We start from the raw sequence: 55,791 nt of genomic DNA, 5'->3' as shown, positions 1-55,791 counted from the left end.
GGCGCCCCCAAGCCCGGTTCGGGCCGCAGCGCCCTTCGCCGCCCTTCCCGTCAAGGCCACAGCCGAACCGCAGGCGGAGCCGCAGCACGACCCGGTGCCCCGCGCCGAGCGCAAAGTGCACATCCAGATCGACCACATCGAGGTGCGCCAGCAGCCGCGGCCCATCCCTGCGCCGCCGCCACGGAAGGCCGCCCGCAATCCGGCGCCCAACCTCGAGGACTACCTGCAGCAGGGGCGGCGGTCATGAGCGACGGCTTCGCCATCGCCGCCATCACCGCGGTCCTGCGCGCGCGCATCAACGCCCGCCTCGTGGCCAACAACGTCGGCGCCGTGGTCGGCAACTTCTCGGTTTCCGCCATTCCGCCGGATCTGGTGCGCGGTACGGCCGGCAACGACCCGACGCAACTGAACCTCTTCCTGCATCAGGTCACGCCCAACGCCATCCAGCGCAATCGGGACCAGGCGGCGCGCAGTTCCCTCGGGCAGCTCGCCAAGCGGCCGACCCTGGCCCTCGACCTGCACTACCTGATGACGGCCTACGGCGCCCAGGCCTATTTCGCCGAGGTCCTGCTCGGCCACTCGACCATGCTGCTGCACGAGGAGCCGCTGCTCACCCGCCAGCAGATCCGCGAGGCCCTCAACCCGCCGCCGCCGGCACCACCCCTGCCGGCCCCCATCACCACCTCGGGGATCGACGAGCAGGTGGAGATGATCCGCATCTCGCCGGAATCCATCACCTCGGAGGAGATGTCGCGCATGTGGTCGGCGCTGGATGCGCAATACCGTCCCTCAGTCGCCTACAAGGTTTCCGTGGCGCTGCTGGAGAGCACCCTCAGCCCAGGCCCCGCCCTGCCGGCGCGGCGGCGCATCATCAAGACGATCCCCACCGTCGGCGCGCGCATCACCGACCTGCGCAACGCCGCCGACGGCGACCCCACCATCACCATGGCCAGCAGCATCGTCATCGAGGGCGAGGGCTTCGCCGTTTCGGGGCTGTCACTGCTCTTCGGCGGCCAGGCCCATACGCCGCAGCCGGATCAGATCCGGGCCTCGCAGATCACCCTGCCGCTGAGCGACCTTGCCACGGCGCCGCTGCCGGGGCTGGTTCCGCTACAGATCGCCATCGACAGCGACCTGGGCGATCCGCCGGTGGCCCACCGCGCGCTGGTTTCCAACACCGTCGCCCTGCCGCTTTCGGCCACCTTCACCTTCACCACCACGCCGGTATCGGAGCGGGTGGTCGACGGCGTGACCCTGCGCACCGGCGATGCGGCCCTCACCATCACCCCGGCCGTGGGACGGCGGCAGGCCCTGCAACTCTCGTTCAACGAGATCGCCGCCCCCGCCGGCCGGGCGCCGCGCCACTACGCTTTCGACGCACCACGCGACAACGGCATCACGGTGCCCAACGTCGACACGACCACCACCGTGACCTTCCGCTATCGCGACGTGGCGGCGGGGGACTACCTGCTGCGCCTCAGGGTCGACGGCGTCGACTCGCCGCTCGGCGTCGACGGCAACGGCGTGTTCGACAGTCCGCAGGTGACCATCTGATGGCCGCGCCCACAACCGACTGGCACGCGCGCAACCAGGCATACCTGGCAAGTTGCCTGGCCACGGTGCGCGCGCGTCTGGCGCTCGCCCTGGTGCGGGGCGGCGACAAGGAAACCGAGACGGAAGAGACGCTCACAGAAGCGCTCGCGGCGCGGAGAGCTCAGGCGGACTTTGCGCCTGCTTCTGCGATTGGGCGACTCACCCAGGCCTTCGATCTGACCGACTTCGAAGCGGAACTGCTGGTGCTCTGCGCCGGGGTGGAACTCGATCCCGAGATCGCCCGCCTGACCGCCCAGATCCGCAGCGGCGCCGACCGCGGCGAGGCAAGTTTCGCCGTGGCCCTCAGCGCGCTTGCCGATCCGCATTGGAGCGCGATCTCCCCGGGCCGCCCCCTGCGCTACTGGCGCTGCCTGCAGCTCCAGGGCCCCTCCGCCGTGCGGTCGTCGCTGCAGATCGACGAGCGGACTCTGTCCTTCCTGCTCGGTATCGCCGACCTCGATTCGCGGCTCATCGAGCGCTCGCAACCTCTTGAACGGGTCGCGGCGCTGCCCCCGAGCCAGACCCGCAAGGTCCGGGCCATCCTGGACGCCTGGCAGGACGGCACAACGCGGGTGATCGGCCTCGACGGTCCCAATGCCGAGGACCGCCGGCGCATCGGTCAGCGCGCCGCGGAGGAAGCCAGCCTCGCCTGTCATCTGATGAGCGCGGCAAACCTGCCCGCCGATCCGGCCGAGCGCACCCTGCTGCAACGCCTCTGGGAACGCGAATCGATGATGCGGCCGCTCTGCTTGGTGATCGAGATCGGCGAGCAGGACCCCGAAGGCAGCGCCCGCTCGGCCCTAGACTTCGCCCTTGGCTGTCACTGCCGCATCCTGCTCTCGGCACGCGAGCGGCTCTCGGGTGGCTCCGGCCTCCCCTGGCACGCCGTTGCGACCCCCTCTGCCGAGGAACAGGAAAGCCTCTGGCGCCGCGCCCTCGGCAAGAAGAGCAACGGCGAGGCTCGCGCGCTTCCCTCCGTGCTCAGCCAGTTCGATCTCGGCGCCGCCGACATCGACCGCATCGGCCAGAGCCTGCAGCGCGGGAACGGCAAGGGTCCTTCCCTCTGGCAGCGCTGCCGGGGCCTGGCAGAGCCGCGCCTGGCGGCCCTGGCGGAACGCCTGCCGGCAATCGCCGATTGGGACGACCTCATAGTGCCGGAACGAGAGCAGGAGGCCCTGAGGCAGATCGCCGCCCAGGTGCGCAACCGTTTCACCGTCTATCACCGCTGGGCCATGGCACCTGCCGGCGCGCGCGGACGCGGCGTCACCGCCCTCTTCTCCGGACCCAGCGGCACGGGCAAGACCATGGCCGCCGAGGTGCTGGCGCGGGATCTCGATCTCGATCTCTACCGGGTCGATCTCAGCGCCGTGGTCAGCAAGTACATCGGCGAGACGGAAAAGAACCTGCGCCGCATCTTCGATGCGGCCGAGGGCGGCGGCGTGGTGCTGCTGTTCGACGAGGCCGACGCGCTGTTCGGCGAACGCAGTCAGGTGAGCGACAGCCACGACCGCTACGCCAACATCGAGATCGCCTATCTGCTGCAACGCATGGAGTCCTTCAGCGGCCTCTCGATCCTCACCAGCAACATACGCGACGCCATCGACCAGGCCTTTCTGCGACGCCTGCGCTTTCTCATCGACTTCCCCTTCCCCGACCGCGAGCTGCGCCGCGCCATCTGGGAGCGCGCCTTCCCCACACAGGCAGGTCCCGAAACGCTGAACTACCAGCGTCTGGCGCAAATGAACGTCGCCGGCGGCACCATTCGCAACATTGCCCTCAACGCCGCCTTCATCGCCGCCGACCAGGGCGACGCCATCGCCATGGAGCACATCTACCGCGCTGCCGCCTACGAGTACGCGAAGATGGACCGGCCCCTGAGCCCGGCGGAGACGGAGGGCTGGTCATGACCCGGCGGCAGCGGCGCCTGGCAATGACCCGGTCTGGCACTGCGGCGGACTCGGTGACGCTCCGCGTCGGGCGGCTGACCCTGGAGGGAGTCTCCCCCCATGTCGGCCGGCGCATCGGCGACAGCCTGACACAGGGTCTGAAGCGCCATGTCCTGGAACGCACCCGTCCGGTGACCCATGCGAAGGCTCCCCAGCGGCAGTCGGCATTGCTCGCGACCGGCCCGCACGACACGCCGGAGCGGGTCGGCGACAGGCTCGCCGTGCTGCTGTCGGAAAGGCTGCTGCCGTGAACGCGCCGGTGAAGATCGCGAAGCACGACCCGGCCCCCGAAAGGACTGGCGAAAGGTCTGCTGAGCGGAGCGCTGAAGACCTGCGCACGGAGCGCCTTGTGGCCGACTTCGCCGCCCGCCTCGGCCTCTCGACGGCTGAGGCCCGGGTCGACCTCTCCCCGGAGAGCGCGGCGCTGACCCGGGCGCACGGGGCCAAGGGCCTGATGCGCGTCGGCGTCGCCCATCTCGACCCCCAGTCCTTCGATGCCGCAAGCGGGCAGGGGCGCTACCTGCTGGCCCATGAGATGACCCACCTTGCCCAGCGGTCGGAGCGGCGCCAGACCGGCGATGAAAGGCCGGCGAATGTGGCCGCAGCCGAGCGCGAAGCCCACAGCATGGGAGAGCGCGCCGCGGCGCTGCTGCCGCTTTCCATCCCTGAGGTTCTGTTGCCGCCGGGCGCCGTCGCCGCCGACTCCGGCGTCGGGACACCCCACGAGGCCCAGGAGGCCGAGCCCCGTGAGCGGCCGGACTCGCCGGCCGCCCTCAACGGCCGTATTGCCGAAAGGATCGTGCCCTTTCCCGGAGCCCTGGTCGCTGCCCGCGCCGAGATCGACGAGGCACTGGATGGCTGGGTCAGCGACGGCGACATGGACGACGTGCTGCGCATCCTCGATGCCCACACCCTCATCGACGCCGCCGCCATCCTCCGGTCGCTGGGCAGCGAACGGCAGCAGAGCTTCCTCGATGAGCTCTCCGGCAGCCACTACCGGAACTACCGGCGTTCGGTGATCGCCGGCTACGCAGCGGTCGTCCACGCCCAGGCCGGCGAATTCGAGGAGGGCCACTTCGAGGACCTGGACTACGGCGCCATGGCACGCGAGGAGATCGTGGCGCTGGATCTGGTGCTGGGCGCCCTCACGGAACATGTTCCACGCTTCGCGGCGGAGTTGCTGCACTCCGATGCCGGTGCGGCCATCCGCGAGCGTATGCTCGATCCCTTCGGCACCCCCCAGCCGCTGCGCCGGGAAGGCGCCGACCGCAGCAGCGACGATGAAACAGCCGATCCGCAGCTCACGAGGGAGGAAGAGGCCCTCATCGGCATTCGCGCGGAGCTGGCGATCAACCTGCTGCGCGACGACCCCGACGAGGCCAAGGCACGAGCGGTGCTCGATCTGCTACGCCCCTTCGCGCCGCTGGTGGAGCCGGAGGGACGGCCCGAGGGCACGTCCAGCGACCCCGACAGCCTGCAGCTCGACGAATTCGGCGGATCCCTGCGGACCGTTCCGCCGAAGCTGCGCCGCGCCGGTGAGCTGCTGGCCGAGGCCGGCGCCCTCGACCGTCTGCTGGAGGCGGTGGACAAGCAGGACGACGCCCTCGACCCCCGCTACGCCGGGCTGTTCTTCGCGCTGATGGCCTTCCGGCCGGTCTGGCGCAACCTCAGCTATGTCGAAGACCTGCTCTCCACCGGCTTCTTCAACTGGGTGCGCGACTGGGAGGCGGAGTTTGCTTACCGCCTGCTGCGCGCCCTGCCGCTCGATGCGCAGTACCGCTTCCGGCAACTGGAGGGCGGGCGCTACTACCGCCGCCTGGAAGAGGAGATCAGCCGCGACCTGATCCGCTCCGGCGTTTACGTCAGCATAGAGGTCAGCCGCGACGAGGACGGCGGTTTCGTCTCCACCGTCGGCGACTATGCCGCCCTTCTGGAGCGCGGCGACCGGGACAGCCAGATCCTCCGCTCGACGGTCGACGACGTGCTGCGGATGGCCGAGGACCGGCGCGGCACCGGCAACTGGGCGGAGACGCTCTTCGAAGCGGTCTGGAACATCGCCGGCTGGGAGACCAGCCTGCCCCATCCATCCAGCGCCCTGACCTTCGTCGTGCGGCGCCTCGACAGCCTCGGGGCCCTCAGCGACATGATCAACGCCCTCAGCGATGAATTCCTTTTCGCCGAGCACCGCCGGCCGGTCACCCTGGAGATCTTCCTGGCGCGCGACCCGATCCATCTTCAGGAGCACGCGCGCCAGCTCATGTCCACCAACTGGAACATCTTCACGCCCTGGGCGCTGGATACCGCGGTCACCGACCGGGATGCCTATGTCGCCTTTCAGCTCATCCGCGCCCTGCCGCCGCACGAGCAGGCCGCTTTCATGCGGCGCAACGACGGCGAGGACTTTCAGGCGATCTGGAACGAACTGCCGGAGCGCATGCGCGAATCCCGCGACATGGACCTCTTCATCGAGCGCGACGGCGGGCTCAACCGGGAAGACCTGCGCGCGCAACTGGCGGCCACCGAGGAGTCCGAGAACCTCTGGACCGCTGGCCGCCGCCACGAACTCGATGCGCTGATCCGCCTCGCCATCACCCTAGGCGACTACGACTTCGTCTTCTCCCAGTCGGAGCAGCGGCGCGCCTACCGGATCGCGGAGCTGCGCCCCATCGTCGACCGCTACCGGCTCTACGATCTCAACCCCGGCTCGGTCCGCACCGATCCGGCCCCGGACGAACTGCCGACCTCGGTGCTGTCCCGGCTGCCGGCGCTGCAGTTCCTGCAGCCCCTGGGGCGCGGCATCGTCAATACGACGGGCACCCTCACCAACCTCCTCGACCTCTTCTTCCGCAGCGATCTGCTGGTCGGCTCGCGCGGCGGCGGCTACCGCCTGGATCTCGAAACGGTGACCCGTCTGATGCGCCACACCCTCGGCGACACCTCCATCGATCTCGGCGAGATGGAGCGGGAGGACCGCGACGACGACGAGAACTACGCGGACATCTGGTTCGATCTGCCGGCCCGCCACATGCACATCGACATCCCGAACCTGCAGATCCAGCAGTACAACGAACTGTTCGGGACGACCCGCGTCGACACCGGCCCGATTACCCTGCGCGGTCTGAGAGTCACCGCCGCCTACGCGGACGAGGGCTTTCAGCAGCCGGCCTCGCTCAACGCCCGCATGGAGGATCTGAAGATCCAGGGCCTGGGCCTGACGAGCCCTGCAAGCGTGCGGACCTTCGGGGAGATCGAGGTCCATCCCCTCGATCTGGATGCCCGGCTGGAAGGCAGCAACACCGCGGCGCCAAGCACTGCGCCACAGGGCCTTTGGATTCCGCTGCCGTTGCTCGCCCCGGCATTCCTCGGGCTGCTCGAAGTGCTCGGTCATCTCGGCCGCCTCAAAGACCGCGAAACCTATGGCGAACTGCGCTCCATAAACATCGCTTTCGAGCGGCTCGACGTGCGCGGCTTCGCCACCGACTCGGGCATTCGCCTGGCCGCCCTGGCGGTGCGAGATTTCGAGTTGGGCGTTGCCATGACGCGGGACGAGCACCTGCGCCTGCAGATCGAACAGGCCGAACGCCGTCGCGAGGCCCTCTCGCCGGACGACCGCGACGGGGAACCCGGTGCGGAGATCGACCGTCGCCTGACGCAGTTGCGACGCCAGCACCGGCAGGCCGTCGAGGCGGAAACGGCCCGCCAGGAACTGAAGCGGCGTTACGAGCAGGACCCGGACTCGCTCAGCGACGACGAGGTGACCCGGCTGGTGATGCTGGAGCGCAGCCGCCGCCTCGGCGTCACCATCGACATCGGCTCGGTCGAGCTCAGCGGTTTGCAAAGCGCCGTCGACATCGACTCGCTGACCCTTGAAGGGATCAGCGGCGGCGGGGAAAGCGCCGCCGGCCTGCAGATCCTCAATGCCGTCGGCCTGCCGTCGCTGGCCGATCCCGCCGTTCTGGACCGCTTCCGCAATCGGCTGACCCGCGAGGCCGAAGGCCGGCTTCCCTCGCAGTTCGACGCCGAGGTGCAGATCGGGGTGCGGCGGGTTGCCGCCGAGGGCGTCGGCTTTACCTACATTCCCAGCGCTTCGATGGTCCGGACGATGATCGACATCGTCGCCACCATCGCCGGGCAGCGGCCGGAAGAAACCCGCTTCGCCGACACGCAGAACCGCCTCGAAGCGGCGCTGCCGGACGTGCGCCGCTACCACGAACTGACCGAACGCAATGCCGACGGCGCCCTGGCACCGGCCGACCAGCGCGAACTCGCCGACCTGCGGCGGCGTCTGCGGGAGACCTTCTACATCAGCGTCGAGCGCGTGAACCTTCAGCAGGCGCGCCTCACCGCCAGCCTCTCCCGCGGGGACATCGGCCTGGGCGCCGAGACCTTCACCGTGGAGACCATTCGCGGTCTGGGGATCGAGATCGACCTGGTGGAAGGCGAGGATGTGGATCTGAGCCTCGGCCTGCTGGCCCATCTGCTGCAAGGCGTATTCCACGGCCGCCGCGAGGCCGGTGCCGATCTTTTCTCCTCCGCTTCCCTCCATGCCGGGCGCCTTGCGGCACATGGCATTCGCGCCGAAGCCTTCGGCTTCTCGGCGGACCAGATTGAGGTGCAGGGGCTCGACGCGACGGTCTCCTCGGCCGGAGAAGGCATCTACCTGCTGGTGATCTCCCGCTGCGACAGCCTCATTCTCGACAACCTCGACCTGCGTACCACCGACCAGCTGCTGCAGGCGCCGGGCCGAGTGGCGGTGCAGAACGCCACCATGGTGATCCGCTTCACCACCGAGCAGACCACCGACGAGTCCGGGGAGGAGTCGCGCCGGGTCACCGAGATCCATGTGCGCAGCGCCGATATCGGGCGCGTGGAATACCTGGAGGGCGAACGCGGCCCCCTGGTCTACGAGCGTCCCGCGCCGCAGAGTTTCCAGCCGGAAACCGTGGAGGGCGCGGCTCCGCAGCAGCCGCGGCGCATGCGCGTCGAGATCAACCGCGGCGCATTGACCGGCCTTTTCGCCCGCGGCATGACGGTGGACCTGAGCGATGCGGCCAACATGCGCCTCTCCGGGGCCGCCGGCATCGCCACCATCGACACCCTGCAGGCCGCCGCCATCGTCAAGGAGGCCTTCCAGTCGCCCGAGGGCGAGGACATCGTCACCCACCGGGTGGAGGGGCTGGTCTCCGGCGGCACCTCCGTGGACGTGGTCAGCGGCAGCACCGTCCAGGGACCGGTCAACCTCAACGCCCTGGAGGTGAACTTCGTCGAAGGCGAGATGGAGCGCCTGCGCTTCAACGATATCGACGTCAGCGACGGCCTCCTGGTCATCGGCAACAACGAGGTCGCGATCCGCAGCCTCGACACGCTTTCCGGCGACCTGCAGTTCGAGGGCGACACCATCCATGTCCATGGGCTCAGCTTCCAGGACGCGCAGGTCTCCCGCCTGCGCTGGGAGACCGAAGGCGGCACGCTCTTCGAGGCCCGGCCCACGGCCCACGCGCAGCAGTTCTCGCTTCAGGGCAGCGTCACCCTGCAGAACGGCAGCCCGCAGGAGCTGACGGTCGATTCCTTCCGGATCGCCCGGCTCACCGCCAGCTATTTCAAGCTGCGCGACCGGCGCCGCAACGTCACGCTGGAGTTCGACAACGACTCCCAGAACGACCCGGGTCACCAGCCGATCGATGTCACCGAGCTGCGCGCCACCGGGCTGCATTGGCGCAGCGGCCAGACCCTGCCGGACCGCGGGCATGTCGAACTCGGCCGCCTGCGCGCCCTCTTCGAGGGCAGCTTCGGCGAGCAGCTCTCCGCCGACGGCAGCCTGGATCTGCAAGGCCTCGATCTGCAGTTCCGTCGCGGCGATCAGGTCATCACGCGGTTCCGCGATCTGGATGCCGAAGCAACCGTGCGCTACGGCGACACCGAGGCCGATGTGGCGGTGCAGAACCTGCGCACCGGCGAGACCGGCGAAGAGGGCTCCATCGACTACCGCCACGGCGAAGGGGTCACCATCAACCAACTGCGCGTCGGCTCCATCACCCTTTCGCGGCTCGACTTCGAGAGCGACAGCATGCGCATCGCCGTCCCCGCGCCCCTGCCCGAAGGCGTGGCTGGTCCGACGGCGGGCGATGTGGTGCTGAGCGACATCACCCTGAGCGCCGAGGTCGACTTCCCCGACAGCGACGCGGCCGAGGCGCCGCCGGTGCAGGAGATCCGGATCACCGAATTGTCGATCCCCACGATCACCGCCCGCGGCCTGAGCGTCACCCTGAAGAACCTGGGCAGCGGGCTCACCTTGACCCTGCCCTACTCCGAGCCGGCCACCATCTCCGGCGTGATCTTGAGCGCCATGCCGCCGGAGGTCGCCTTCCGCATCACCGCCGAGTACGACTTCATCACCGGGGAGACCGACTGGCTCGCCCGCGGGCTGCTCAACACCGGCGCCATCGACGTGCCGCGGCTGCAGGCCGATCTGGCCGGCGTGCTGCAGGCCGACGCGACCCTGCATGTGCCTTCGGTCACCGGTCAGTTCTTCGGCGACGGCACCTACCGTGTCAGCCTCAATCAGCCCTCGATCAGCGCCCTGCGCATCGACCTCGGGCAGGTCCTGCCCTCCGCCGTCATCACCCTTTTGGAAGGCAGCGAGGACAACCCCGGCGAGGTCGGCGCCGACGCCCTGGTGCTGACGGAGCGCGGCGTCGAGATCCTCGCGCCCAATGCCGGGCCCTTCCAGTTCGTCGTTCCCGACAAGGGCATCACGATCCGCGTCGAGCAGATCACCGGCAGTCCCAGGATCGAGGTCATCTCCCGCGAAGAGCAGTTGGGGCCTGTCGCGGCCGACCCCGACGACCCGGGCAACATGCTCATTCGCATCCCTGAGGCGAGCATCCGCAACGTCGCCATCACCATCAACGACGTCAGCGCCCTGATGGACCAGAGCACCAGCGACGAGGAAACCGACTTCGCGGAGCTCAGTGCCAACCTGAGCCGCAGCCTGGGTCCCTTGATCGATACCGCGGACGGGCACGTCAACTTCGACCTCGAGGCGTTCCGCAGCGTCGAGCAGCACGGCGGCGTCACCATCGAAACCCTGCCCTTCGTCGCGCCAATACGCCTGCAGATCACCGACGGGCGCGCCAACCTGCAGCGCATGCGCACGATCCTGCTGGCCTCGCTCGCCCGCCAGATCAACCAGTCCGTCGATGGCCTGGGGACCGACTTGGCCAACCTGACCGACGCCCTGACCCGCTTTGTCGTGATCGGCAACCGCCTGCACTTCCAGTATCTCAGCGGCTGGTCGGAATGGACCTCCGTCGTGTCCTTCGAGCTGGCCGCCGACGAATTGGCGGCGGACCCGCCCATCGTCCAGGACGACGTCGTCCAGCCGGTCCGTCTCTCGACCCTGATGCGCTACCGCCTCGACATCATGGAGGAGGAGCCACCGGCGCCGGCCCGGGATCCGGAGGCGGGAGTGGATCCCGACGCGGACCGGGACGAAGAGCCGGATCAGGACACTGACAACGAGGAAGAGGCCGAGGAAGAAGGCTGGCTCGACCAGATCATGAACAGCTTCAAGGAGAGCGCCGAGGTCAGAAACATCGACATCGACCTCAGCCTGAACAACGACACGGCCTTTCCTTACACCATCGGCGATCCGACCGACTCCGAAGCGGCCCTGCAGGGCACCGTCACCTTCGCCCCGGACACGCTCACCGCGTTGCGCATCACCGGACAACTGCCCGATGCGACGCTCAATCTGGGTCTGCAGCAGCTTGCCCTGGAAGGGGTCGACCTGACGGTGAAGGGCTTCCCGCTCTCCACCGGTACCATCGAGCTGAACGGCTTCACCGGGCCGAACGACGGACCTGCGACGCTGGCGGTGGAGGGCTGGACGACGCCCAGGGCGTTCAACGCGCTCGTGGAGGAGGTCACCATCCGCGACGTCGAATTCCGCATGCCCAACGAGCCGGGAACGGAAACCGAGGCAGGTGCCGGAGCCGGCGCAGGGGCGGAAGTCGAAGAGGAAGAAGAGGAGGTGCAGCGATGACCGCCGGCAAGCGCGCGCCTCGTCAGTCCGTGAGCCAAAGAGACTCCGGTGCCCGGGCCGAACCGCAAAAGCGGCCCGATTTCGCCGCCGAGCGCGATGCGGCGTCCTTCCGCCGCGGCGGCCCGGCCTGGAGCACCGGACTTTCCTCCGAACTGCGGGAGCAGCCCGGCGTTCCGGGCGTCGGGTCCTCTCTTCCGACCCGGCTGCGCCACCGCATGGAGCGGCGTTTCGATTGGGACTTCGGCGAAGTGCGGGTGCATGACGATGCAGCGGCCGGCGCCCTCCTGCGCGACCGCGATGCCCATGCCCTGGCCAGCGGCAACGATCTGCTCGCCGAACCCGGCGCCCTTGACGCCGAGACCGCTGAAGGCTGCGACCGTCTGGAGCACGAACTGGCCCATGTGGTCCAGCAGCAGCGCGGCGGCGGATCGCCGGCACTGCTCGCCGACCGGCGCAGCAAGCTGGGTGGTTATGGGCGTGAAGCGCCGACGGTGCCCTTTGAGGTGGCCGAGGGCCGGGCGCCGGAGGACGCCCATCTGCTGTTCGACCGCGACGACATCGCTTTCACCGACGAAGCGCTGGCGGCCTTTGTCGCCGCCCTCGGCGCCCATGACTCCGCCGTCAGGGTCGAGCTGCACGGCTATGCCAGCGAGGACGGCGGCGAAACCTACAATCTGAACCTCTCGGCCCAGCGCGCCGCCGCCGTGAAGGCCGAACTGGAACCGCACCTGCCACCGAACTCCGAGATTCTGCTCTATGCCCACGGCGAGACCCGCGCCTTCGGCGGCGCCTACGAGCGCAACCGCCGTGTCGGCCTGCGTGTGACACCGCGGCCGACCGCCGGGCCCGAGCTGCCGCCGACAGGGCTCTCCCTGGTTCCTCGATTGCAGTTGCAGATCGACCTGCCGCCGCCCCCGGGAGGTGTGCCGAGCCCGGAGGTGGAGCCTCCGGACCTGGAGGACGAGGAGGATATGCCGCATGTCGACGTCTCCCCCGACGCCCAGGACAGCGTGATCGCCCCGGAGCCCGACAGCGGCACCATCGATCCCTTTCGCTATACCGTCCCGCCGCTCAACCCGCGCTGCCCCCATGCCCCCGGCGTCGATCAGATGGACTGGTACAAGATCGTCGCGCCGCTGTCGTCGCGCGGCGGCCGCCTGACCTCGGCCCAGACCCTCGGTCTCAGCGAGACCTGGGCGACCTCGGCCTGCACCTATTCCTTCATCCTGGCGCCCATCGTCGGGCCGGAGCGGGCCGGTTCTCTGGGCGCCAAGGCCGCCAACCTGGGGCTCTCCAGCGCCATGGACTCAAACGCCTATTGGGAACACCCCAGCGAAGCCGACCGCTTCGACCAGCAGCTTCGCCGCGAGGGCATCAACACCACCATCATCCCGGTCAGCGACATTCTGATCGGCCTCTACGAGCTGGCGGTGGATTGAAGGGAATGCGCGACATGGAAGCCAGAGCATGACGACACCTTCCTACAACGCCAGCCCTCTGGCGCCGCGGGTCCGGCGCGGCGGCTTCGTGCTGATCGATCCGGCGACGGAGACCGTGGAGCGGGTCATCGCCTTCCAGTACAACCCGGAAAGCCTCTCCCGCTCGCTGCAGGCGCGCGGCGCCGGCGAGGGTGGCGACCGCAACGAGGCGCTGCGCCTGACCGGCCCGCCGGTGGAGTCCATCAGCCTCGAGGCCGAGCTCGACGCTACCGATCAGCTCGAATTCCCGGACGACAACGAGACCGTCGTGCAGGTCGGTCTGCATGCGCAACTGGCCGCGCTGGAATCAGTGCTCTATCCGAGTCTGGAGACCCTGGTCTCCAACCACGAGCGCGCCGCCCGGGGCGAACTGGAAATCATTCCGGCCCAGGCACCCCTTGTGCTCTTCGTCTGGGGCCGCAGCCGCGTGGTGCCGGTACGGCTCAGCGACTTTAGCGTCGTCGAGGAGGGTTTCGATCCGGACCTCAACCCCTTGCGCGTGCGGATCAGCGTCAACATGACCGTGCTCTCCACCAACGACCTCACCTTCGACTCGCGCGGCGCCGGCATCTACCGCGTCTATCACCGCACCCGCGAGCAGCTCGCCGAGCGCATGCCCATGGGCGCCATCGACGACCTCGGCCTGGGAGAGATTCCATGACCACCGATCCCCTCACACTCCTGGGCGTGGTGACGCCGGAGGGACCGGGCAGCGCCACCCTGCTCTCCCCCAACAGCCGCTATCACAACCTGCCGCTGGGCACCCGCATCCTGGCCGACGGCCGCAGCGTCGCCTTTCTGAAGCGCCGCTTCCCCGCCGATCCGCAACAGATGCGTAAGCTCGCCGAGCACCTGAGCAGCGACAGCGACCGCCTCGACCGTATCGCCGCCCACTATCTGGGCGATCCCACGCTGTTCTGGCGCATCTGCGATGCCAAACTGGCGCTGCACCCCGACGAGGTGCTGCAGGAGGCCGGGCGGCTGGTGCTGATCGCGGTGCCGGAGGCCGGCCGATGACGCGGCGAACCAATCAGAGAGACCGCCCATGACCGGCGGCGCCCATCTCACTCTGCGCATGGGCGCGGTGGCGGCCACGCCTGCGCCGGCGGCGGTGATCGACAGCCTGGTGGAGGCCCAGGTGAACGAGTCGACCCGCGGGCGCGGCGGTTTCCAGCTCCGCTTCACCTATGCCGAGGACTCGGAGATGGGTCGCGAAGTCGTGCGCGGCACCCTCTTCGAACCGCCGGGCCGGGTCATCATCTCCGTCACCCTGGGTGGCCGCGAGCAAGTGCTGGCCGACGGTGTCATCACCCGCCAGGACTTCGCCCCGGCGAACGAGGCCGGCCAGGCGACCCTCAGCCTCACCGGCACCGACGTCAGCCAGATGATGGACCTCTTCGATCTCTCGGCGATCCCCATGCCGCCCATGCCGCCCTTCGGCCGGGTCGCCTTTCTGCTCGCCAAATACGCCATGTACGGCGTCATCCCGGCGGCCACGCCCAGCATCCTGCTGATGGCACCCAATCCGCTGGAATACCTGCCGATCCAGCGGGAGACCGACTACGCCTACATCAACCGCCTGGCGCGGGAGGCCGGCTACGTCTTTTACGTCTCCGCCGGGCCGGAGCCCGGCATGAACATCGCCTACTGGGGCCCGGAGGTGAAAATCGGCCCGACGCAGTCGCCGCTCAAGGTCAACATGGACGGCGACAGCAACGTCGAGTCCTTCAGCGTCAGCTACGACGGCATGAAGAAGGACCTCTACGTCCTGCTCTATTACAACGATCTGGCGCGCTTTCCCATCCCGATCCCGATCCCGGGCATCGACCCGCTGAACCCGCCGCTAGGGCCGCGGCCGCCGATCCCCCTCGGCCTCAAGCTGCTGAACCGGCGCGACCCTGACCGCGAGTCCAACGAGGAAGAGGAAGAGGCGGACACGGCGAACTTCGACCTCGCCCGCACCGCCGCAAAAGGCCTGGCGGCCGCCGCGCGCAACGCCGATGTGGTGGGCGCATCCGGCTCCCTGGACGTGCAGCGCTACGGCGAGGTGATGCGCGCGCGGCGCCTGGTGCGCGTGCTCGGTGCCGGCGATCTCTACAGCGGCAACTACTACGTCGACAGCGTCTCCAGCACCCTGAAACCCGGCTCCTTCAAGCAGAGCTTCCGTCTGAGCCGCAACGCGCGGGGAACCTTCTGATGGTGCGCAACAGATATCGTGGAGGGAGCCCATGGCGGTAGCACGGCGCTTTTACGGCAAGTACCGCGGCACCGTCGCGCAGAACGTCGACCCCATGCTGCGCGGGCGCATCCAGTGTCTGGTGCCGGACGTCCTGGGCGTCACTCCCAGCGGCTGGGCGGTACCCTGCTTCCCCTTCGCCGGCCCGCAGATGGGCGCCGTCGCCATTCCCATGATCGGCTCCGGCGTCTGGGTGGAATTCGAGCAGGGCGACCCGGAAAAACCGATCTGGTCCGGCGGCTGGTTCGGTAACACCGCCGAAGTGCCGGCCCTGGCCCTGGCCTCGCCGCCCGGCGTCTCCAACGTGGTGGTGCAGACGCTGGGTCAGAACAGCCTGATGATGAGCGACGTACCCGGGCCCACGGGCGGCATCCTGCTGAAGAGCATGACCGGCGCGCTGATCTCCATCAACGACGTCGGCATCACCCTGTCCAACGGGCGCGGCGCCACCATCGCCATGCTCGGCAACACCGTCACCGTCAACCAGGGCGCCCTGGTGGTGATCTAGGGCGCGCGAGAGGAAGGAGAGAGATATGCCCGGTCCCCTGCTGCATCTCGGTGCGGGTGTCTCCTGCCCCCATGCCGCCCCGTCGCAGGCGGCGCCGGGTTCGCCGCGGGTGCTGCTCGGCGGCCAGCCTGCGGCCTCTATGACCGATCTCTGGACCGTCGCCGGCTGTCCCTTTCAGATCCCCGTCGGCGCCGGCACCAAGCCGCAGCCCTGCGTCAAGATCCAGTGGACCGTCCCGGCAGCCCGCGTGCTGATCAACGGCAGCCCCGCCGTGCTCGCCACCAGCGCCGGCATCGGCCAGAGCGTGGAGCAGATTCCCCAAGGACCGGCGGTGATCCAGGCGGTGCAGCCGAGAGTGACCGGAATATGAGCCACGTCGACTTCCCCTACCGCATCGACGCCCGGGGCGGGACGGCCCGCACCGACGAGAACGACTATGTCCGCGATCTCATCGAGCAGCTTCTGTTCACCGCGCCGGGCGAGCGGGTCAACCGGCCGGACTTCGGCAGCGCGGTCATGCAGCTTGTCTTCGCGCCCAACAACGAGACCCTGGCCGCGACCACGGAGTCGACGGTCAAGGCCGCTCTGCAACAGTGGATCGCCGACGTCGCCGAGGTGGAGACGATCCGCGTGACCTCCGACGATACGAAGCTGCAGCTCGAGGTCTCCTACCGCGTCAAGCGCAGCGGCGAGCGGCGCACCACCCGTTTGGAGCGCGCGCTATGAGCGACCGGCGCTACCACTGCGGCACGCCGCGCCGCCTCCAGCTCATTCGCGAGCAGGCGGCGATCAACGGCCTCGACTACCTGGAGATCGCCAGCGTCGATCAGCGGGTGCTGCGCGTCGTCTTCGCCCATCCGCTGCCGGGCGAGCCCGGCGAGATTCCGTCCGCGCCGCCGACGCTCGTCGCCGGCAACTTCCGCATCGACGGCGGCGAGCGCACCCGCGGCATCCGGGTCGAAGATCTGACCGTCAACGGCAACGAGGCCCTGGTCACCGTCGACAAGGCCGGCGATTTCTCGACCTACAAGCTGAGCCTGGTGGCCGATGCCACCCTGCCGGACTCCCTGCCGCCGCCGGGCTTCGATCCCTGGCTTGCCAGCATCGACTTTTCTTTCAAGGTCGAGTGTCCCAGCGACTTCGACTGCGCCCAGCCGGTGGTCTGCGACGAAGCGGCGCTGGCGGAGCCTGAGCTGAACTATCTCGCCAAGGATTACGAGAGCTTCCGGCGCCTGCTGTTGGACCGCATGGCGCTCCTGATGCCGGACTGGCAGGACCGCAGCCCGGCCGACGTGCAGGTCACGCTGGTGGAACTGCTGGCCTACCTCGGCGATCAGCTCAGCCAGTATCAGGACGCGGTGACCGGGGAGACCTATCTGCTGACCTCCCGACTGCGCCGTTCCGTCGCGCGCCATGTCCGTCCGCTGGACTACCACCTGCACGAAGGGGTCAACGCGCGCTGCTTCGTCCATGTCGCCGTGACCCCGGCCAGCGCCGCCGACGGTGCGACGCTTCCGGCCGCGAGCAAGCTGTTCACCGCCCTCATCGGCAAGCCGCCGGCCTTCGACCCGGCAGAGCTCGACGATGCGCTGGCGCAGCGGCCGACGGTCTTCGAGACCATGACCGATCTGGTGCTGCGTTCCGAACAGAACAGCATCCCGCTGCACACCTGGTCCGACGCCGATTGCTGCCTGCCCAAGGGCGCGACCCGGGCCTGGCTGCTGAACACGCCGGACCGTGGTCTGGCGGCGGGGGACCTGCTGGCCTTCGAGGAGATCGCCAGCCCCGAGACCGGTCTGGCTCAGGACGCCGACCCGGCCCGCCGCCATGTCGTGCGGCTGACCGGCACACGCCTCCTCCGCGACGACCTGGAGGGCGTGGACGTGCTGGAGGTGGACTGGGACCGGGCCGACGCCCTGCCCTTCCCGCTCTGCGTCTCCACCGAGGTGCTGGCCGTCGACGGCACGCCGCAGGTCGTTCAAACCGGCCTCGCGCGCGGCAACCTCGTCCCCGCCGACCACGGCCTCAGTCTCGGCGGCATCGCGCTGAACCCGCCGACGCCCTCGGCCGATCGCGTCTACGAACCGCAACTGCCGCGACTCTCCCTGGTGTTTCATGAACCCTTCGAGCCGGGCGCTGCCGTCGACGCACCGGCCGCCGACCTGCTGCTCCAGGATGCCCGCACCGCCCTGCCGGCCATCACCCTGAGCGACGGTACCGAAACCTGGTTCCCCAAGCTCGACCTGCTGCGCTCCGGGCGCTTCGACCCCCACTTCGTCGTCGAGCCGGAGCGCGACGGTAGCCTCCATCTGCGTTTCGGCAACGGCCGCTACGGCAAGGAACCGCCCACCGGAACGGCGCTGGTCGCCGAACTGCGCCAGGGCGGCGGGCCCGCCGGCAACATCGGCGCCGAAGCCTTGCAGCATGTCGCCAGTCTGCTCGATGGGATCGACGGCCTGCGGAACGTTCTGCCCGCAAGCGGCGGCCTGGCGGAAGAAAGCCTGCAGGAGGCCAAGGCCTTCGCGCCCTACGCCTATCGTCAGCAGCGCCGCGCCGTGATCGCCGAGGACTATGCCGCCGTCGCCGAAGAGGACGCGGACGTGCAGCAGGCCACTGCCGAACACCGCTGGTTCGGCTCCTGGTACACCGTGGTGGTGATCGTCGACGGGCGCGAAGGGCGCTTGGTGAGCGAAGACGCCACCTTCCGCCAGCGCCTGCTGGACCGCCTGGAGACCCGGCGCATGGCCGGCGTCGACCTACAGCTCCGCGATCCGCTGTTCCTCAACCTGGATCTCTATCTCACCGCCTGCGCCCGGCCCGATGTCTTTAACGCCGATGTCCGCGAGGCCCTGATCGACCGCTTTTCGAGCGGGCGCCGCCGCGACGGCCAGCTCGGCTTCTTCCATCCCGACAACATGACCTTTGGCAAGGCGCTCTATCTCAGCGAGATCCTCGCCGCGGCCATGGAGGTGGACGGCGTCGTTTCGGTGGAGATCGGGCATCTGCGGCCCTGGGGCCAGGAGGGCGTGAGCTATCTGCCGGCCGGCATCGTCGAGCCCGGCCAGGGCGAGGTGCTGCGCCTGGAGAACAATCCCAGCCTGCCGGAGCACGGCGTCTTCGACTGCGAGGTTCAAGGCGGACTATGACCGGATCGAGCGAACGACTAGCAAAGACGGCGGAAGCCTGCGGCTGCTGCGAGGACGAGCGCGCTCTGGTGCCGCGCCCCCGCGACAACCTGCCGGGACAGAGCCGCCTGGATCTGCGCGTCGGCACCCACGGCGCTTTCAAGGCAGCGATGCTGGCACGCCTGGGCCGCACCGGCGCGCTGCGCCGACTCACCCTGCGCCAGGACGACGACCCCACCATCGCCCTCATCGACGGCTGGGCCAGCGTCCTCGACATCCTCGCCTTCTATCAGGAGCAGATCGCCAATGAGGGCTATCTGCGCACCTCGGAGGAGCGCTTCTCCCTGCTGCAGCTCGCCGGCGGCATCGGCTACAAGCTGCACCCCGGTGTCGGCTCCAGCACTTATCTCGCGCTGGAGTGCGAGGTTACCCCCGCGACCCCGGAAGAGACCGTGGTGCCCGCCGGCACCCAGGTGCAAAGCACCCCGGCACCGGAGGAAACGGCGCAGATCTTCGAGACCAAGGAGGAGATCACCGCCCGCCCGGCCTGGAACGCTTTGCGCCCCCGCCTCTCCCGCGCGGTCAGCTTGCGGAGGGGCGTAAGGCGGATCTATCTGCAGGGCACGGCGACCGGGCTGGCGCCGGGCATGCCGCTGCTGATCCTGGCCGAGGACGCCGCCGACGATCCGGCGAATGCACGCTTCGACCTGCGTTGGATCAAGGCCGTCGAGACCTTCGAGCCACCGCGCCCCGACGATCCTCGCCCTGCCCACACTCTGGTGCATCTCGACCGCTCCATCCGCCGGCTGCGCCGCCGCGACAACGCCCAGGTCTATGCCTTGCGTCAGCGCGCCGCCGCCTTCGGCCACAACGCCATGGAGTGGTCCGATCTGCCGCTGCCGCTGCGCGTGGGCGAGCTGAATCCTCAGGACGGCTCCTTCCTCGCCGGACCCTATGCCAGCCGCAGCGGCAACTGGGCCCAGCACGCCTACAGCGCGTCCACCAGCCTGCTCTACCTGGACCAGGTCTATCAGCGCCTGGTGGCCGGAAGCTGGATCGCCATGACCGGCAAGGCCGGTGCGGCGCTCTATCAGGTGACCCAGGTCAAGCAGCGCACCCACAGCGACTACCTGATCTCCGCCAAGGTCTCGCGGCTGGGCATTTCCGGCAGCGGCATCGACGCCTTTTCGCCGCGCACCCTGAATGTCTGGTGCGAGAGCGAGCTCCTGGCCCTGGCCGAGCGGCCGGTGACCGGCAGCGTCGATGGCGACCGGGTGGTCCTCAACACCCTGGCGGAGGGCCTCACCAAGGGCCGCTGGGTGGCGGTCACCGGCACCTCCGCCGACGACGGCAGCGAGGTCGGCGAGGTCGTGCAGATCAAATCCATCAGCGCGACCTCCGGCGGCCGCACCCGTCTGCAGTTCGAGACGGCGCTGAAACATCGCTACGAGCGGCTCTCAACCGCCATCAACGCCAACGTGGTGGCCGCCGATCTGGGTGCGGCCCGCGGCGAGATTCTCGGCGACGGGGACGCCTCGATGCCGTTCCAGCGCTTCAGGCTGCAGTCCACTCCCCTGACCTACGTCTCCGCCAAGACGGCGACCGGAGCGGAGTCGACCCTGAAGCTCCGCGTCGACGGGCAGCTTTGGGAGGAGGTGGAGAGCTTCTACGGCCACGGTCCGGGCGAACGCATCTATACCGTGACCCATGACGAGGACGGCGCAGCGACGATCCAGTTCGGCGATGGGGTCCGCAGCGGTGCCCGTCCCGCCTCCGGGACCGCCAACATCACCGCCAGCCTGCGCGTGGGCATCGGCACCGACGGCAACCTGCCGGCCAAGCGCATCGACCAACTGCTGACCCGGCCCCTGGGCGTGAAAGGGGTCATCAATCCGGTGGTTGCGGACGGCGCCGCCGATCCCGAGGAGATGGCCGATGCGCGTCGGAACGCGGCAACGCGGGTGCGCATGGTGGACCGCATCGTCTCCCTGCGCGACTACGAGGATTTCGCCTCCGGTTTCGCCGGCATCGGCAAGGCCCAGGCGCAGACCCTCTGGGCCGGCAAGCAGCGTCTCGTCCACGTCACCGTCGCCGGAGCAGAGGGCGCGACGGTGGAGCCGGGCACCACCCTTTACGACAACCTGCGCGATGCCATGGACTTGGCGCGCCATGCCGACGAACCGGTGCAACTCGACAGCTTCGCGCCCCGACTCTTCACGCTGAGAGCGGACCTCACCATTGCCGCCGACCTGCTGATCGACGACGTGCTGGCCGAGGCGCACCAGGCGCTGACAGAGGCCTTTTCCTTCGCCGAACGCGGCTTCGGCCAAGCGGTCAGCAAGAGCGAGGTCGTAGCCGTTCTGCATAGCGTGCCCGGCGTGCTCGGGATAATCGTCACCGCCTTGCACTTCTCCGACGAGGCGGCCTCGGTGAACGACGTGCTGCCGGCCAACCTCGCCCGCGTCGAGAACGGGCAACTCGAACTCGCCGAGCTCTTGCTGATCGACGGCGAGACCCTGGACCTCAGCGGAGCCTTCTGATGCCCCTCGACGACCAAAGCATCTATCGCCTGCTGCCGGCCATCCATCGCATCCGCGATGAGGAGGGCGATGGCGCGCTGAAGGCGCTGATTTCCGTCATCGCCGAACAGGCCGGCGTGATGGAAGAGGACGTCGCCGCCCTCTATCGCAACTGGTTCATCGAGACCTGTGACCCCTGGGTGGTCCCCTATATCGCCGACCTTCTGGGCGTGCGCACCACCAACGACCTGGAGGGCCTGCGCGCCCTGCCGCAACGCGCCTATGTCGCCAACACTCTGGCCTACCGGCGGCGCAAGGGCACCCTCTCGGTCCTCGAGGAGGTCACCCGCGACACCACCGGCTGGGTGAGCGTCGCCGCCGAGTTCTTCCAGGACCTGAGCGTCACCCAGCATATGAACCATGTGCGCGCCGCCAGGCTCGGCACGGCCGCGCTGCGCGATGCCGAACGCCTGGAGCTGATCGACAGCGCCTTCGACAGCGGTCCCCGTACCGTCGAGATGCGCCGCATCAGCGAGGGCGCCGGCCGCTACAACATCCCGAACATCGGTCTCTTCGTCTGGCGGGCGGAAGCCTTCATCCTGCCGATGACCGAAGCCCGCGCCACGGCAGGCGGGGCCGCCGGCCGCTATCATCTCGATCCGCTGCGTCGGGACCTCGCGCTTGCCAACACGCCGGAAGCCGAGACCGGCATCGAAAGCCTGGCCCGCGAGGAGCACACGCCGAGCCTGCTGCGTGCCCTGGCGCTCTACGAAGAGCTTGAGGCAAGACGCCAGGCCATCGCCGACGGCGAGGCGCCGCCGCCACCGGTTTTCATGACCGAAGAACCGCCCTTCGACATCTGGCTGCGCCCGACCGCGGGCGATCCGCTGGAGCGGGTGCCAGCGGAGCAGGTCATGATCTGCCACCTGGGCGACCTGGCCTCCGACCCCAACGACTGGCGCCGCCCGCCGGGTTCCGTCAGCCTCTCGCCCAGCGACGGCGGGGCTCCCGTCATCCTGCCGATCCGCATCGGCATCGACCCGGCGCGCGGCCGCCTCGCCTTCCCGGCCGGCGAGGATGTCGCTGAGTTGCGGGTCACCCATGCATACCTCGGCATCGGCGATCTCGGCGGCGGGCCCTACGACCGCAGCGAGTCCATCGAGACTGCCTTGGGCGGCCGTGGCGTGGACTGGCAGGCCATGGTGACCCGCGCCGTACCGGCCGACGGCGCCACCATCTTCGATACGCTCACCGCAGCGGTGGCCGCCTGGAATGCCTTGCCCACGGGTCAGGTTGGCGTCATCGCCGTGGCCGACAATGCGGCCTTCGAGGAATCGCTGACCGGCGCCGACCGCATCCTGGTTCCGGAGGGCAGCCTGCTGCTCATCGCCGCGGCGGACTGGCCGGCGATCCCGGTGGAAGGCGGCGCCCCTGGTGAGACCATCCGGCCTCTCGGCCTGCTGGAGCCAAGCGATTTGCGGCCCGCCCTGATCGGCGACCTGGAAGTGCGCGGCACCGCACCGGCCGGCAGCCTGACCCCCGGCAACCTGGCGCTCGACGGCCTGCTTATCAGCGGCACGATCATCGTCGATGCCGCGCCGGGCGAAGGGCTCGGCTGCCTGCGGCTTGCCCACCTCTGCCAGATCCCCGCCGACGGCGGTCTCTCGATTGCCGCCGGCAACGAACAGATGGCCCTGGAGGTCGAGCGCGCGAGGCTCGGACCGACGGTCGCCGCTGCCACCATTCGCGCCATGACGGCCACCGACTCCCTGATCGACGACGGCGGCGCGCCGCGCGCCCTCTCGCTGCCCGGCGGTGCGGTCTCGCTGTCACGCTGTACCTTGCTCGGCAGCGCCGATGTCGAGCGCATCGATGCCAGCAACGCCATCTTCACGGCGCCGGCCATCGCCCAGCGGCTGCAGGTCGGCTGCCTGCGCTTTTCCTATGTTGCCCCCGGGTCGAGCCTGCCGCGGCGTTACCGCTGCCAGCCGGATCTGGCCCTGAAGGACGCCCCGGCGGGCGAAGCGGACCGCATTCGCGCCGAGATCGTGCCCTCTTTTCTCTCCGAACAGCCGGAGCACTACGGCTACGGCCTTCTGGCAGCCCTCTGCCCCCGGGAGATCAGCGAGGGCGCCGACGACGGCTCGGCCATGGGGGCCTACGGATTTCTCATGCAACCACAGCGGCGGGCAAACGTCGCGGTCGCCCTCGACGAGTACCTGCGCTTCGGTCTCGAAGCCGGGCTCATCGAGGCGACATGACTCACGTCGAAACGCAACGGACGTGAAGCAGTAGGAGCGAACGATGTACGGCGATTTCAGCAGGCTGACTTTCGACCGCAGGCGGCACGACCGCGGCGTCCTCGGCTTTCAGGGCCGCCTGGTCCTGGACCAGGACCTGAACAAGCAGTGGCAGATCGCGGACTACCTGCGCGGCCGCCATACCGGCGACATCGTCGGGCCCTGTGGCGCGCCGACCCTCGACCCCGGTTTCGCAATCAGCGTTTCCGGCGGCGATCTCTTGGCTTCGGCCGGACGCTTCTACGTGCATGGCGTGCTCTGCGAGAACGAAGCCCAGGTCGACCTCACCGCCCAGCCGCATCTGCCCGCCGACGCGCCCATCGTGCGCCTGCCCGACGGCAGCGACGTGACTCTTGGGGCCGCTCCCGCCGGCCAGTACTTCGCCGTGCTCGACCGCTGGACCCGCCTGATGACACCGCTGCAGGAACCGGACCTGAAGGAGATCGCCCTCGGCGGGCCCGATACCGCCGGGGCCGCCCGCACCATCTGGCAGGTCCGCCTGGTTGCGGCCGGGCCGCTGGGCGCCAACGTCAACTGCCTCAGCGAACCGCCGGCCTGGCAGGATCTCGTGGCCGGGCCCGACGGCACCTTCCGCGCCCGCGCGCAACCCAGCACCAATGACGCCGGCCCCTGCGTGGTGGAGGCCGGCGCCGGCTACCGCCGCGTCTCCAACCAGCTCTACCGGGTCGAGGTGCATCAAGGCGGCCCCGTCGGCACGGCGACCTTCAAGTGGTCGCGGGAGAACGGCTCGGTGGCCACCACCTGGCTCGGCACCGACGGCAGCAACCTGATGGTCGAGAGCCTGGGCCGCGACCGCGCCACTGGCTTCGCCCCCGGCGACTGGGTCGAACTGCGTGACGACGACCTCGCCCTTCAAGGCCTGCCCGGCACCCTGGTGCGGGTGGTCACCGCCCGCGACAACATCCTGACCGTCGATCCCTTGAGCGCCGACGGCAGCATCGACATCGCCGACTTCGGCGCCAATCCCATCGTGCGCCGCTGGGACAGCGACGGCGCCCAGACCATCGCCGTGCCCGGCGGCAACGACGGCTACATTCCGCTGGAAGACGGGGTCGAGATCGGTTTCGAGGCCGGCACGACCTACCGCGCCGGCGACTACGTGATGATCCCGGCGCGTTACGAGACCAACGACATCGAGTGGCCGGAAGATCCGGTGAGCGGCGATCTCCTGCGCCTGCCGCCGCACGGCATCCACCACGCCTATTGCAAGCTGGCCCTGCTGACCAACGACGGTGGTTGGAGTCTGCTGAGCGACTGCCGCGATCTCTTCCCGCCGCTGACCCAGCTTGTCACCATGGACTACCTCGGCGGCAGCGGTCAGGAGGCCGCCCCCGATCCGCTGAACCCCAACACCCTGGTGCCTCTGGGCGCCCCCCTGCAGGTCGGCGTCTCCCGCGGCACAGCCCCGTTGGCCGGCCAGCCGGTGCGCTTTTCCGTCGCGCAAGGCAACGGCCGTCTGACCGGCAACGTCGCCGTCGCGACGGTGCAGACCAACGCCGCCGGCGTGGCCAGCGTCAACTGGTCGCTGGACAGCGGCACAGCCGAACAGCGGGTGGTGGCCGAACTGCTGGACCCCGCCAGCAACCGCCGCCACCTGCCCATCACCTTCAGCGCCAACCTGAGCCGTGCCGAAGACGTTTCCTTCGATCCCTCCAACTGCCCGCCGCTGGCCGGCTCCACTGACGTGCAGAGCGCCATCGACACTCTCTGCCAGTTGGGCCAGGGCGGCTGTGCCACCTATGTGGTGACGGAAGGGACCGACTGGGTCGCCCTGCTCAACAGCCTGCAGCCCGGCGAGAGCGCGCACATCTGTTTCCGCCGTGGGTTCTTCGGCACCACCGGCGCGGTGGAGCTGCGCGACCTCGGCCATATCACCATCAGCGGCTGCGGCGAAGGCAGCCTGATCATGGTCAATCGGGCCGAGCGCGCCATCGAGGCCATCAACTGCGCCAGCTTCACGCTGCGCGAGATCGCGATCTCCGCCCCGGACGGCGGCAGCGCCCTGCCGCACTTTCGCCATCTCAACGGTACGGTGACGGCCACCGGCTGCCGCGATGTGGAGATCAGCGACACGGTGATCACCTGCGGTGCCAGCGCGCGTCTCGAGCGCAGTTGCATCACCGTGCGTCCCGACGGCTTCGACCGCAGCGCGCGGCCGACGCCGCTGCGCTCCGTGCGGATCGTCAACAACCGTCTGGTCGTCGGCTACGGCCAGATCGGCCTGCTGGTCACCGACGCCGGGCGCACCCAGATCCGCGACAACGACATCGCGGTGGCGCCGCGCCCGAACACCCTCACCTTCGAGCGCTTGCTGGAAGACCCGGCACGCCGCAAGCGTATGGCCGGCCGGCTGGTGCGCGGAGCCCTGATCGAGGGCCGCGGTGGCGCCGGGCGCGCCAAGATGCTGCGCGCCGGGCGCTACACGGCGACGATCCGCTCGGCCGTACCGGAAAGCGAATGGCGCAAGCTGATGGCGGACAACCCGCCGAGCGATGCGCAGAAGGCCACGGCACCCGCCTATCAGCGCTACGTCGAGGGCTTGATCGCCCGGGCAGCCAAGCAGCCAAACAGTCTGCCCAGCTATGAACGCCAACTGAACGACCTGCGACGGGCCATCGGCGATCCGGAGTTCAACCGCCTGAACCAGGCAGTGAAGACCGGGTTGTTGTTCAGCGGCAGCGTTCAGGTCCGGAGCTTCGAGGAGATCTCAGAGGAGCAGCGCAGCAACACCCTGGTGATCGACGATCGGCGCATCGAGTTCGACTCCCCTCTGTCCAATGCCGACTGGGCCGCCGTCGCCAGGGCGCAGCCGCCGGGCAGTCTGCGCTCCGACAACGACCTGCTGCGCTATGCCAAGGCTGCGGCAGAACGCATGGTGCGGGAGCCCGCCTTCCGCAACCGCTTCCCGACGGCACTGGCCTGGTTCGACCGCCTGAGGCTCAACAATCCCTCCGCCGGTTACCAGGGCATCGTCTGTGGCGGCCGGACGCTGACCAATGCCGAAGTCTCGGGAAACCGGGTCACCGGGTTTTTGGAGGGCATTCACATCGGGCTCAGCCACGTGGGCGCCACCAGCCAGCAGTTCGATCAGGCGGGCATGATCACGGTGGAGAACAACAGCCTCTATCTGCGGGTCCCCATCGACCGCCAGGGCGGCCGCTACGGCCTTTTCGTCGGCAACGCCCGGCGTGTCAGGATCGCCGGCAACACGCTGACCTTCGCCAACGCCCTTCCGGACCCCGACCGCGACTTCTATCACGAGGGCATTCGCGTCTGGGGTCACCTCGGCCCCTTCATGATCGTCAAGGAGAACTACATCGCCCTCGGCGACGGCACCGGCATCCTGGTGCGTCACGCCGACACGCTGCCCACGCGTCAAAGCGTGCAGTGGCTGGCCGCCGACAACATGGCCGAAGGCGTCGGTCCCACCAAGGTCGTGGACGCCCCGACCACCGTGACCCGGCGCAACAACAAGCCTGCTTAGCTGCCGGGCGCCGAGACCAAGGACCGTTGTCTTAAAGGGCTAGGAATGCTGGCCGCAATCCACCGAATCGTGGTCCGGCGACTTGCCTGAGAGCGGCGCCTGAGACATAATGAACCCACTTCAACACGGATACTGGGTATCGGTCAGTTAGTGGTCGTTAGGCACAAGTCTTTCGATTTTTGACCTGGGGTTCGAGTCCCCGTTGAGGTTTTGAGGCGAGGCGACACACGGCTCGCCTCTTTCATTTTCGGGCTTCGTGGATTGTGCCAGGCGTCGCGCCGTCACGACCCGAAATCGAGATCCATCCACAGCGGGCGGTGGTCGGAGCCGTTGGCGGCTTCGTCGATCCAGCAGCGCCGAACTCTTGGCGCCAGGCTGCCGGAGACGAAGATGTGGTCGATCCGGGCTTCGTGGTTGGGATGGCTGGAGGCATCGGTACGGCCGTTGCCCGCCATGTCCCAGGCATCGACCAGGCCTTCGGGGCTGTAGAGCCGCCCGTGATGCGCCGCGTTGGGCCCGAGGAAGCGGTCGTACTCCAGCGTCTCCGGCTCGAAGTTGAGGTCGCCGGCCAACACGACCTCCCGCGGCATGGGCAGCGCCCCGCCCTCGGTCCAGCCGGAGGCCGGATTGGGGTGGTTGCCGCACCAGGCGCCGCCCTCGGCCGGTGCGCGTTCGAGAATGTCGAGGATCGCTTCGATCTGCGGCAGCCGAGTCTCAGGGCTCAGATGGCTCAGATGCACCGAGTAGACCCGGATCGCCGCGCCGTCCTGCGGTGCGATCACCGCCTCCAGCAGACCCTGCTGAATGCTGTGCTGGTTGATCAGCGCGCGTTTCGGCAGCGGGAAGTTGCGCGACGAGAGGATCGGCCGGCGTGAGAGGATCATGGTGCCGAACTGGCGGCGCCGGTTCACCAGTTCGCCGGTTCCGTTGTGATAACTGGCATCGACATCCAGGTTGGCGCCGTAGACCCAGTAGTAGGACCCCAGCAGGCGCGCCAGTTCCGCCGGCTGGTCCACCATGCCGGAGCGCTGCCAGAAGCGCTCGACCTCCTGCAGGGCGATGACGTCCGCCTCGGCCACCTCCTGGGCGATACGGGCGAGGTCGTAGCGGCCGTCCTCGCCGAGACCGTATTGGATATTGTAGGTGACGATCTTCATGCGGCCGCGCCTTCGGCAGAGGGACTGACGGTCACCGCCAGCACCTCGTGGTCGGAGATGGCGCGGCCCTGGGCGTCCACCGCCGGGATCACCTCGGGCGCCGCCGCCGTGAGACCGCGCGTGAAGAACCAGTCGATCTTGATGTGTGGCGGGCGCGGCGTGCCGTCGGGGCGGGTCCGGGTCGTCGGCACCTCGGGTCGGTTGCAGGCAAGCCAGTCATAGCCGCGCCGGCGCGCCAACTCGAACATCGGCTCGAAGGGCTCCGGCGACAGGAAGCGCTCCGGGGTCTCCTGCGCCAGGCACTCCCGCAGCTCCGCATAGTCCGGGTCGAGGCGATCCAGGGTGTTGGTGTTGAAGTCGCCGCCGATGATTGCCGGGGCGCCGGGCGCATAGACATCGATGGCATCGAGGAGCACACCCATCTGCTCGGCGCGGTGCTCCGGGCCCGAGTGGCTTTCGAAGTGAACGGCCGCCACCGTGACCGGCGTACCCGCCAGATCGACGGCGGCGAGGACGGCGATCCGGCCGCCGATCCGCACTTCCCCCTTGAAGCGTTTGCGCCACCAGTAGCCGCTGCGTTCCAGCCGCAGCAAGGCCGGACGCTGCAGCGGACGCGCCGACAGCAGCCCGCCGCCGTGCAGACCGCGTTCGTTTGCCTCATCTTTGTGCCAGACCCGCTCCCGGTCGTCGCCCAGGCTCATCTCGATGAACTCGGTGCCGAAGGCATAGCTCTGGCCCAGCAGAGCCGCGATCTCGCGCAGGCTGTGGCGCTGGCCCGAACGGGCCATGCCGATGTCCAGCTCCGACAGCAGACAGACGTCGGCTTCGAGCGCGCGCAGCAGCGTAGCGGCCTCCTCGACGTACTTGCCGCGCTCCAGGTTCCAGGAAACGATCCGCAGAGTAGTTTTGGCGTCGACCGACACCTCACCTTCCCGCACCTCGATCTGGCGCAGCAGGGGCCAGGAGTCGAACAGCGCCCGGTGTTCCGCCGGATCGGCCGGACGGTCCAGGTAGCCCCGGCGCTCCGCCACGCTTGGGCCGTCGAGCTCCCTCACGCAGTCGAAGGACAGCCGCTCATCGGCGCTCAGTCCATCGGGCCGCAGCAACAAGGCGTCGTCAGGCACGCTTCTTGGTCTCCTCGGCCAGGGCGGCGTGCACGTCGGGAAGACGGTCCTCGCTGGCGCCGTCGAAGACCAACGTGTCCTCAGGCGCGAAATGCAGGCGGACTTCCTGTTCGGCGCTGCGGCGCGGCACGGAGCCCGCCTCGAGAACCCGCAGGTCGCCCAGCGGCGTTTTCACCAGATAAAGGATCTCCCGGCCCATAGGCTCGATCCCGTCGATGCGCCCGGGAAGGCCCTGGTCGGCGAACTGCAGATGCTCCGGGCGCAGGCCCACGGTCACCACGCCCCGCGCCTCGCCCAACAACGCCAGCACGCTGTCGCCCAGGCTGACGGCGTTCCCCGTGGCATTGCCGGACAGCGTATTGATGGGCGGCGCGCCGATGAAGGAGGCGACGAAGAGACTGTTGGGGCGGCGGTAGAGGTCCTCCGGCGCGCCGATCTGTTCGACCCGTCCCCGGGACATACAGATGATGCGGTCGGCCATGGTGGTCGCTTCGATCTGGTCGTGGGTCACCAGGATCGTGGTGACGCCGGTCCGCCGCTGCAGCGCGCGGATCTCCGTGCGCATGGAAAGGCGCAGGGTGGCATCGAGATTGGACAGCGGCTCGTCGAGCAGCAGCAGTTGCGGCGACTTCACCAGCGCCCGCGCCAGGGCGACGCGCTGCTGCTGGCCGCCGGAGAGTTGGCTTGGGCGGCGCTCCAGGAACTCCTCGACCTGAACCAGCCGCGCCGTCTCCTCCACCATCTCCGGCGCCCGGCCGGCGGGGATATCCTTGAACTTCAGGGGAAAGAGGATGTTCTCGCGCACCGTCATGTGCGGATAGAGGGCGTAGGACTGGAAGACGATGCCGACGTTGCGGTCCTTGGCCTCGACCTCGTTGACGACATGGCCGTCGAACTTCATCTCGCCGCCGGTGGGGGCATAGATCCCCGCCAGCATGAACAGCGTTGTGGACTTGCCGCAACCAGACGGCCCCAGGATGGCCACGAACTCCCCGTCGTCGATGGTCAGATCCGTCGGCTCGACGGCGACCACGTCGCCCCAGGCCTTGGTGATGTTGTCCAGTTCGATCCGTGCCATGCGCGGTTATCCCTTCACACCGCCGATGTTGAGTTGGGTCAGGTACTTCTGGAAGAACAGATAGAGGAAGAGACTCGGCATGACGTAGAACACGCCCACTGCCGCCACGATGCCGTAGTCCACTCCCATGATGTCGTCGGCCACCCAGAACAGATAGAGGCTCATCATCCAGTTGGACTTCTCGATCAGGAGGGTCCGGACGAAGACATACTCCTCCCAGCCCTTGATGAAGGAGAAGACGGCGATGGCGATCAGCCCCACCCGCACCTGCGGCAGCACCACCTTGAAAAAGGCCTGACGGCGGGAGGCGCCGTCAGTCATGGCGCTCATCTCGATGTCCCAGGGCACGCCGTCGAAGAAGCCCTTCATGATGAAGATGGAAAACGGCAGCTCCAGGGTGACGATGACCAGCAGCACGCCGAAGACGGTGTCGATCAGCCCGGTCCAGAACATGATCAGGAAGATCGGGATGATCAGGGTCATGGCCGGGAAGGCGTGGAGCACCAGCAGGCTCTGCAGAAAGCTGGCGCGGCCGGGAAAGGAAAAGCGCGAGAGATAGTAGCCGGCGAAGGTGGAGACGGTGGAGACGATCACCGTCTGGCTGAGCGCCAGCAGCAGCGAATTGCCGAAGGCCGACCAGACGCTGGGGAACTGCGTTCCCACCCCGGCCGTGCCCTGGCGTGAGGGCAGCTCCGCGACGATGTCGCGCACCCACAAGAAGCGGTAGTTCTCGAGGTGCAGCCGCGGCCCCACCAGCACAGCGATCAAGCCAAAGGCGACGGCGACGATGACGAGGCTGCCCCAGGTCTTTGTGCGTCTGGTGGCGGCGAAGGTGCGGACCAGGGCGATGGCGATCACCGCGGGAATCAGCACCGAGACGGCCTGCCAGAGCAGCGAGGAGGCGACGCCGCCGCTCTTGGCGGAGAAGGAGATGGCCACCATCCAGAAATAAGGCAGCAGCACCGGCAGGGTGGTCGCCACCAGGAACGCGATCAATGCGCTCTGGGAGAGCAGCCGGCGGCGCCGAGCGCGCTGGGCGAGATCGTCCCAATCGGTCTGAGAGAGAGCGCTTACGACGGCCATGTCACTGCACCTCGATGCGCGGCTGCTGGAGCAGGCGCTTCATGTCCATGAAGCGCCACATCAGAAGCGCCGCGGCGATGCCGATGACCACCAGCACCAGGGCCAGCGCCGCGCCATAGGCATACTGGCCGTGCTCGAAGGCGCGCTGGTAGACGTAGAGCGCGTAGACCGTGGTGTCGAAGAAGGGGCCGCCGTTGGTGATCAGCCAGATGTACTCGAAGCTCACCAGCAGCGAGAGCGTCTGGTAGACGGTGATGAAGGACAGCGGCCAGCGGATCGCCGGCAGGATCACGTGCCAGACGATGTGCAGCCCGCCGGCCCCATCGGCCCGCGCGGCGAAGAAGAGATGCTCGGGGATAGAACGGATCGCCGAGGTGAAGATGATCATCCCCATGGACGCGCCGATGAAGCCGTTGGCCAGGATGATCAGCATCATCGGGTGGTCGTTCATCATGTCGTAGACTTCGAAGCCGAAGGCCCCGTTGATGAACTGGTTCAGGAGGCCGCGTTCGGTGGGGTCGACCACCCAGGCCCAGAGCAGCGCGTAGACCACCGAGGGGCTCATCCGCGGCAGCAGCCAAACGGCGCGGAAGAAGCTGCCGACCCGGTCCGGGATCGCCGTCGTGGTGAGCGCCAGCACCAGGCCGAAGGTGACATTGAAGATGGCGAGCGTGCCCAGCACGTAGATGAAGGTCAGTCCCAGGGCCATGGAAAGCCGCCGGTCGCCACCCAGCATGCGCTCGAAGTTCTTGGTGGTGAACTCCTTGACCTGCAGGGTCTGGCCCATGTCGGTGAAGGCGATGGCGATATCGACGATCACCGGGAAGACGAAGAACAGCGCCAGGAGCACCAGGGCGGGGCCCAGGAAGAGGGCGAAGTTCGCCATCTGCCGCGATCGCTGTGACGGAGCGAAGGTCGTCATTGGTCGTGCTTTGGCCTTGCCGGGCAAATCCGGAAGCAGGAGGGGCCCCGGCCGGAGGAACGCCCTCCGGCCGATGGCACCCCGGTGCGGTCGGGCCTAGTTGCCGCCGACGATGATCACCTCATCGCCCAATTCGGCTTCAAGCTCCTCGACGACGAAGGCGGCCCCGTCCTCCGGCGACAGGCGGCCGGTCTCGACGCCCTGGATGCCCTTGTAGACGATGGCGTTGTACGGGCCGATCTTCGCGTGGTTGGGCATGAAGGTCGCATAGGGCAGCAGCCGCGCCCCGGCCCTGAGCGCCCAGCCGTCCTCGACGAACTCCGGCATGGAGGCCTGGCCGAACTTGATCGGCGTGTGGCCGCTGGAGACGGCGTGCTTGGTGTTGGGCACGTGCTGGGAGGCAAGCGCGACCAGCATGGCGGCCAGGTCCTTATGCTCCGACTTGTCGCTGACCACATAGATGATCGGGTGCGACAGGTTGGCCGGACGCCCGCCCTGCTTCTCGGCCGGGCTGTGCAGCCAGCCCAGTTCCTTGAAGTAGGTTTCCTCGGTGAGCTCCATGATCTTGAGCTGCTTCGGCACGTTCCAGATGCCGTGGAACTTCATGAAGCTCTCGCGGCCGCGGAAGGCCTGGTGCACCGAGTCCCAGGACCAGGAGGTCATGTTCTTCGGCAGGGCGCCCTTGTCCACGGCGTACTTCAGCCAGGTGAAGAAGTTGGCCAGCTTGGCCTCGTCCATCTTCAGCTTGCCGGTGGCGGAGTCCGAAAGCTCAATGCCGAAGGAGGCCATGAGCATCTGAAAATCCGGGCCAACGTTGGGGCGGTGGACGAAACCGTGCTTGGCCGCACCCTTCTCCACCACTTCAGCGGCCAGATCGGCCAGGTCATAGAGGGTGAACTGCCCCTCTTCCACCGCGGCGGGGAGGCCCTCGATGAAGTCGTTCGACTTGCCGATCTTGCGCAGCATCTCCTTGTTGTAGAAGAACATGCGAATCTCGGAGTCCTGCGGGATGCCGTAGCGCTGGCCCTTGTAGGACACCGATTCCCAGAGCACCGGGATCATGTCGGAATAAAGATCCGGGTTAGACTCGATGTGCTGCTCCATGTTCATCGCATAGCCGGCCTCGACAAAGGCGCCGATCCATTCGTGGGCGGCGACGTAGATGTCAGGGCCCTTGTCGGCGGCGAAAGCCTTCATCACGTCGAGGGCGTCGGCATCGAAACCCTTGGCGTTGTTCTCGTGCACTTCGACGGAGACTTTGATCTCGCTGCCGGCGGCCGCCAGCATCTTGTTCATGGTCTCCGCCGCGCCGACGATGTTGCCGGCGCGCATCGGGCCGGAGCGGTCGGCCCGGGCCCAGAGTTTTATGGTCACGTCCTCGGCGAAAGCCTCCGCCGCGGCGAAGCTGGTCGGCAACGCCAAGGTCGCGGCAAGGACGGTAATCTTGATCGATTTGAGGAAGCTCATCCTTCATACCCCCCGTGATGGGTCGTTGCAGCGGCTGATGGGTCTAAGCGAGGGGAGACCCGGGGCGCGCGCAGCAACCCAGGACCATCGCCTCTCCGTTCGTTCACTCTAAGGGCCATCGCGGCACCTTGTATGAAACTTTTATTATTTCATTTTGAATTAATTAATATACTTGATCGCCCTGCCGGGTTCCAGTAGATTTCGACTCTTAATCGATTCTTTCTATATCAATGACTTAACGTCATAGGACGCCTGCTCCGTGAACGCCGGCACCAATTTAGAACAGGCCAAAGACTACAACCGCCGCGTGATTTTCGACGCGGTGCGCCAGCACGGTCCGACCACCCGGGCCGAGCTTGCCCGCATGACCGGGCTCGCCGCGCAGACCATCTCCTCCATCACCAATGCCCTGCGCGAACTGGGCCTGATCCGCCTCGGCGAACGGCGCAAGGGCCTGCGCGGCCAGCCGGCGGTGGAACTGGAGGTGGACCCGGAGGGCGGCTGCACCATCGGCCTCAACCTGGACCGCGACGGCATGACCATGGTGCTGGTCGATCTGGCCGGGACCATCCGCGAACGCACGACCCGGCGTCTCAACTACCCCACCCCGGACCAGATCCGCGATCTGGCGGCCCCGGAACTCAGCCGGCTGCTGGCACCGGTCGGTGCCTTGCGCGAGCGGGTTCTGGGTCTGGGGGTCGCCTTCCCCGGCCGCTTCCGGCGCGGCGAAAAGGGCATTCATGCGCCGGCGAACTTCACCGCCTGGCACGGGCTCGACATCAACGCCCTGCTGTCGGAGGTGACGGGCCTAGAGACCTGGGTCGAGAACGACGGCAATGCCGCCGCCCTGGGCGAGTTGCTCTACGGGGCCGGGCGCGGCCGCTCTTCTTTCTTCCTGCTCTACATCGGCGCCGGCGTCGGCGGCGGACTGATCGTCAACGGCCAGCCCTACCTCGGGGCCTCGCGCAACGTTGCAGAGGCCAGCCGCATGCCCCTGCCCGGCGGCGCCAAGGACTTCGATGCCGGCGGTCGCCTCACCCACGCGGTCTCGTTGTACAACCTGTTCCGCCGCCTGGAAGCGGCGGGCATCGCCGTCGACCGGCCGAAGGACCTGACAAGGTTGCTGCAGGAGGAGAACCCGGAACTGCTGCGCTGGCTGGAGGACAGCGCGGAGGCCCTGGGCTTCGCCATGGCATCGATCCAGTTCCTACTCGATACCGAGGCCATCGTACTCGGCGGCCGGCTTCCGGACGCAGTGCTCACCGATCTGCTGGCCCGCACCAACCGCCACCTCGACGAGTGGTTTTCGGACCAGCCGAACCCACCCCTGCTGCTGAAGTCCAGCCTCGCCCGGGACGCCACGGTGCTGGGTGCCGCGGCCCTGCCGCTCCACGCGCGCCTCCACCCCTCCCCCGAAACCGTCTGGATCAAGAGCCCCGAGCCGGTCGCCGCGCGATAGTCGCATTGGGGGTCCGTCTTTTCGGCCTCTCCACACGATCATCTGCCCGTCCGAGTGATTCCTTTACCGCCGCTTTGCGTAGAACATGCGTAAGGGCTTCACGGTGCGGCACTCTCCTGTGAAAACACGCAGTCTCATCCTGATCCTGGGCGATCAGCTCTCTCCCGCGATCTCCTCCCTCAAGGCGGCAGACCGGCAGTGCGACCGGTTGCTCATGGTCGAGGTGGCCGAAGAGGCGACCTACGTCCGCCACCACAGGAAAAAGATCGCCTTTCTGTTCTCCGCCATGCGCCATCACGCCGCAGCGCTGCGGGACGCCGGCTGGCAGGTCGACTATTTGCAGTTCGACGCGGCGGAGAACACCGGCTCCTTCACCGGCGAGGTCGCGCGCGCAGTTCGCCGCCTCAGGCCCCAGCGCGTGGTCGTCACCGAACCGGGCGAGTGGCGGGTCCGTGCGGCGATGGACCGCTGGCCGGCTGAGCTCGGCCTGCCGGTGGAGATCCTGGACGACGTCCGCTTCCTCTGCTCCCGCGCCGCCTTCGCGGACTGGGCGGCCGGGCGCAAGCAGTTGCGCATGGAGTTCTTTTACCGCGAGATGCGCCGCAAGACCGGCCTGTTGATGGACGGCGAGCAACCCGAGGGCGGCAAGTGGAACTTCGATGCGCAGAACCGCAAGCCCGCCAAGGCCGATCTCTTCATCCCGCAACCCCACCGGGTCGAACCCGATGCGATCACAAAAGAAGTACTGACCCTTGTCGGCGCCCGTTTCGGCGATCACTTCGGCGACCTCACGCCTTTCTGGTTCGCCGTCACCGCCAGCGAAGCCGAAGCCGCCCTCGACCACTTCATCGAGCGGGCCCTCCCCTCCTTCGGCGACTACCAGGACGCCATGCTGGCGGACCAACGCTTCCTCTACCACTCGGTGCTGTCGCTCTACATCAACGCCGGCCTGCTCGACCCCTTGGCGGTCTGCCGCCGCGTGGAAGCGGCCTACCGGGCGGGGCAAGCGCCCCTCAACGCGGCAGAAGGCTTCATCCGGCAGATCATCGGCTGGCGCGAGTACGTGCGCGGACTCTACTGGCTGAAGATGCCCGGCTATGTCGAAGAGAACTTCTTCGCAGCCGACCGCCCACTGCCGGACTTCTACTGGACCGCCGACACGCAGATGGCCTGCCTCAAGGCGGCCATCACCCAGACCAGGGAAGAGGCCTATGCCCACCACATCCAGCGCCTCATGGTCACCGGCAACTTCGCCATGCTGGCCGGCATCAACCCGAAACAGGTCCACGAGTGGTATCTCGCGGTCTATGCCGATGCCTACGAGTGGGTCGAGCTGCCCAACACCCTGGGCATGAGCCAGTTCGCCGACGGCGGCCTCTTGGGCTCCAAGCCCTATGCGGCCAGCGGCAACTACATCAACAGGATGTCCGACTACTGCGGGCGCTGCCCCTACGACGTGAAACAGAAGACCGGTGAGAGGGCCTGCCCCTTCAACCCGCTCTACTGGGACTTTCTCGTGCGCAACGAAGACAGGCTGCGCGGCAACCCGCGCCTCGCCCAGGTTTATCGCACCTGGGACCGCATGAGCGAGGAGAAGCAGCGGGACTACCGCGAAAGCGCGGCGGGGATTTTGGCCAAACTTAAGTAAGGCAAATCATCGCGCGATCCGGACAGGGCTTCCCGGCGGCAGCCGCCTGACCGCCGCCGAGAGAAAAGTTCATCCGCTCCTCAGAGCCTGACCCAAAACCACGTCTTGTCCGCCAAAGGGTTCCGGCTCTCCAGCCTCCCAAACCGTCATTGCCGGGCTTGTTCCGGCAATCCATCGAAGTCCGGGTCTCGCTCCCTCCATGGACCCTCGGGACAAGCCCGAGGGTGACGATGTGGGGAGGCAAGATGTCGGCAAGCCATTGAGATCAGATCATTCGTTTCGAGTCAGACTCCTAGATGTCCTGCGGGTACTCCAGGGCCTTGAAGCTGATGCCTTCGGCCTGGGGCGCCCGACCGATCTTACGGATGTCGGCCCAGACGTTCTTGTAGTTGGGGATGATCAGCTCGTTGGTGCCCTCGCCGATCACGTTGCCGACCTGGCCGAGGGGCGAGCAGAACAGCATGAAGCACTCCCCGCGGCGCGCCGTGGCAATGGGATAGACCATTGCCTGGGTCGAGCCGACGTCGTTGGTGATCTCGACAAGATCGCCGGCGGCAAGGCCGAGCTCGGCCATGTCCTGCGGGTTCATTTCGATGGGCGGCGCCGGAAAGCGCTCCTTCACGAAGGGCGTGCGAACGTCGTAGAAGGCGTTCTGCCAGATCATGTTCTTGCGCCCGTTGTTGATCAGGAAGCGATAGCGATCGCGTTGCGCCTCCCGCCCGGCGGCCTGGATCCCGCGCCATTGCGACGCCTGGAACAGGGCCCGGCCGTCACCGGCGCCGAACTTGCCGTCGGTATAGAGCCGCTGGGTGCCCACCAGCTTGCCGTTCTCGTAACCGACGCAGGGCTCTTGCACGCCGTTGGTGCCCATGGCCCGCAGGCGGTCGTAGGTGACGAACTCCCCGCCCCCGGCGTGCTTGTGGTAGCCGTCCATGAATGCGTCTTCTTCGGTCTGCCAGTCGTAGCCCTTGAACTGATCGGCATAGGCGGCGTTGCCGGCGGCGCGGAAGGACCTCTCCATGTGGTTCGCCAGACGCGCTGCGATCAGGCAGTCCGGGAGGGCCTCGCCCGGCGGGTCCATGTACTTCTCGGTGAGGCGCAGGCGCCGCTCGCCGTTCATGGAGGTGAGGTTCATCTCGCCGGCAGTGGCCGCCGGCAGCACCACGTGGCAGGCCTCGCCGATGGGCGTCGGCAGGATGTCCACGTCGACGGCGAAGAGGCCGCCGCGCCGGATGGCGTTGATGATGGAGTCGAGCTGGGCTTCCCGGTCGCCGTAGGGAATCGCCTCCATCGCCTCCTTGACGATGTTGGTGCGCCGCCGGTAGACGCGGCGGAACTCCTCGGCGTTCAAGGTCGACTTGAAGTGGTCGGTGGCCCAGATGTGGTGAATGCCGCCCTCGCCGTTGATGAGAAGCTGGTCGACATAGGCCGCGGGCCGGCCGACGTGGCCCTCGTTGGGACGCACGTAGCCTTCCTGGTGGCCGCCGAGGCGCACGCAGCCTGTCCCTTCCCGGCCCACGTTGTGGGTGGCAAAGCAGAGATTGGCCATGGCGGCATTGGTACGGTAGTTGTCGTTGCCCCAGATCAGACCCTTCTCGTAGCAAAGCATGCTGCGGCGGCGCTTGCCGCCGGCCTTGGGCTTGGCGATCCACTCGGCCGCCTTGCGGATGTCCGCCGCCGACAGCCCGGTGATCTGCGCCGCATCGGACACCGAGATCCGGTTGGCGGCCAGCGCCGTCTCGAAGCCGCTGGTGTTTTGGGCGATGAAGTCCTCGGCATGCCAACCCTTGTCGACCACCTCGGTCAGCAGGGCGTTCAACAGCACCAGGTCCGTGCCCGGATTGACGGCGAGGTGCAGGAAGTTCTCCTTGCCCGCCTCGATTTCGCAGACGTTGGCGGTCACCGTGCGCCGCGGGTCGACGATGATCACCTTGCAGGGCGCGTGCTCCTCGCCCGGCAGCATCTGCTCCTTCTTGGCCTGGGAGGTGCCGCGCATGTTGGGCACCCAGTGGGCCAGGAAGTAGTTGGTCTGGTTCTCCAGGGAGTTGGCGCCAAGGCAGAAGATGGTGTCCGCCAGCTCCGCGTCCTCGTAGGAGTTGTTCAACTCGCCCATGCCCATGTCGCGGGTCGCGTGGACCTCGGAGTTGTAGGCCGGGCGGTTATGGATGCGGATGTTCTTCACCTTCATGCTCTCGAAGTAGAGCTTTCCGGTGCCCCAGGTGTTCTCATAGCCGCCGGCCGCGCCGCCGTGGTCGAAGGCCGAGACGATGACGCCGTCCTCGCCCCATTCCTCGATCACCCGCCGGGTCACGTCGGCGACCAGCGAAAGGGCGTCGTCCCAGGATGTCGGCATGTGCTGGGAATAGCGCCAGACCAGCGGATGGGTCAGGCGGTCGGTCATGGTGCCCATCTGCTCGGAGTAGCGGGTTTCGCCGAGGCGCCCGCCGCGCACCGAGTTGAGGCCGGCGTTCACCACGCAGTCCTTGTCCGGCTTGATCACCAGATGCACCGGGCGGCCGTCCTGTTCGACGATGTTGTACATGGAGGGCTGGTACCAGGCCCCGGACTCCGGGTCCTGCTGCTGCGAGAGGTCGACACCGAAGGCGTTGTCGCCGGCGCCCGTGCCGCCCTGTGTGTTGAGGTCCCAGCTATAGGCCTTGTAGCCGCAGCCGACGATGCAGAAGTCGCAGGTCACGTTCTGGACCTTGGCGTCCTTCGGCGGGATCGGGAGCTGGTCGACACCGCGTTTGTAGGTCATGGCTTCCTCCCTATCCCTGCAGCACGTTGCTGGTGCGCCCGTAGATCAGCTCGTCGACGCCCTCGGCGAAGATGTCGCCGTTGGCGTCCACGCGCAGATCGAACTTCGGCAGGCTCTGGTTGGCCATGCCGAAGATCTGCTGGCCCTCCATCTCGGCATCGAAGCGCGAGTAGTGGCCGGGGCAGTTCAGGGTCTTGTCGGCGCCGTGATAGACGAGCTGGTAGCCCTTGTGCGGACAGAGCACCGAATAGGCGACGATGTCGCCGTCCGGACCCGCGCCGCCGGGCACCCGCTGGCCCAGCTTGATGAGCACACCCGGCGAGTCGGCATCCGGATAGCTGATGTCGAACGGCTCATTCGTCGTCAACTCGCTGACGTTGGCCAAGCGGTTCGAGGGATAGTCCACCCTGGCCCGGGCCGCTGCCGGCGCCGAGGGCGCAACGCTCGCAGCCGCAGCACCGGCCGCGGCCACGGCCCCTCCCCGCAAGAACTGGCGCCGACCGACGTCGACGAGGCGATCGCACTTGGGCATTGATTCCCTCCCCTGGACTCTGTTTGTGCCCAGTAGGGAGCAAACTGCATGCCAAAGGTTCTGCGGGAGAAATGCGCAGGAAATCAGCCTGTCGAAGGACAGCACCGCGCGCAACCGTTCCGAAATCCTGACTCGCGGCCGAACCTACGTTCGGAAATCCGAACGCCGTCAGGAGGAAGCTGCTTCCTTCGCGTTGACCTGCAGGCGCCGCATCTTCTCCCAAAGCGTCGTCCGGGAGACGCCCAGTGCGTCCGCTGCCTTCGCCACCTGGCCGTCGGTCGCCTGGAGCGCCCGGAGGATCTGCCGGCGCTCCGCCGCGTCGCGCACCTCCGACAGGGTCGCGATGTCGCCCGCTTGTCCGTCTTCGGGCCGGCCCACCTCCGGGAAGAGGTCGCCGGGCATCAGCCAGGCCCCGCGGGCCAGGGCGACCGCGCGCTCCACCCGGTTGCGCAGCTCGCGCACGTTACCGGGCCAGTCGTGGGCCAGGGCCGCCTCCTCGGCCAGGGCGCTGACCCCGCTCACATCGCGGACCATCAGCGCGGCGAACTCGGCCGCGAAACGGTGCAGCAGGGGCGCGACGTCTTGCCGGCGTTCGCGCAGCGGCGGCACCTCGACCGGGATCACGTTGATGCGGAAGTGCAGATCCTCACGGAAGCTGCCCTGGCGAACAGCCTCATTCAGGTTGCGATTGGTGGCGCAGATCAGGCGGGCGTCGAAGGGCACCGGCCGTTCCCCGCCGATGCGGTGGAAAGCGCGGTCCTCCAGCAACCGCAGCAGCTTGGCCTGCAGGGGCAGCGGCATGTCGGCCACCTCGTCGAGGAAGAGAACGCCGCCCTTCGCCCGCTCGGCATAGCCGAGGTGGCGCGCATGGGCCCCGGTGAAGGCCCCCTTCTCATGGCCGAAGAGTTCGCTCTCCAGAAGACTGTCGGGGATTGCCGCGCAGTTGACCGCCACGAAAGGTTCAGTCCCCGCCGGGGAAATCTGATGCACGAAGCGGGCGCAGACCTCCTTACCGCTGCCGGTCTCGCCGGTGATCAGCAAGGCGCTTTCAAGCCCGGCCACCCGGCGCAAGAGGTGCTCGACCGCGCGCATCGCCTTGCTGCCGCCCAGACTATGGTCTTCGACTCCAAGCGGGTCCTTGCGGCTCAGCAGAGCCTTCACGCGATCCAGGAAGTCGTCCATGGCAAAGGGCTTGGTGAGATAGTCGCCGGCCCCGGCGCGCATCAGACCGACTGCCTGGTCGATCTCGCCGTAGGCGGTGATGAAGAGGAAGGGTGGCGCATTCACGCCCCGCACGGCTTCCTCGAAGAGCGCGCCGCCCGCCATGTCCGGCAGGCGGATGTCGCAAACGACGAGGTCCGGATCGAAGCGCCGCAGGCCGCTCATCGCCTCGCGGCCCGTGGTCCACCAGTCCACGGCGCAGCCCTCCAGGGTGAGGCGCTGCAGCAGCGATTCCCCCATCACGGGATCGTCTTCGACGAGACCGATTTTGCAGCCCTCAGGCAACATCGCGCAGTACCCCTTTCGCGGCCAGCGGAATCCTGATCTCGATACGCGTGCCGCCGCGCTCTCGCGGAGAGGCCCGCACCTGACCATCGAGGCCGAACACCAAATGGCTGACCATCCAGGCCCCGAGCCCCCGCCCTTCCGCGGGCGGTGCGCCGTCCCGGCCGTCACTCTGCAGGATCGCGGCCACGTCTTCAGGCAGACCCGGGCCCCGGTCGGCGACGACAATGACCAGGGCGTCCTCGGCGACCTCCGCGCAGAATTCGACCGGACCGTTGTTTGGCGAGGCCGCGCAGGCATTCAGCAGGAGGTTCAGAGCCGCCTGGCGGATCGGACCGGCGGGAAGCTCGAGGTCGGGAGGCAGTGCATTGTACCAGCCGAGCGTGAGGCCCCGGCGGGCGGTCTCCTGACGGACCAGAACGCGCAGATCGTCGAGATCGGAGGGGCGCAGGGCGCGGTCCGCCGCACCGCTCTTGTAGGTAACGAGCGTCGCCCGCACGACATCGCGGATGCCGATCAGCCCGCGTTTGAGGAGGCCCAGGGAAGAGCGGCGCACCGCCGGATCGTCGTCGTGGCGTTCGATGGTGTCGATGGCCGTGAACATGCCGCCCAGCGGATTGTTGATCTCGTGCGCCATGCCGGAGGCGAGGCGTCCGAGGCTGGCCAGCTTCTCCTCTTCCGCCAGACGCGCCGCCAGTGCTTCCTTCTGGTCGAGGGCCCGCACCAGGGCGTTGTAGCGCCTGAACAGGCGCCCGAATTCGCCGTGGCGCGCGCCGAACTTGGACTGCGGGATGGCCTCTATGCGACCGTCCCGGCCGCGGTGGAGATGCTCGGCCAGGGTATCGATGGGGCGGATCATGCGGCGCACCACCAGATAGCCGCAGCCGGCGAAGAGCAGGGTCAGCGCCGCGTTGGTCAGCACCAGTGCCAGCAGCACCTCCCGGCGCTCGGCCAACTGGCTCTGAATGTCGATTTCCGCATAGATCCAGCCGAGGGGGCGGTCCTGGTAAGAGAGCGCGCGGCGGATGAAGGCGCGCCCCGCGGTTTCGTCCTGCACCAGCGCGACACCGTCCTGAAAGCGCCCGGCGAGCGCCGCGGGAACGGCCTGCTGTGTCGGATAGAGCCGCGGGTCCGATGCGGCGAGGACGCGGTGCTGCACCGAGGCGACCAGCGTGTGGACCGCGCGTACCCCGACATAGCCGTGGCGGGTGCGGTCGAGCTGATCGAAGATCTCCCAGATGTCCTCCCGCAGCACATGGGGAACCACCGAGGCGGAGAGGCCGTCGAGATAGGCGCCGGTCAGTTCCTCCAGGTGGCGCTGTTGGGTTTCCGCGAGTCGCTGCAGCACCTGATTGGACAGGACGGCACTGACCGCGACCATCAGCGCCACCACCATGAGGGGCACCTTGACGGTGATCGGCCAGGCCCGGAGACGACGAAGCAGACGGCTCATCCCAGGCTCCGAACCAGATCGTATTTCTGGGCGATGCCGTCGAAAAGCGCCGGCGCGCCGGGCGCGAAACCGTCCAGGCGCAGCATGTCCAGGGCGGCACGGCCCAGCGGGTCGTCGCCCATGGTGGTCAGAGCCGCGCTGATGGCCGCCGCGACCGGGGTTTCCGCCAGGCCCTTGGCGCAGGCGACCGGCGGGAAGCCGAGCCACTCCGACTTGCGCAGCACCCGGGTCCTGCCGGTGAGCGCCGGCTCGATTTCAGACATCACCTCCCAGACATAGCCGTCGACGCTGCCGCTTTCCGCCAGGCCAGAGGCGACGGCCCGGACCACGTTGCGGTGGGAGTAGGTGAAAAAGCTCTTGCGGAAGAAGGCCACCGACTCCTCGCCCTCTTCGGCGAGCGCCGCCTGGGTTACCAGGTAGCCGGAATTGCTGTCCGGGTCCGAATAGGCATGGATGTCGCCGCGCAGGTCGAGAATGTCCGCAGCCGTGCGGCCCTGGTCGACGATCAGGTAGGACTGGTAGAGCGGCTTTCCCCGCCACACCGGCACGGCCAAAAGCGACAACCGCGCTCGATACTGGATGAAGGGGTAGCCGCAGATCCAGGCCGCGTCGAGCTGGCCGGAGAGCAGCAGGGCTGTGATCTCCTGATAGGTGCGCCGCATGACCAGGCTCACCGGCCGTTCGAGGGCGGTGGAGAGGTAGTCGCGAAGCTGCGCCAGGAGTTCGAGATCGGAACTGAGAAAGACCGGCGTCAGGCCGAAACGGACCTCGTCCGCCTCCGCCCACGCGCGCCCTGGCAACAGCGTCAGAGAGCCGGCGCCGGCCAGACCCGACAGAAAACGCCGGCGATCATATGAGCGGACAGCACTCCTATGCGATGGCGCTGCACCAGCGGCCACCAGCCTCGGCATCGTTCCCTCCCGATAACGCTCCCTCTATGGGGCGCTTTCTCTTATTTGCAGGAGAGCTTACACCTTTCGGCCTCTCGCCGCCATGCGGCGATTGACGGCCCGTCCGCCGGTGGGTCCGAAAGGCCCAGGCTCAGAAGAGATCGAAGTTGCCGTCCAGGACGAAATCCAGGCGCCCCGACCGCCAGTCCTTCACCGTATCGCGCACCAGCGGCGACGGCGCCGTGCGATAGCGGCGGACGATGGCGGAGTTGTCGGAATTGGCCTCGGCGATCGCCGCCTCCGCCTCGCGCGCGAGCTGCTTTTTGTCCGCCGGCGGTTCGCCGTCTCCCTGCGCGGTCACCAGGACGTGCACCGTATCCCGGTCGAACTGCTTCGGCTTGCCGCTGGGACGTTCCTGAACATGGAGCCCGGATTCCGGGACCAGAAGGCCAAAGGCCCCATAGCCCGACACGGCATAGAGCCGCCGATAGCTGCTCTCCGGGTCAGGCTGCGCGCCGTTCAGCCGCGTGACCCTCATGCGCCGCTTCTCCCCCCAGGACTCGTACATGCCCGAAACCCTCTCGGCGAAGGCGCGAACCTCATCAGCATCCTGCGTCCCATCGAGCCTCGCCTCGACAAGCAGGAAGGCATCGTAGGGCCGGCCCTCCAGAACATCGCCGCAGGCCGCCTGCAGCAGATGCAGGTTCTCGGCAAGGACGGCGATCAGGTTTGCCGGGATGTTCCCTGCCTTGCCTCCGGCGCCGCTCTCCAGGCGGCGCAGCAGCGACCCGGCGCGATCGAGCCCCGATGTGATGCGGTCGATGTATTCGGTGAGGCTCAGGGTTCCGAAGCGCTGCGGAGACGACCAGAAGTCCGGCGCGTTCATTTCATCGAGCGCCAGTTGCTTCAGCTCACGCCATTGGGCGTTCTCGACGGTCTCCAGCAAGGCTTCGTAGTGCCGCTTCAGAGCTGCCAGCTCCTCCCGGGTACCCTGGGGCTGCGCAAGGATGCTGCGCGGCGTCCTTTCGCCCTCGACGTCGGTCTGTGCAGCGGCTTCGGCGTCCTTGGCATCGACCGGCGCTTCCGCGTTGGGGTCGACGAACTCCGTGGTCAGGCGGTCCTCGCTGGCCGAGATGAACAGGAACTGATCGCTGTCGGGCACCTGGCGGCGCACGATGGTCAGGGCCAGCGGCGAGAGCAGGTAGCGTTCAATGGCCCGGCGCAGCGGCCTTGCCCCGAGATCCGGTGTGAACCCCTTGTCCAGCAGGAACTCGATCGCGCTCTCGTCCCACTCCACCGCCCAGGTGCGGTTCTTCAGGCCGCGCCGCTGAAAGGCGTCCAAGAGCTCCTTCTGCAGGATCTCCCGCATCAGGCTGCGCGTAAGCGGGCGAAAGACGACCACGCGGTCCAGGCGGTTGATGAACTCCTTGCGGAAGACCTTGTCCACCGAGCGCCGGACCTCCCGCGGATCGAAGGCCTGGTTCTTGTTGCCGAAGCCGATGGCGACGCCGGTGGGGATGGTGGCCCCGAGGTTCGATGTCAGGACGATGATGGTGTGGCGGAAGTCGACGGTCTGGCCGCGCCGGTCGGTGATCCGGGCATCGTCGAAGACCTGAAGAAAGAGATCCCAGGCCTTGGGATGGGCTTTCTCGAACTCGTCCAGCAGGACGACGGAAAAAGGCTGACGGCGAATCTGATCGGCCAGGGAATCGCCCTCTCCGGCTTCGGGCTGGCCCAGGAGCCGGTCGGTGCTCTCCGGAGTCTGCAGCTCGCTCATGTCGAGCCGGATCAGCCGCTGTGGATCGCCGAACAGCCACTCGGCCAGAGCCTTGGCAAGTTCGGTCTTGCCGGTTCCGGTCGGCCCGGCAAAGAGGAACACGCCGACCGGCCGGGTCAGGTCGTTGACCCCCGCCTTCAGCATGGCGACCCGCTCGACCAAGCAGTCGACGGCTTCCGCCTGCCCGATGACCCGCTGAGACAAACGGGTTCTCAGGGCATCCAAGTCCAGATCTCGGCGCTGGTCGAGCACCTCGAGCGGCAGGCCCGACTGGGCCGCGAGAGTCACGATGAGATCGTCCAGGCCGATCTCGGGTCGGGTCCCGCTGGCCAGCGTATCCAGCCGCCGGTGGGTCGACTCGAGGAGTCCCAGTAGGTTGCCGGGGGCGGCGCGGTCGCTGAGGTACTGCTGGCAGAGGTCCCAGGCCTGGTGGAGGAAGGTGCTGTCCCTCTTGGCCGTCGAGACCGCCTGCCACTGGCCCGCGAGGGCCAATGTCTCCTCCTTCGGCAAGGGCTCCAGACGCAGCGCCGAAAGCGCCGTCACGGTTCTGGGCTGCTGCAGGAGCAGCCGCTCGAAGGCGCGAGGATCGATCTCGCCGACCACCCGGATGAGCCCCTGTTCGACCATGGGAAGCAAGGCGTCCAGCGCCCCCACGGGGCTGTAGCGGTGGCGCCCCGCAAAGGCCAGGCTGTGGAAGTCCGGGATCATCCAGACGACCCGGCGGCCACTGCCGAGCTGCGCCAGGATCGCTTTGAGCTGTTCCTCGAACTCGCCGATGTAGCTCTGGCCGGCAACCAGATCGTTGTGGCCGGCCACGAAGACCCGCCAGCCGTCCTCGTAGAGGCGTTTGGCGAGGCGGCTCAGCAGCGCGGTCTTGCCGACGCCGCGCTCGCCGACCACGAGGAAGGACTGGGGATGCTTGGCAGTGAGCGCGCTTTCAAGCTGGCCGACCGCAGCGGCCAGCGGGGCATGCTCGATGATGGCCTCGGCGAGCTGCGAATCGCGCTCGGACCAGAGACGCCCGGCAGACCGCAGCAGATCGTCATCGACCCGCCTGGAGTCCCAGTCTTCCAGCGCCTCGATCAAGGGGCCCCCGACCTCCGCGTCGAGAGCGCTCAAGAACCTCTTCAGCTCCTTGATCGCGTCGTCGTTGGGCGCGCCGCCTTCGGCGCTGAACGCCGCGCGCTCGCCGTCGGCCAGACGCCGTTTGATGAACTGGATGAGGAATCCCCTGGAGAGGCGGTAGTTCAGATAGTCGGTTGTCCGGAACAGCACCGGGCCGATGACCGCCTGCCCGGGATCGCATTTCGCCTCCAGGAAGCGCAGCGCAAAGTACTGCGGCCAGGGCGCGATGGTGCCGACACAGGCCAGTACTTCCGAAATGGCCTCGCCGCCGTCCTCACGCTGCCGCAGAGCCTCCAGGGCAAAGCAGGAAATGATGGCGTTGTCGCCGGTGGCGAAGCTGATCAGGTCGTCGACGGAGAACTCCGGCCCGGAGAGCAGCCGTACCGCCTCTTTGAAGTCTTCGCTGCCTTCGGCCAGGTTGTCGGGATGCGAGGTCGCGCTGTAGAAGTCCGAGAGACGCCCGGCGATCGCATAGATGCCGGCGGCGGTGCCGCTGAGGGCAGTGCCGTCGCTGCCCTCCTTATTGTCCTGGGTCTTGGATTCCGCCTTGTCGATGTAGAGACCGAACGCCACCACCGCAAAGATGACGGCCAGGCAAATCACGACCCCAAGTATGATGTTTTCCAAAGTCGTCCTCCCTGCCGGTCGACGCCCAGGAGGTCACACCGAACGCCCGCCGAGGTCAACCCCAAGGCGAGTCCAGAGCGGGTTTCGCGGATCCGAGCGCAGGCTTGCCCGGCCGGCGCGCCCTCAGAGGAAGCGTGCCGCCTCTTCCAGGTCTTCCGGGCGGTTGGTGTTGAAGAAGGGATCGAGGGGGCCGGCGGGGGTTTCCAGGTCCGGGAAATCCACTTCCACCAGCCTGTGGCGGGCGGTCCAGCGGTCGACCTTGCGCATCTCCTCTTCAAGCATGGCCCGGCGCAGGTCCCCGCGGAGGTCTAGGCGCCAGAGGCCGAAGACCGGGTGGGTCCGGCCGTGGGTGACGGCGCAGGCGAGGTCCGCATCCTCCGCTGCCACCATCGTCATCATGCGGGCTACCAGGTCTTCCGGCAGGAAGGGCGCATCGCAGGCGAAGCTGGCGAGCCACTGGGCGGCCGGCGCGTTCTCTGCCGCCCAGTCCAGCCCGGTGAGGATGCCCGCCAGCGGCCCGGCGTAGCCCTCCACCACATCGGCAGCCACCGGCAGGCCAAACCCGTCAAAGCGCGTGGGATCGCCGTTGGCGTTCAGCACCAGGGCGCCCACCTGGGGCGCCGCCCGCTCGACGATGCGCGCCAGGATCGGACGGCCGCCCAGATCGCGCAGGCACTTGTCGCCGCCGCCCATGCGCCGCGACAGCCCGCCGGCCAGCAGCACTCCGGCCACTTCGTCCTTCTCAAATCCCATGGGATACGTTCAGGCCCTCATGCCGCGTCGTCCGCGCGGCCGGACTTGCGCTGGTGGCGCGGGTCTTCGTCTTCCAGGCTCGCCGGGTCGTGATCGAAGACCAGACGCTCCTCCCCCGCCAGGGCGACGAAGCGCTTGCCCTTGGCGCGGCCCACCAGGGTGAGCCCCGCCTGGCGTGCCAGGTCCACCCCCCAGGCGGTGAAGCCGGAGCGGGAAACCAGGATCGGAATCCCCATCTGCACCGTCTTGATCACCATCTCCGAGGTCAGGCGCCCGGTGGTGTAGAACAGCTTGTCCTCCGGGGCGATGCCGTGGCGCAGCATGTAGCCGGCGATCTTGTCGACGGCGTTGTGGCGGCCGACGTCTTCCATATAGACCAGCGGCCGGTCGCCCTGGCAGAGCACGCAGCCGTGGATCGCACCGGCCTCCAGATAGAGGCTGGGCACGGCATTGATCTTTTTCGACAGCGCCACCAGCCAGGAGGTCTTCAGCACCGCGTCCTTGGGCAGGGCGACGGTTTCGAACTTCTCCATCAGGTCGCCGAAGACGGTGCCCTGGGCGCAGCCGGAGGTGCGCACCTTTTTCTTCAGTTTCTCTTCGTAGTCCGTCTCGCGGGCGGTGCGCACCACCACCACGTCCAGTTCCTCGTCGACGTCGATGCCCTCGATCACGTCGTCGGGCTGCAGCATGTTCTGATTGAGCAGGTAGCCGAGGGCCAGATAGTCGGGATAATCGCCGATGGTCATCATGGTGACGATCTCCTGCCCGTTGAGGAACAGGGTAAGCGGCCGCTCCACCACCACCGCCGTCTCCACCGCCGTGCCGTCCTGATCGACGCCGGCGATGCGCTCGGTGAGCCGTGGGTCGGCCGGATCGGGGCGCAGGTCGAAGTCTTCCAGCAGGGCCGGATCGCTGGCCTTGGCGCGGCCCTTGCGCAGGGTCTTCACGGCCCCCTTGCTTCCATCCTCTGCGGCCTTGCCGGCCATCGGCAATCCTCCGTCTCAGCTCTGAAATGACTATGGGGCGGACGCCCGCCGTCCGCAAGTCAACAACCGAGAAATTGGTTGAAGAGAGTCGATTTCTATCCACAAAACCATACTCTTATGATGGCTTCTTCATACAGATAGCGGGCCGTCATGGATCTGTCAGAGAGCATTCCTTGGTGACGGGCGGCAGCGCGGCTATAAGGGCGCCATGATCCGGATTCCACCCCGCTTCGCCGCGTCCGCCTTCGCGCTTGCCGCCCTGACGGCCGGTGCGTCCGCCGCTCTCGCCCAGGAGCCGTCTGAGGCCCCTCCGAGAGAGCCGGAGGTCTTGCGCTTCGACCTGGCGACCGGCGCCCTGGCGCCGATGGCCGAACGGCTGCCGGCGGAGCCGCGACGCGATCTTCCCGAACGCGAGGATTGGAAAGAAGGCCGCTACGGCGGCAGCCTGCGCCTGCTCTCCCGCGCCGGCCGCGATGCCCGCGACCTGGTGCTGCTGGGCTATGCCCGCCTGGTCGTGTGGAACGATGACTTCGAGCTGGTGCCGGACATCCTCCGCTCGGTGGACGTGGTCGACGGACGCATCTTCACCCTGACGCTGCGCGCCGGCCACCGCTGGTCCGACGGCATGCCTTTCACCACGGCCGATTTCCGCTTCTGGTGGGCGGAGGTTGCCAACAACCGGGAGCTTTCGCCGCGCGGCCTGCCGCCGGCGCTGTTGGCGGGCGGCGAGCCGCCGGTCTTCGAGGTGCTGGACGAGACCACGGTGCGCTTCTCCTGGGGGGAGCCCAACCCCCTCTTCCTTCCTGCCCTCGCCGCCGCCTCGCCGCTGTTCATCTACCGCCCGGCCCACTACCTGAAGCAATTCCATGCCTCCTATGCCGATGTCGCGGCGCTCACCGCCCAGGCCGAGGCCATCGGCCTGCAGTCCTGGGCCGAGCTGTTCAAGCGCCGCGACCGGCCCTTTCGCTTCGACAATCCGGAGCGGCCGACCCTCCAGCCCTGGGTAAACAATGTCGCGCCGCCGGCGGAGCGCTTTGTCGCCAGGCGCAATCCCTACTTCCACCGCGTCGATGCGGCGGGCCGGCAGCTGCCCTACATCGACGAGGTCGTCCTGACCCCCACACAGCCGCGCCTGGTACCTGTCAGGGCCGCGGCCGGGGACAGCGACCTGCAGGCCCGCGGCCTCTCCTTTGCGGATGCGCCGGCCCTGAAGGAGGCCGAGGGCCGGGGGCAGATCAAGCTGCGGCTCTGGCCAATCGGGCGGGGTGCCCAGCTCGCCCTCTATCCCAACATGAACGCCGTCTCCCCGGGCTGGCGCCAGGTGATGCGCGACGTCCGCTTCCGCCGCGCCCTCTCCCTGGCGATCGACCGCGAGGAGTTGAACCAGGTGCTCTACAAGGGCACGGCCCTCCCCGGCGCCAACAGCCTGCTGCCCGGATCCCCCCTCTACCGCGAGAGCGACCGCGAGGCCTGGGCGGCCTACGACCCGGACCAGGCCAACGCCCTCCTGGACGAGCTTGGCATGCGTGCGCGCGCCGGCGACGACATCCGCTTTCTGCCCGACCGGCGGCGCGCCGAACTGGTGATCGAGACCGCCGATACCGACCCGGCGGAGATCGACGCCCTGGAGGTGATCACCGAGCAGTGGCGCAAGATCGGCATCAAGGTGCTGGTGCGCAGCCAGGGCCGGCAGGCGGCCCGCCAGCGCGTCCGCAGCGGTGCCACCGTCATGAGCCTCTTCTACGGCCTGACCAACGGCCTGGCGAAGGCAGCCATGAGCCCGGCGGAGCTGGCGCCCACCAGTAACCGCCAGAACAACTGGCCGCTCTGGGGCCTGCACCACCAGAGCAACGGTGCGGCCGGCGAGCCCCCCGCCCTGCCGGAAGTCCAGGAGCTTCTGGGGCTCTACGAGGCCTGGGCCAGCGGCCCTGACGCGGCGGCGCGCGAGAAGATCTGGCAGCGCATGCTGCAGATCCATGCCGATCAGGTTTTCACCATCGGTCTGCTGGGCGCAGTGCGCCAGCCGGTGGTCGTGAACGCCCGGCTGCGCAATCTGCCGGAGGAGGCCGTCTACCTCTACGACCCCGGCGCCTACTTCGGCCGCTACCGGATGGACACGCTCTGGTTCGCACCGGAGTAGCGGCCGAGAGAGACGCGCAGACCTTTCCTGTCTCTCCCTCAGGCCCAGCCGCCGGCGATGGGGACGACGTGGCCTGTCATGAAGCCGCACTTGCCGGAGGCGAAAAAGGCAATCGTCTCGGCGACCTCTTCGGGTTTGCCGAGACGCTTCGCCGGGATGTTGGCGAGCATCTTCGCCATGGCCTTTTCGTTGGCCAGCAGCTCCGGCGGAAAGTAGGTCGGGTTCTCGATGTAATTGGGGGCGATGGCGTTGATCTGGATGTTGAAGGGCGCCAGTTCTAGCGACAGCGATTTCACCAGCGCGTTGCCGGCACCGCGCGCCGTGGCGTACATCGAATAGTTGGCGAGCCCGCGCAGGGGTGCCGCCGAGGTGACCATGATGATCCGCCCGGCGCCCCGCGCCTTCATCCGCGGGACCGCCCGGCCGATCAGCCGGTAGGGCCACTCGACGAGCGCTTCCAGGGCCCTGCGCATCTCCCCGGGCTCCGCCTCGTCGACAGGCGCCCGCACCGCGGGATAGGCATCGTTGCAGATCAGCGTGTCGATGCGGCCATGGACGGCAATGACCTCCTCGACGAGAGCCTCCGGCTCGCTGGAGTCGGGGACGATGACGCCGGGGCCGGCCTCCCCTTCGTGGCAGACCACCGTGGCGCCGTAGCCGGCGAGCAGTCCGGCGGTCGCGGGGCCGACGAAGTGTTTGGCGTGGGTAACGACGACGACTTGACCGTCCAGCATGCGCGTTCCCCCTTGTGCGACATCTCTCCGACAGCGCGCAGTTTCGCCCGCCGACGCAAAGGTTGCCAATTCTGCATTGCAGAGAGACTTGGCGCTCCCCAACACCATTGCCTCATCGACTCTAGCAAGTTGCCAGCACCCTTAGCGAACCCGCCCCGCTAGCGTGCACAAGCCAGCTTGACGTTGTATGCTGCAAATCCATGGCAACCATATCTTCACCAACGACTTCTTGGGCGCTTTGCACCGGTCTGTGGTCGCCAATACTAGGCTGCGCAGCCTGGCTGAGGAAACCGACAGCCTCTACGATCCCAGCGATTGCTTCGGCCGCTACGACACAAAACTCTGTGGCTCGAACTGAAGTAGCACAGATATCGCACAGTCAGAGACTCGAGGGAGAGATCCCTTCGAATCCAGGCTCAGGGACAATATGATGGACGACTGATCCGAAACCACCAATGGATCGAGATCTCACGACGACCGGGGTGGTGATACGGCTCTCCGCCCAACACCTCAAGAGGACCCTGAGCTACGGTCGGGCGGCATCCTTTTTCCCATGATCTTGGAGAGCACAGAGGCTAATGCTACGTATTGGGGTATGGACCGGTGAGTCATTGGATGCACGTACTAGGATATCCACATGCGCATAGACCGCCTGAAACTCCAGAATTTCAAGGGGTTTGCTGACTTCGACAAAAGGCTGAACCGTCGCTTCACGCTGATTGTCGGCGAAAATGGGACTGGCAAGTCAACTTTGCTGGATGCGCTTTCTGTTGCATTTGGCTCATTTCTGCTTGGCATACCTTCGGCACGATCTCGCACGATCCGTCGGAACGAAGTCCGCGAGATTGTGCGGGACTACAACGGATCTCTGGACTTTGTGCAGGCGTTCCCGGTGGTAGTCGAAGCTGAGGGCACCTTGGCCGGAAATCAAAGCATCGGAGTTGAGAGCTATCTGTGGCGCCGGGAACTACTTTCAGCCAAGGGGCGGACAACCTCTAAGGAGGCCGCATCGATTCGGTTTAGGGCCCAGGCGCTTTACAACGCTATGAAAGAAAAGCGAGACGTCACTTTGCCACTTCTGTCGTACTATGGCACTGGTCGACTGTGGGAGGAGCCGAGGCAGTTCTCGAAATCGACACGACCGTCACCTTTCGATGCTTACAGGAACAGCCATGAGGCTCGGGTTTCCTCTGCAGACCTGCTAGCCTGGATCGAGCGGGAGCGTTTGCTAGAACTTGAAACAGAACAGCGCTCGAAACGTCTCCAGGCTTGGAAAAAAGCCGTAGAGTCTTGTTTCGATAAGGCAGTTTCCGTCACGTACTCGCCGTCGCGAAAGCGACTAGAGGTATCCTTTTCGGAGACGCAGCAGGTAGTGAGCTACGATAATCTTAGCCATGGGCAACGCAATATTCTGTCAATGGTGGGAGATATCGCATTTAAGGCAATCATTCTGAACCCACATCTAGACGCGGATGCGGTTCACAAGACTGCGGGCATTGTGCTAATCGACGAGATCGACCTCCACCTGCACCCTCGCTGGCAGCGGAAGATTATTCCTTCACTACTGCGCGCCTTCCCAAACCTTCAGTTTTTCGCCACCACTCATTCACCATTTGTAGTACAATCGCTGTTCGAGGGTAGCCTTCTTAACTTGGACAATATGGATTCAGATGACGAGGTCTATAACCTTGATCTTGTCGATATTATTGAGGAAATTCAAAATGTTGAAGTGCCTGAACGGAGTGATGTACATGTTCAGCAGGTCGAGAGTGCAACGCGCTTTCTGAAGCTTGCACGGGCAGCAAGCGACACAACTGATACCGCATCACGAGCAGCTTATGACAATGAGATGGACCGAATTCTGGACCGTGAAATTGAAGATCCAGGGTTGGCTGCAATTCTGAAGATCAAGCGGCACATTGCAACGGAAAGCTGAGCAGTGCGCCCAATCGTGAAAGACGATGGCGCCGGACGTGTCTATGAGGAATATCAGGACGCGCTAGATGACCTAGCTGATCAGATCGGCTTGTTCTGTAGCTATTGCGAGATGCCGATTAAAAATGCGCCGGAGGTCGAACATGTACAACCGAAGTCCCTTGAGCCAGATCTAGCTTTAGAATGGAGCAACTTCCTGCTGGGCTGCAAGAGCTGTAATTCGACCAAGGGGAACACACCAGTTAATCTGAAAGTGATCGCCTTTCCGGATACCGACAATACGTTCCGCGGACTTAGTTACAATCGGGATAGAATTGAAGTATCGAACAGCTTGGGCGAAGATCAGGCGGCGTTGATGGGGCGGATTGTCAGGTTGGTGAAACTACACCGTCACCCGCACGAGCTTCAGCCACGGGATCGCCCAACCCGCCGCGACAGGCGTTACAAATTCCGAGGTGAGGCCTGGATACTGGCGGAGGAAATGAAACAGACATATGTCGACAGCGGTCACGATTCTACAATCGGCAAACTCATCACCGATAAACTAGCACTGGAAAAAGGCTTCTTTTCGATTTGGATGACGGTCTTTTCGGACCATCCAGAGATGCTCAACGGATTCATCAAGTCGTTCCCAGGCACTGCACAAAACTGCTTTGACGCCGAAGGTGCTGCTCGGCCTCGACCAGGAGGCCGTATCTGACCTTGCTGGCATCGCCATTTTTTGAGCAGAAAACAAGCCAGCACATTTCGGCCTGAACCCAAACTTCCAACAATACATGCTCTACTTGCGTTTCTGACACCTTGCCTCATTTTGCTGGCCGTAGGTTACACCCTTCTCCCCTACACCCACAGTAGCAATCCCCGCAGCAAATTTAGGGTCGTCTTGGCCTGGGCCGCGCCGCTAGTATCCCCGCAAGTGGTCATACTGATCGGTCTGATAATCAGGCCAGCCGAACGGCACCCTGTTCGTGCCGCCGGACGGCTTCAAAAAGCGGCCACGGAACTGGATCAAGAGGGCGCCGAGGCACAGAGCCCCGGCACCACGTGAGGGAGAGAGGCCCCATGGAGATGGGCGGCAGGCGCGTGCTCGTCTGCAATTGCGAATCCACCATGCCGCTGGAGGAAAAGGCGCTGGGCAAGGCCTGTCAGGCCGCCGGCGCCGAGGGCGATCTCGCCCTCAATCACCAGCTCTGCCGGGCCCAGCTCGGCACGTTTCAGCAGGCCATCATCGGCGAGCGCCCGGTGCTCGTCGCCTGCACCCAGGAAGCCCCGTTGTTCCGCGAGGTCACCGAGGAGGACAATCCCCAGGCCGCGGTCAGCTTCACCAACATCCGGGAGACCGCCGGCTGGTCGGAGGAGGCCGGCGCCGCGACCCCGAAAATC

36 protein-coding genes and 2 pseudogenes are annotated in these 55,791 nt (G+C 67.2%); 23 read left to right on the top strand and 15 right to left on the bottom strand.

From position 1 onward, the window contains the following. The 16 genes and pseudogenes from Q0996_RS16140 to Q0996_RS16065 all read left to right on the top strand — a co-directional run. A pseudogene (locus Q0996_RS16140) lies at window positions 1–247 on the top strand (hypothetical protein); the annotation flags it as partial. Beyond that, window positions 244–1,554: a DUF4255 domain-containing protein gene (locus Q0996_RS16135; RefSeq protein WP_299621922.1), complete on the top strand. Its 1,311-nt coding sequence runs from the start codon at window positions 244–246 to the stop codon at window positions 1,552–1,554. The pseudogene Q0996_RS16140 and the gene Q0996_RS16135, both read left to right, overlap by 4 nt. Then, window positions 1,554–3,500, top strand: coding sequence for an ATP-binding protein (locus Q0996_RS16130; RefSeq protein WP_299621919.1), 1,947 nt, complete (start codon window positions 1,554–1,556; stop codon window positions 3,498–3,500). The genes Q0996_RS16135 and Q0996_RS16130 overlap by 1 nt, the downstream gene beginning before the upstream one ends. Continuing rightward, window positions 3,497–3,790 carry a hypothetical protein gene (locus tag Q0996_RS16125; protein WP_299621916.1) on the top strand — a complete coding sequence of 98 codons (294 nt, stop codon included), beginning with the start codon at window positions 3,497–3,499 and terminating at the stop codon, window positions 3,788–3,790. Before Q0996_RS16130 ends, Q0996_RS16125 begins: the two co-directional genes overlap by 4 nt. Window positions 3,791–3,888: 98 nt before the next feature. Continuing rightward, window positions 3,889–11,583, top strand: a complete 7,695-nt coding sequence (locus tag Q0996_RS16120; protein ID WP_299621913.1) for a DUF4157 domain-containing protein — start codon at window positions 3,889–3,891, stop codon at window positions 11,581–11,583. After that, entirely contained in the window at window positions 11,580–13,022 is a 1,443-nt protein-coding gene (locus Q0996_RS16115) for a DUF4157 domain-containing protein (protein WP_299621910.1), read from the top strand. The genes Q0996_RS16120 and Q0996_RS16115 overlap by 4 nt, the downstream gene beginning before the upstream one ends. A 28-nt stretch (window positions 13,023–13,050) precedes the next feature. Beyond that, on the top strand, window positions 13,051–13,722 hold the full coding sequence (locus Q0996_RS16110) for a hypothetical protein (RefSeq protein ID WP_299621908.1): 672 nt from the start codon (window positions 13,051–13,053) through the stop codon (window positions 13,720–13,722). Then, entirely contained in the window at window positions 13,719–14,078 is a 360-nt protein-coding gene (locus tag Q0996_RS16105; RefSeq protein ID WP_299621905.1) for a hypothetical protein, read from the top strand. The genes Q0996_RS16110 and Q0996_RS16105 overlap by 4 nt, the downstream gene beginning before the upstream one ends. 28 nt (window positions 14,079–14,106) lie before the next feature. Then, window positions 14,107–15,258 (top strand): hypothetical protein, encoded by a 1,152-nt coding sequence (locus Q0996_RS16100; RefSeq protein WP_299621902.1) that lies wholly within the window; start codon window positions 14,107–14,109, stop codon window positions 15,256–15,258. Between the two features lie 31 nt (window positions 15,259–15,289). Beyond that, on the top strand, window positions 15,290–15,805 hold the full coding sequence (locus Q0996_RS16095) for a phage baseplate assembly protein V (RefSeq protein WP_299621900.1): 516 nt from the start codon (window positions 15,290–15,292) through the stop codon (window positions 15,803–15,805). A 25-nt stretch (window positions 15,806–15,830) separates the two neighbouring features. Then, window positions 15,831–16,175: a hypothetical protein gene (locus Q0996_RS16090; protein ID WP_299621897.1), complete on the top strand. Its 345-nt coding sequence runs from the start codon at window positions 15,831–15,833 to the stop codon at window positions 16,173–16,175. Continuing rightward, complete coding sequence (locus Q0996_RS16085) at window positions 16,172–16,531, top strand: GPW/gp25 family protein (RefSeq protein WP_299621894.1); 360 nt, start codon at window positions 16,172–16,174, stop codon at window positions 16,529–16,531. The genes Q0996_RS16090 and Q0996_RS16085 overlap by 4 nt, the downstream gene beginning before the upstream one ends. Then, on the top strand, window positions 16,528–18,951 hold the full coding sequence (locus Q0996_RS16080) for a putative baseplate assembly protein (protein ID WP_299621892.1): 2,424 nt from the start codon (window positions 16,528–16,530) through the stop codon (window positions 18,949–18,951). Before Q0996_RS16085 ends, Q0996_RS16080 begins: the two co-directional genes overlap by 4 nt. Next, the gene (locus tag Q0996_RS16075) at window positions 18,948–21,470 is read left to right on the top strand and encodes a putative baseplate assembly protein (protein ID WP_299621889.1); all 2,523 of its coding nucleotides are present in this window, start codon (window positions 18,948–18,950) and stop codon (window positions 21,468–21,470) included. Before Q0996_RS16080 ends, Q0996_RS16075 begins: the two co-directional genes overlap by 4 nt. Beyond that, window positions 21,470–23,710 carry a hypothetical protein gene (locus Q0996_RS16070; RefSeq protein ID WP_299621887.1) on the top strand — a complete coding sequence of 747 codons (2,241 nt, stop codon included), beginning with the start codon at window positions 21,470–21,472 and terminating at the stop codon, window positions 23,708–23,710. The genes Q0996_RS16075 and Q0996_RS16070 overlap by 1 nt, the downstream gene beginning before the upstream one ends. A gap of 43 nt (window positions 23,711–23,753) precedes the next feature. Then, entirely contained in the window at window positions 23,754–27,254 is a 3,501-nt protein-coding gene (locus Q0996_RS16065) for a DUF6519 domain-containing protein (protein ID WP_299621884.1), read from the top strand. A 281-nt stretch (window positions 27,255–27,535) separates the two neighbouring features. On the opposite strand, the gene Q0996_RS16060 is transcribed toward Q0996_RS16065, so the two are convergent. The 6 genes from Q0996_RS16060 to Q0996_RS16035 form a co-directional block, all read right to left on the bottom strand. Beyond that, entirely contained in the window at window positions 27,536–28,411 is an 876-nt protein-coding gene (locus Q0996_RS16060; RefSeq protein WP_299621881.1) for an endonuclease/exonuclease/phosphatase family protein, read from the bottom strand. Continuing rightward, complete coding sequence (locus Q0996_RS16055) at window positions 28,408–29,535, bottom strand: endonuclease/exonuclease/phosphatase family protein (protein ID WP_299621879.1); 1,128 nt, start codon at window positions 29,533–29,535, stop codon at window positions 28,408–28,410. The genes Q0996_RS16060 and Q0996_RS16055 overlap by 4 nt, the downstream gene beginning before the upstream one ends. After that, window positions 29,528–30,613 (bottom strand): ABC transporter ATP-binding protein, encoded by a 1,086-nt coding sequence (locus Q0996_RS16050; protein WP_299621876.1) that lies wholly within the window; start codon window positions 30,611–30,613, stop codon window positions 29,528–29,530. The genes Q0996_RS16055 and Q0996_RS16050 overlap by 8 nt, the downstream gene beginning before the upstream one ends. A 6-nt stretch (window positions 30,614–30,619) precedes the next feature. Next, window positions 30,620–31,696, bottom strand: a complete 1,077-nt coding sequence (locus Q0996_RS16045; RefSeq protein WP_299621874.1) for a carbohydrate ABC transporter permease — start codon at window positions 31,694–31,696, stop codon at window positions 30,620–30,622. 1 nt (window position 31,697) lies between these two features. Continuing rightward, the gene (locus Q0996_RS16040; protein WP_299621871.1) at window positions 31,698–32,582 is read right to left on the bottom strand and encodes a carbohydrate ABC transporter permease; all 885 of its coding nucleotides are present in this window, start codon (window positions 32,580–32,582) and stop codon (window positions 31,698–31,700) included. A 132-nt stretch (window positions 32,583–32,714) separates the two neighbouring features. Further along, complete coding sequence (locus tag Q0996_RS16035; protein ID WP_299621869.1) at window positions 32,715–34,085, bottom strand: ABC transporter substrate-binding protein; 1,371 nt, start codon at window positions 34,083–34,085, stop codon at window positions 32,715–32,717. A 259-nt stretch (window positions 34,086–34,344) separates the two neighbouring features. On the opposite strand from Q0996_RS16035, the gene Q0996_RS16030 reads away from it, so the two are divergent. Together Q0996_RS16030 and Q0996_RS16025 are read left to right on the top strand one after the other, a co-directional pair. After that, entirely contained in the window at window positions 34,345–35,544 is a 1,200-nt protein-coding gene (locus tag Q0996_RS16030) for an ROK family transcriptional regulator (protein ID WP_299621867.1), read from the top strand. 118 nt (window positions 35,545–35,662) lie between these two features. Continuing rightward, window positions 35,663–37,192, top strand: coding sequence for a cryptochrome/photolyase family protein (locus Q0996_RS16025; RefSeq protein WP_322096730.1), 1,530 nt, complete (start codon window positions 35,663–35,665; stop codon window positions 37,190–37,192). 292 nt (window positions 37,193–37,484) lie between these two features. Here Q0996_RS16025 and Q0996_RS16020 read toward each other — a convergent pair whose 3' ends face one another. From Q0996_RS16020 to fdhD, 8 genes are all read right to left on the bottom strand, one after another. Then, entirely contained in the window at window positions 37,485–39,950 is a 2,466-nt protein-coding gene (locus tag Q0996_RS16020; RefSeq protein WP_299621862.1) for an arsenate reductase (azurin) large subunit, read from the bottom strand. A gap of 10 nt (window positions 39,951–39,960) precedes the next feature. Continuing rightward, on the bottom strand, window positions 39,961–40,482 hold the full coding sequence (locus Q0996_RS16015) for an arsenate reductase (azurin) small subunit (protein ID WP_299621859.1): 522 nt from the start codon (window positions 40,480–40,482) through the stop codon (window positions 39,961–39,963). Between the two features lie 168 nt (window positions 40,483–40,650). Then, complete coding sequence (locus Q0996_RS16010; RefSeq protein ID WP_299621856.1) at window positions 40,651–41,991, bottom strand: sigma-54 dependent transcriptional regulator; 1,341 nt, start codon at window positions 41,989–41,991, stop codon at window positions 40,651–40,653. Beyond that, window positions 41,981–43,441, bottom strand: a complete 1,461-nt coding sequence (locus Q0996_RS16005; protein WP_299621855.1) for a sensor histidine kinase — start codon at window positions 43,439–43,441, stop codon at window positions 41,981–41,983. The genes Q0996_RS16010 and Q0996_RS16005 overlap by 11 nt, the downstream gene beginning before the upstream one ends. Then, window positions 43,438–44,241, bottom strand: coding sequence for a PhnD/SsuA/transferrin family substrate-binding protein (locus tag Q0996_RS16000; RefSeq protein WP_322096729.1), 804 nt, complete (start codon window positions 44,239–44,241; stop codon window positions 43,438–43,440). The genes Q0996_RS16005 and Q0996_RS16000 overlap by 4 nt, the downstream gene beginning before the upstream one ends. A 241-nt stretch (window positions 44,242–44,482) precedes the next feature. Next, window positions 44,483–47,860 carry an AAA family ATPase gene (locus Q0996_RS15995; protein ID WP_299621852.1) on the bottom strand — a complete coding sequence of 1,126 codons (3,378 nt, stop codon included), beginning with the start codon at window positions 47,858–47,860 and terminating at the stop codon, window positions 44,483–44,485. 123 nt (window positions 47,861–47,983) lie between these two features. Beyond that, window positions 47,984–48,613 (bottom strand): molybdenum cofactor guanylyltransferase MobA, encoded by a 630-nt coding sequence (gene mobA / locus Q0996_RS15990; RefSeq protein WP_299621851.1) that lies wholly within the window; start codon window positions 48,611–48,613, stop codon window positions 47,984–47,986. A gap of 17 nt (window positions 48,614–48,630) precedes the next feature. Beyond that, the gene (gene fdhD / locus Q0996_RS15985; RefSeq protein WP_322096731.1) at window positions 48,631–49,512 is read right to left on the bottom strand and encodes a formate dehydrogenase accessory sulfurtransferase FdhD; all 882 of its coding nucleotides are present in this window, start codon (window positions 49,510–49,512) and stop codon (window positions 48,631–48,633) included. A gap of 295 nt (window positions 49,513–49,807) precedes the next feature. On the opposite strand from fdhD, the gene Q0996_RS15980 reads away from it, so the two are divergent. Beyond that, window positions 49,808–51,739 carry an ABC transporter substrate-binding protein gene (locus tag Q0996_RS15980; RefSeq protein WP_299621846.1) on the top strand — a complete coding sequence of 644 codons (1,932 nt, stop codon included), beginning with the start codon at window positions 49,808–49,810 and terminating at the stop codon, window positions 51,737–51,739. A gap of 38 nt (window positions 51,740–51,777) precedes the next feature. Here the strand turns inward: Q0996_RS15980 and Q0996_RS15975 are convergent, their stop codons facing one another. Continuing rightward, window positions 51,778–52,473, bottom strand: a complete 696-nt coding sequence (locus tag Q0996_RS15975; protein ID WP_299621843.1) for an SDR family oxidoreductase — start codon at window positions 52,471–52,473, stop codon at window positions 51,778–51,780. A gap of 187 nt (window positions 52,474–52,660) precedes the next feature. On the opposite strand from Q0996_RS15975, the gene Q0996_RS15970 reads away from it, so the two are divergent. The 4 genes and pseudogenes from Q0996_RS15970 to Q0996_RS15955 form a co-directional block, all read left to right on the top strand. Beyond that, window positions 52,661–52,831, top strand: a complete 171-nt coding sequence (locus Q0996_RS15970; RefSeq protein WP_299621840.1) for a hypothetical protein — start codon at window positions 52,661–52,663, stop codon at window positions 52,829–52,831. A 279-nt stretch (window positions 52,832–53,110) separates the two neighbouring features. Beyond that, window positions 53,111–54,409 carry an AAA family ATPase gene (locus tag Q0996_RS15965; protein ID WP_299621838.1) on the top strand — a complete coding sequence of 433 codons (1,299 nt, stop codon included), beginning with the start codon at window positions 53,111–53,113 and terminating at the stop codon, window positions 54,407–54,409. Window positions 54,410–54,424: 15 nt separating this feature from the next. Then, entirely contained in the window at window positions 54,425–55,108 is a 684-nt protein-coding gene (locus Q0996_RS15960; protein ID WP_299621835.1) for an HNH endonuclease, read from the top strand. 368 nt (window positions 55,109–55,476) lie between these two features. After that, window positions 55,477–55,791, top strand: a pseudogene (locus tag Q0996_RS15955) (4Fe-4S ferredoxin); the annotation flags it as partial.

Source organism: Pelagibius sp. (assembly GCF_028289705.1).
Taxonomy (GTDB): Bacteria; Pseudomonadota; Alphaproteobacteria; order Kiloniellales; family Kiloniellaceae; genus Pelagibius.
This window is presented reverse-complemented; position numbering and strand designations above follow the sequence as displayed.

Bases quoted from the DNA above. Each gene is read 5' to 3' on its own strand.
- Q0996_RS16075 (WP_299621889.1), top strand. From the start codon at position 18,948: ATGACCGGATCGAGCGAACGACTAGCAAAGACGGCGGAAGCCTGCGGC.
- Q0996_RS16080 (WP_299621892.1), top strand. From the start codon at position 16,528: ATGAGCGACCGGCGCTACCACTGCGGCACGCCGCGCCGCCTCCAGCTC.
- Q0996_RS16110 (WP_299621908.1), top strand. From the start codon at position 13,051: ATGACGACACCTTCCTACAACGCCAGCCCTCTGGCGCCGCGGGTCCGG.
- Q0996_RS16045 (WP_299621874.1), bottom strand. From the start codon at position 31,696: ATGGCCGTCGTAAGCGCTCTCTCTCAGACCGATTGGGACGATCTCGCC.
- Q0996_RS15975 (WP_299621843.1), bottom strand. From the start codon at position 52,473: ATGCTGGACGGTCAAGTCGTCGTCGTTACCCACGCCAAACACTTCGTC.
- Q0996_RS15965 (WP_299621838.1), top strand. From the start codon at position 53,111: ATGCGCATAGACCGCCTGAAACTCCAGAATTTCAAGGGGTTTGCTGAC.
- Q0996_RS16015 (WP_299621859.1), bottom strand. From the start codon at position 40,482: ATGCCCAAGTGCGATCGCCTCGTCGACGTCGGTCGGCGCCAGTTCTTG.
- Q0996_RS15980 (WP_299621846.1), top strand. From the start codon at position 49,808: ATGATCCGGATTCCACCCCGCTTCGCCGCGTCCGCCTTCGCGCTTGCC.
- Q0996_RS15970 (WP_299621840.1), top strand. From the start codon at position 52,661: ATGCTGCAAATCCATGGCAACCATATCTTCACCAACGACTTCTTGGGC.
- Q0996_RS16085 (WP_299621894.1), top strand. From the start codon at position 16,172: ATGAGCCACGTCGACTTCCCCTACCGCATCGACGCCCGGGGCGGGACG.
- mobA (WP_299621851.1), bottom strand. From the start codon at position 48,613: ATGGGATTTGAGAAGGACGAAGTGGCCGGAGTGCTGCTGGCCGGCGGG.
- Q0996_RS16130 (WP_299621919.1), top strand. From the start codon at position 1,554: ATGGCCGCGCCCACAACCGACTGGCACGCGCGCAACCAGGCATACCTG.
- Q0996_RS16115 (WP_299621910.1), top strand. From the start codon at position 11,580: ATGACCGCCGGCAAGCGCGCGCCTCGTCAGTCCGTGAGCCAAAGAGAC.
- Q0996_RS16100 (WP_299621902.1), top strand. From the start codon at position 14,107: ATGACCGGCGGCGCCCATCTCACTCTGCGCATGGGCGCGGTGGCGGCC.
- Q0996_RS16050 (WP_299621876.1), bottom strand. From the start codon at position 30,613: ATGGCACGGATCGAACTGGACAACATCACCAAGGCCTGGGGCGACGTG.
- Q0996_RS16070 (WP_299621887.1), top strand. From the start codon at position 21,470: ATGCCCCTCGACGACCAAAGCATCTATCGCCTGCTGCCGGCCATCCAT.
- Q0996_RS16065 (WP_299621884.1), top strand. From the start codon at position 23,754: ATGTACGGCGATTTCAGCAGGCTGACTTTCGACCGCAGGCGGCACGAC.
- Q0996_RS16035 (WP_299621869.1), bottom strand. From the start codon at position 34,085: ATGAGCTTCCTCAAATCGATCAAGATTACCGTCCTTGCCGCGACCTTG.
- Q0996_RS16090 (WP_299621897.1), top strand. From the start codon at position 15,831: ATGCCCGGTCCCCTGCTGCATCTCGGTGCGGGTGTCTCCTGCCCCCAT.
- Q0996_RS16020 (WP_299621862.1), bottom strand. From the start codon at position 39,950: ATGACCTACAAACGCGGTGTCGACCAGCTCCCGATCCCGCCGAAGGAC.
- Q0996_RS16105 (WP_299621905.1), top strand. From the start codon at position 13,719: ATGACCACCGATCCCCTCACACTCCTGGGCGTGGTGACGCCGGAGGGA.
- Q0996_RS16135 (WP_299621922.1), top strand. From the start codon at position 244: ATGAGCGACGGCTTCGCCATCGCCGCCATCACCGCGGTCCTGCGCGCG.
- Q0996_RS16010 (WP_299621856.1), bottom strand. From the start codon at position 41,991: ATGTTGCCTGAGGGCTGCAAAATCGGTCTCGTCGAAGACGATCCCGTG.
- Q0996_RS16060 (WP_299621881.1), bottom strand. From the start codon at position 28,411: ATGAAGATCGTCACCTACAATATCCAATACGGTCTCGGCGAGGACGGC.
- Q0996_RS16095 (WP_299621900.1), top strand. From the start codon at position 15,290: ATGGCGGTAGCACGGCGCTTTTACGGCAAGTACCGCGGCACCGTCGCG.
- Q0996_RS16005 (WP_299621855.1), bottom strand. From the start codon at position 43,441: ATGAGCCGTCTGCTTCGTCGTCTCCGGGCCTGGCCGATCACCGTCAAG.
- Q0996_RS16125 (WP_299621916.1), top strand. From the start codon at position 3,497: ATGACCCGGCGGCAGCGGCGCCTGGCAATGACCCGGTCTGGCACTGCG.
- Q0996_RS16040 (WP_299621871.1), bottom strand. From the start codon at position 32,582: ATGGCGAACTTCGCCCTCTTCCTGGGCCCCGCCCTGGTGCTCCTGGCG.